The sequence below is a fragment of the Streptomyces sp. NPDC045695 genome, assembly GCF_056432025.1.
The window spans coordinates 224,684-280,704 of record NZ_JBWKJU010000006.1; the positions used below are offsets into that span (position 1 = coordinate 224,684).

The window sequence follows — 56,021 nt, forward strand, 5'->3', positions numbered from 1 at the left end:
CAGTGGCTGGGAGAGAAGAACGCCGCCGACACACTGACGCTGTCAGCTCCCGACAACGTCACGTCGGAGATGGGACTGGCCCTGCTCGACGTCGCGGACGTCATCCGCCCGCTGCCGGAGGTGGTGGCCTTCCTGCGGGACGTGCAGGACGACGACTTCCTGGACGGGCTGGCGAAGCTTGAGGGCGGCCCCGAGGCGCGCGACGCCATCGAGGCCTACCTCGACCGGTACGGCATGCGCTGCGTCGGCGAGATCGACATCACCAGGCCGCGCTGGGGCGAACACCCCAGCACGCTCGTGCCCGTGATCCTCGACCACGTGCGCAACTTCGAGCCGGGCGCCGCCGGGCGACGCTTCGAACTGGGGCGGCAAAAGGCCCACAAGAAGGAACAGGACGTGCTGTCACGCTTGCGCGCCCTGCCGGACGGGGACGGGAAGGCCGACGAGACCAAGCGGATGATCGACCGGGTCCGCACCTTCATCGGGTACCGGGAGTACCCGAAGTACGGCATCATCAGCCGCTACTTCGTCTACAAGCAGGCCCTGATGAAGGAGGCTGCACGCCTCGTGCGGGCGGGCGTGCTCGCCGAGCGGGACGACGTCTTCCACCTCACTTTCCAGGAACTCCACGAGGTCGTGCGTTCGAGTCGGCCGGTCGACCCGCAGCTCCTCCAGCAGCGCAAGGAGGCATTCCGGGCGCACCACGCGCTCACCCCGCCCCGGGTGCTCACCTCGGACGGTGAGGCCCTCACCGGGGCGTACCGCCGGGACGACGTCCCCGCCGGCGCGCTGGTGGGCGTACCGGTCTCGGCCGGGACCGTCGAGGGGCGGGCCCGGGTCGTCCTCGACATGGCGCAGGCCGACCTCGAAGCGGGCGACATCCTGGTCACTGCCTTCACCGACCCCAGCTGGTCGCCGCTGTTCGTCGGGATCGCGGGCCTGGTCACCGAGGTGGGGGGCCTGATGACCCATGGCGCGGTCATCGCCCGGGAGTACGGCCTGCCGGCCGTGGTCGGCGTGGAGCGGGCCACCCGGCTGATCCGGGACGGCCAGCGGATTCGGGTGCACGGGGCCGACGGGTACATCGAGATACTGCCCTGAGCAGCCGCCTCCGGCGCCCCGGCCCCTCCCGGGCCGGGGTCGCGCCGTCGGCGCGGTGAGGCCGCGCCGCCTCGTCACGGCGCTTGGACGACAGGGCCTAGGAGACCGTCAGGAACGCGGCGGTGCTCGGCGCCCCTTGGGCGTCCAGGGCGAAGAGCATGTAGGTCCCCGGAAGGGCCACGCCGCCGTCGGCGGGCAGGGACACCGTGTACGTGCCGGTACCGGTGCCGGTGGGCGTGGACACCAGCGGGACCCGCCGCTGGTCGTTGTCGGTGGAGTGGGTCGCGGCCGCGGCCCGCATCAGGACGAAGGACGCCACCTGGCCCTGCGTGCTCACCGTCAGCCATGCGCCGAGGGCGGCCCGGGAGGGCACGCCCCCGGTGATGACGGGACGCGGCTTCGGCGAACCGTCCGCGTTGAGCAGGTACGGCGGGGTGAACACGGCCCCGTCGGCGTGGTTGGTCGCGCAGTCCCCGCACAGGCCCCCGCCGCCGGAGAAGATCCGGCCGTCCGGCAACAGGTTGGCCACGCTGTGGTAGTTGCGCGGGATGGCCATGGTGGCGAGCGGGGTGAACGTGCCGGTCGCCGGGTCCCACAGCTCCGGGGCCAGGACGGACGTCGCGTCGCTGAAGGGCACGGGGTGGGCCTGACCGCCGAAGACGGCCACCTTGCCGTCCGGCAGGACGACGCTGTTGCTGAAGGCGCGGGCGTGCTCCATGTCGCCCGTCCGGGCGGCCTGGACCCGGTCGCCCGAGATGCTCACGGTGTACGCGCGCCGGGTCGCCGGGGAGTCCTGGTAGGCCGGCGAGCCGCCCAGCGTGAGCAGCTTGCCGATGTCGTAGGCGACGGCGTTGCCGGTCATGGCGTCCTGGCTGTCGGCCCGGGTGCCGGCGGCGGTGATGCTTCCGGTGCCGGTGGTCGAGATCCAGTTCATCTGCTTGCTCGGGCCCAGGTGCAGGACCTTGCCGCCCGAAGTGGCGTGCAGCCACATGTGGTTGTCCGCGCGGTAGGCGCCGGCCGGGTCGGCGGTCAGCGCCGGGGAGGCGGGGACGCCCGGCAGCCTGCGCCAGGTGCGGGTGCCCGGGGACCACACCTCGCCCGCCTTGTCGCCCGCCGTACCGCTCCAGGATCCGCCCAGGACGAAGGCCTCACCCGTGGAGAGCAGCGTCATGGCCTGGTAGCCGCGTGCGATGTTCATGCTGGCGGTGGCCGACCAGGCGTCGGTGGCCGGGTCGTAGATGCTCGCCTTCTCCGCGTTGCTGCCCCCGGTGACCAGCACCCGGCCGTCGGCGAGCATGGCTATGCCGGGACAGAACATGTCGTGGCCGGTGTTGTCGATGCGGCGTTGCGTGACCTTGCCGGTCTTCAGGTCCAGGATCGCGGTCTGCGTATAGCCGTTGCTGCCGCCGAAGCGGTCGGTGGCGTACGCCGACCAGGCCAGCAGCCTGTCGCCCGGCAGAACGGCGGTGGCCACCGGCACCAAGGGGAAGCCGGTGATGCGGTCCCAGGAGCCGTGGACGGCGGAGTCGGCCGGTCCGCTCAGGCGTATCTCGCCGGCCGAGGTCCACGGGCCGCGCCCGCCCGCCTCGGTGGTCACCGTCAGGCGTACGTAACGGGCGCTCTCGGTACGGGTGAAGGTGGCCGTTTTGACGGCGGCGTCGTCCGGCCAGGTGCCCGCGGCCACCGGAGCACCGAAGGAGCTGCCGTCGGTGCTGGTGGTGACGGTGTACGCACCCGCTCGCCCGTTGGGCCCGCTGGTACGGGGGTGGTAGACGAGTGCGGACACGGCCGTCGTGCGCTTCATGTCGAGGGTGATGCTGTGCGGCAGGGGGGCGGGGGTTCCCGTGTACGCGCTGTGCCAGAGGGAGTCGGAGTCACCGTCCAGCACGTTGGCGGCGCGGCCGTTCTCGCCGCTGGTCTCCTCGTCGCTCGCCGTGGCGGTCCAGCCGGTCCGCGACAGGTCGACGGTGGCGGCGGGAGTGCCGGGATCGCCCAGGAGGTTGATCTCGGCGGCGGAGCTCCACGGCCCGCGGCCGCCGGCCTCCGTGAACGCCGTCAGCCGTACGAACCGGGCGCCCTGCGGCGCGAACCCGAGCGTCTTGGCGCCGGCGTCGTCCGCGAGCGTGCCGGTGGCGACCGGGCCCGTCCAGTTCTGCCCGTCCGCGCTGACGCTGATGCCGTACTCGCCGACGCGCCCGTTGGGCCCGTCGGCGCGCGGCTGGTAGACGAGCGCGGAGACGACCGCCGTGCGCTTCATGTCGATGGTGAGGGTGTGTGGCAGAGGGGTGGGGGTTCCCGTCCACACGCTGTGCCAGATGGTGGTGGCGTTGCCGTCGAGGACGTTGGCGGCGCGGCCGTTCTCGCTGCTGGTCTCCTCGTCGCTCGCCCTGGCGGTCCAGCCCGCGCGGTCGAGGACCGGAGCCGTGGGCTGCATGGCGTGGGCCGGGGCGATGCCGTGGTGCGGCGCCTGCTGGGCCGTCTGCTGGTCGAAGGGTACGGGGGCGGGGCCGCGGGCGGCCGGTACCTGGCTCGCGACGCCGAGCCAGGGCGTCATCGCGATGACCAGCGCACCGAGACCGCCGGCTATCAGCAGAGGGGAACGGCGTAACCCACGGGGAAGAGCGCGGAAGGGTCGTAACGGCAACCTGACCTCCTGGGGTGAACGTGCGTCCGCCCTAGAATTTAGGTCAGAATGGATGAACCTGACTGCGGCATAGGCGAGTTGGCGTGAAACCGCGCCGCCGCAGGACCCTACGCCGTACGCGCTCCGAGCCTCGCGACGGCGGCGACCATGCGGTCCCAGAACAGCTCGGCCTCCAAGTGCACCGCGACGCGGGCGTTGACCGGGCGGTCCACGTAGCGGTGCAGGTCCACCACGGTGGCACCGCGCGTGTACCGGCCGTGCAGCTCCACGACCACGTTGGCGTCCACGCAGTGCACGAGCCCGGGGTCGATGACCCGGGCCACCGCGACGGGATCGTGCAGCGGCGGGTGCGGGAACCCCCACAGCGTGCGGTACGTGGACGCGAAGAAGGTCAGCAGCTCGGCGCACGTACCGCCGAGGGGCGTACCGAGCCCCTCGAAGCGGGCCACCACGTCGGGCGTGGCCAGCGCCTGGTGGGTGACGTTGAGACCGCACATGGTGACGGGCACGCCGCTGCGGAAGACGACGTCCGCGGCCTCCGGATCCGTACGGATGTTGAACTCGGCCGCCGGAGTCCGGTTGCCGCGCTCCGTCGAGCCGCCCATCAGGACGATCTCGCGGATGCGGGAGGCGTCCTGGGGATAGCGGGTCAGCAGGAGGGCGATGTTGGTCAGCGGTGCGGTCGGGACGAGGGTGACCGGCTCCGGATGCTCGGTCAGCAGCCGGTGGACGAGGTCCACGGCGTGCTCCGCCGCCACGTCCACGGTGGGCTCGGGGAACATCGGCCCGTCGAGCCCGGAGACGCCGTGCACGTCGTCCGCGACCGCGAGCGCCTGGACGAGCGGTCGCGCGCACCCGGCCGCGATGGGCACGTCGGTGATCCCGGCGACCGTGCACACGCGCCGCGCGTTCAGGGTGGTCTTCTCCAGCGTCTGATTGCCCGCGACCGTGGTGATGGCCAGCAGATCGACCGCCGGGTCGCCGGCCGCCAGCATGATGGCGAGGGCGTCGTCGTGTCCGGGATCGCAGTCGATGATGATCGGGACGGGCACGTCACTCCTGCGGGTGCGGGGTCGCGGACCTTTCAGTCTGCCGCCGGTCCCGCCCCGTGACCAGGAGGCGCCCGAGGAGCGGCCGGGAAACGCCCCTAGGCGCTGTCGTCAAAGTCCCGCCTGGCCCGCGGCGCCGCACCTCGCCGCGTTGTCGGGGCGCCCGAGTACGTCCCGTACACGGGCGCCCCTCCGCCTTGCGATGCACCGCACCGGACGACGCGGGCTCGGTGGTCCCGCCACCGGCCACCCCGCCGTGGCGTCCGATCTGGGAGTAACGGCTCGATTCGCGCCCACTGTGCGTCAGTCAACGGCACACACGAACAACGACTGGCGGGGCTGGTTGGAACGGCGCCGCTGTCAGGCGGTCGGCCCAGTGCGGAGTCGCCGCGCGTCCCGCACGAGCGTGTACGAAGCGCTGAGGAAGATCACGGCTCCAGCCACCAGCCAGAGAATCGAGGCCCCAGAGCGGTACTCACGAACGGCGACAACGTGAAGCATCATGCTGGCAAGAACACCGAAGGCCGAGATCAGAGCGCTGATGCGGTTGGTCACCTGGACATCATCAATGATGACCTCGGCCAGCGGAAGTGATCCAAACGAACCGGTCTAGTCCCGCAGGACCTTCACGGCCCGGTCGAAGGCCGAGTCCTTGTTCTGGTCGAACTCCTCCGTGGTGAAGACCGGCTCGGTGAGGTGCGGCGGGATGCCCGCGCCGTCGAAGGTCCTGCCCGAGCGGGTCAGCAGCTCCTCGTTCGGCAGCCAGACCGACATGCCGTTGGGGAGCTTGCGCACCATGACGTCCGAGAAGACGCCCTGCGTGGGCTGCCCGATCCGCACGGTCCGGCCGGGCCGGTCCATGAGGGCCTGGGTGAAGGTCTCTCCCGCGCTGACGGTCGAGCCGCCGGTCAGCACGGCGACCGGCCCGGTGTAGCGCGGGCCCTGGGCCGGCGTGACGTACAGGGGCTGGGGGCGCGTGTGCCGGGTGGGGTCCGCGGGATCGTTGCGGGCCCGCTTGGAGTAGGCGAGGTAGGGGGTGTCGGTCAGCCGCGCGGCGATGTGGAGCCCCATGGCGTCGGAGCCGCCGCCGTTGATCCGCAGGTCGATGACCAGGCCCTTCAGGTGCCGCGTGCGTTCCTGGTCGAGGATCGTGTCCAGCGCCTTGTCGAGCTCGGCCAGCTCGGCGGCGTAGGAGGCCTTGCCGCCCGCGTAGCCGCTGAAGCCGGAGATCCGCAGGTAGCCCTGGCCGCCGGGGAGGTCAGCGTAGGTGATCCGCCCGGCGGCGAAGTCCTGGAGGTTCCGGGCGTCCTTGAGGTCGCGCTCCACGACGAACTTCTTGACCTTGGCGTCGAGGTTCCCGTCGGGCCGGACGGTGCCCGGGCGGACCTGCGCGAAGGCCCGGTCGGGGTCACCGTCGCCGTCGCCGTCGACGTCAAAGACGGCGACGTGGGCGTCGTGGAGCGGTTCGACCATCTTGCTGAAGACGGCGAAGAGTTCGTCCGGGGTCGTCCCTTCATGGACCGTGGGCCGGTACTGGTCGCGTACGGCGTGCCAGTCGATGCCCTTGGCGGCGAAGAAGGGGTAGTTCTCCTCGAAGGACTGCCAGAAGACGTCGAAGGAGGCGAGCGGACCCGCGGGGGCGGAAGGCGTGCAGGCGTCGGGCAGTTCCGTCATCCGGCGCAGGTTCCGTTCGCCGACGTCGCCGTCCAGCCGTACGGAAGCGTGGTCGCGGTCCCCGCGGGTGCGCACGGTGAGGACGGTGCGTCCAGGCGTGGTGTAGGCGCCGGGGCCGGTCCGCTGCGCGGTGTCGCCCGCGATGCAGCTGACGGCGGTGGTTTGAAACTCCTGAAGGGTTCCGTTCCGGATGGACAGCACGGTGCCGTAGCCGTCGGTGCGCCAGATTCCGTCGGTGGCCGGCTGGTGGGCGGTGGCGGCCGGCGCGGCTGCGCCGACGAGGGCCAGGGCGACGGCGGTGGCCGTGACAATGCGCACGATCTTGCCTTCTCTGTAGGCGACTTGTTGGGTACCGCCCCACCGTCGCCGACACGGGACCCACCGGGCCATCCGGCTGTCCGGCCGATCGGGGGTGGGGCCAGCCCCCGCTACCCGCGGTACCCGGGACCCCACACGCCTAGGCCGTCTCTTTCGGATCTTGTCGGTCGGGCCCGCGTCGTCCGGTGCCGTGCCTCGCAAGGCGGAGGAGCGCCCTTGTACTGGATGTACTCGGGTGCTCCGACAACGCGGTGAGGTGCGGTGCCGGGCGGCGCGGGCCCGGCAAGATCGGAAAGAGACGGTCTAGGGGAGAGACGAGTGCCGCTGCATGTGAGGCCGCCCTGCTCCCGGGAGGCGGTCCACGCGGCGCCCAGCTGGGTGGCTCCACCAGGTTCAGCCACGACGAACTCGTCGGTGTGAAGTGCAGGTGGAACCTGGGGTGTGCCAGAAGCCACTTCTTGACGTCCGGCGTCTTGTGGGTCGCGTAGTTGTCGAGGATCAGATGGACCTGGAGATCCGCCGGCACTTCTTTGTCGACCTTGGCCAGGAACTTCTTGAACTCGGCGGCCGGGGCCGTCGGTGCAGTGACCCGATGACCCTGCCACTCGCGACTTCGAGGGCTGCGAAGAGGGTGGTCGTGCCGGCGCGGATGTGGTCGTGGCTGCGGCGTTCGGGAACGCCCGGCATCATCGGCAGGACGGCTGGGACCGGTCCAGGGCCTGGATCTGCGACTTCTCGTCCACGCAGAGGACCAAGGCCTTCTCCGGCGGGTCGAGGTAGAGGCCGACTACGTCGCGGACCTTGTCGATGAACAGTGGGTCCGTCGACAGCTTGAAGGTCCGGGACCGGTGCGGGGCCAGGGCGAACGCCCGCCAGATCCTTGAGATGGCCGACTGCGACATACCGGTCGCTGCGGCCATCGACCGGGTCGACCAGTGCGTCGCGTTCTTCGGCGTCTCCTCCAGGGTTTTGACGATCACCCGCTGGACATCGGCATCGGTGATCTTCCGCGGGACACCGGGTCGGGGCTCGTCGTGCATGCCTTCCAGGCCGCGGTCCAGGAACCGGCGCCGCCAGGTCCGCACCGTCTCGGGCGCGATCCCCAGCTGGCGCGATACCTCGGCGATCGAATGCCCTTCCGCGGCCTCGAGAACGATCCGGGACCGTAATGCCAGAGCCTGAGCCGTCGAACGACGGCGCACCCATCCCTCGAGCACAGCCCTCTGGGCCTCGGTCACAGACAACGGCGGGATCTTCGGTCCAGGTCGGCTCACACCCAACCAACGACGAATCTCTGACTCAGGTCACTAGCCGCCGGCCCGCCCACCGCGACACCGACCTAAGGTCGGAGCATGGTATGCAAGCGGGTGATCGTGTCGGGGACCGTGCAGGGAGTGTTCTACCGGGACACCTGCCGCCGCGAGGCGGTGGCGCGGGGCGTGTCGGGGTGGGTGCGCAACCTCCCCGACGGCGATGTCGAGGCGCTGTTCGACGGGGACGAGGACGCCGTGGCGGCCATGGTGCGGTGGGCGCGTACGGGACCGCCCTCGGCCGAGGTGCGCGCCGTCGAGGTCCGCGAGGAGACGGCCGCGCCGCAGGGACCGCGCGGCTTCGAGGTACGGCCGACCCCGCGCCGCCCCGGCTGAGCCGCCGGCGCCGCGTGAGGGCCGGGGTCTACCCCCTCCGGGCGGGGGTAGGGGCGCAATGAGGCATCAGAGCACCGGCCCGCCCATGCACCCCTTCTCCGCGGGAGGAAGCCGTGAAGCTGCAGTTCCTCAACCCGCTCTACGCCCATCCCGGCCCCGTGGCCTCGGTGTACCTCGACACCTCGCGCGACCTCGACGAAGCCGACCGGGCCATCGAGTCGCGCTGGCGCCGGCTGCGCAAGTCCCTGCTCGCCCACGACGCCGACCCGGCCACCGTGGACGCGATCGACGAGGCCGTGGGCGCGGACCGCGAAGTGGCCGGACGGCACGGCCAGGCGGTCTTCGCCGCCCACGGCGAGCTCCTGCTGACGCAGTGCCTTCCCGAACCCCCGGTCCGCGACACCGCGCAGTACGGCATGCTGCCCGACACGCTGCCGCTCGCCCTCCAGCACGCCCCTGACATCCCGTACGCGGTGGTGATCCTCCACCGGGTGCACGTCGGCGAGCACGGCGGCGCGGACGAGGAGCTGGAGATCGACTGCGAGAGCGGCCGCTGGCCGACGGGCCGTGTCGCGCCGGGAGCGCGCTCCCACCGCCGGACACCGGTGGACACCTGGCCCAAGGAGGTCGAGGAGCTCGCCGGGGAGCTGGCGGCCGCGATGGACACGGCCGGTACCGAGACGGTCGTGGTGGCCGGGGATCCGTGGGCCGTCAACAGCCTCATGAGAGCGGCACCGAGCCGGCTGCAGAGCGCCCTCGTCAAACTCAAGGACGGGCAGCACCGGCACCGCGAGCCCGGTCGTGTCCTCCTGGAGGAGGAGCTCGCCGTCCTGCTCGACGGCAGGCTCCCCGACCGCGACCGGCAGCAGGTCGACACCTTCCTCGGGCAACGGGCCCGCCACCCCGAGTACGTCGAAGGGCTCGCCGCCGCGGTCACCGCCCTCCAGCGCGGTCAGGCGCAGACCCTGCTCCTCAGCCGGCCCGTAAGCCTCGACCGCCACCTGTGGGTCGGTGCCGGGCCCGGCCACCTCGCTCTGACGGGTGAAGAGCTGAACGCCTTCGGCCTGCACTACTACTGGGAGGAGCCCGCGCCCGGCGCGGCCCTGATCCGCGCGGCGGCCGGTACCCAGGCCGAGCTGATCGCCGTACCGGACGAGGAGCTGCCCCTGGAGGACGGTGTCGCGGTGGCGCTCCGCTACACGAGCTCCTGACCGCTCTGCGGTCGCCCTCGATCCGCGGTCGCCCTCGATCCGCGGTCGCCCTCGATCCGCGGTCGCCCTCGGGTACGGGCCGAATGTGTTCCTGCGGCCCGGGTAGGCGCTCAGCATGTCCGGTCACCCCATTGACAGCACCCTGTCGCTGATGGCCCACGGTTACGCGTGGGCCCCGGACCTGCGCCGGGCCCACGACGGCGCTCCGGTGGTCCGCACGCGCCTGATGGGGCGGCCCGCGGTGCTGCTGCACGGCCCCGAGGCGGTCGCCCTGTTCTACGACGAGCGCCGCGTCCAGCGGGACGGCGCCCTGCCGGCGCCGGTCCTCGACACGCTCTTCGGCAGGGGAGCGGTGCACACCCTGGACGGCGCCCACCACCGCCGGCGCAAGCAGCTGCTGGTGTCACTGCTCATGTCGCCGCAGGGCGTCAGCGGCCTGAGCGCGCGGGTGCGCAGAGCCTGGGACGAGGCCGTGGCGGGCTGGGAAGGCCGCGAGGTGGTGCTCTTCGACGAGGTGGCCGCCCTGCTCGCGGGGGCGGTCTGCGACTGGGTGGGCGTGCCGGTCCCGGACGAAGCGGCCCGTGAGATCGCCGAGGACTGCGTGGCCATGGTGGACGGCTTCGCCGCCGCCGGTCCGCGGCACATCCGGGCCGTCCGCGCCCGCCGCCGTCAGGAAGAGGGCCTCATGGACGCGGTCGCCGTCGCCCGGATCCGCGCACACACAGAAACAGACGCAGAAGCAGGCGCTGGCGCAGACGCACCGCGCCCGGCGTCCGGGACGCCGCTGGAGACGGTCGCACTGCACCACCGTGAGCCGGACGGCTCCCTCCTCGATCAGCACACGGCGGCCGTCGAGCTGCTGAACATCATCCGTCCCACCGTCGCCGTCGCCTGGTTCGTCACCTTCGCCGCACACGCGCTCCACCGCCACCCCGGACGCCGGGACCAGCTGCGCGCAGGCGGACCCGCCCGTGCCCGCGCGTTCGCCCACGAAGTGCGCCGCTTCTACCCCTTCGTCCCCTTCATCGCGGGTCTGGCCGCCGAGGACCTGACCTACGCGGGCGACCACGTCCCGGCCGGGACCCTGCTCCTCCTCGACGTGTACGGGCACCACCACGACCCCGCGCTGTGGGAGCGCCCGTACCACTTCGACCCCGAGCGCTTCCTGGGCCGCGAACCCGGCCCCGGCGAACTGATCCCCCAGGGCGGCGGCGACGCGTTGACCGGCCACCGCTGCCCGGGCGAGGACATCACCCTCTCCCTGCTCGCCTTCTTCTCGTCGGCCCTGGCCCGCATGGACCTGGCCGTACCGCAGCAGGACCTGTCCATCCCGCTGAGCCGGATCCCGACCCGGCCCCGCAGCGGGTTCGTCATCGAGATCGGACACCAGTCAAGGAGTCACCATGCCCCGCGGGTCCAGTCCCAAGCGTGAACGCCAGTACGAACACATCAAGGAGAGCGCCGAGGAGCGCGGCGAGAGCCCCGAGCGGGCCGAGGAGATCGCCGCCCGCACCGTCAACAAGGAACGCGCCCGGGCGGGTGAGTCGAAGACGGCGAGCCGCTCCTCGCTCCAGGACATGTCCTCCTCCAGGCGCGGCGGCCTGCGCTCCCACAGCGGCGCCCAGGGCCCGACGAAGGAGCAGCTCTACAACGAGGCCAGGCAGCGCAACATCAAGGGCCGCTCCGCCATGGACAAGGCCGAACTGGAGCGCGCCCTCGGCCGCCGCTCCTGAAAGGCAAGAGCCGGAGCGAAGGGCGGCAGCCCGAGCCCGGCGACCGATTCGACGGAAAGGAAGTGAGCGTCGTGCGCATCGCGTTTCTGACCGCGCCCGAAGGCGTGGAGGAGGTCGAACTCACCGCACCCTGGAAGGCGGTCGAGGAGAACGGCTGGATCCCGCAGCTGGTCTCGACGCAGGCCGGACGGGTCCAGGCGTTCCGGCACCTCGACAAGGCGGGCACGTATCCCGTCGATCACGTACTCGCCGGGGACACCTCGGACGCCTTCGACGCGCTCGTACTGCCCGGCGGAGTCGCCAACCCCGACGCCCTGCGCATGAACGAGCGGGCGGTGGGCTTCGTGCGGAGCTTCTTCGAGGCCGGCAAGCCGGTCGCGGCGATCTGCCACGCGCCCTGGACGCTGGTGGAGGCGGATGTCGTACGGGGCCGCACGCTGACCTCGTGGCCGAGTCTGGCGACCGACATCCGCAATGCGGGAGGCACCTGGGTGAACGAGGAGGTGCAGGTCTGCCACGCCGCTCCGGCGGCCCTCGTCACCAGCCGCAAGCCGGACGATCTGGACGCGTTCTGTGCCGCCTTCGTCCGGGAGTTCGCCGACAGCCGGCGCTCCTCGCTCGCGCGGCCCTGAGGCGGTGGGGCGTAGAACCGAAGAGGCCGCCCCGGGCATCGGCCCGGGGCGGCCTCCTCATGCGCTTCACGGGGGAGCGGGCTACCCGCCCGCCTCACCCGCGCCGCTCATCCTTCAAGCCGCTAATCCTTCAAGACGTCCTTGATCTTCTCCTTGGCCTGACGGGCGTCTCCCTTGGCCTGCTCCGCGCGTCCCTTCGCGGTAAGGCTCTCGTTGCCGACCGCGCGGCCCACGGCCTCCTTGGCCTTGCCCTTGGCCTGTTCCTTCTTGCTCTTCATCTTCTTCTCGCCCGACACGGCATGACTCCCCTCGCTCGGAAATCCCGTCCTGCGGTGCGTCTAACCCGTTCCAGGGCCCGCAAACGCATGGTGGGCCCGTCGAGGCGGGACGGACCGGCGGGCGGACGGGCGGGCGGGCGGACGGGCGGGCGGGCGGGCGGGCGGGGAAGAGATCATGGCGTCGCCCGATAAGGGGAGGCGAACGAGGGTAGGAGTTCCCCGTGCCACGACGGAACAAGGCATTCCGATTGCGCGCGGTGTTGGATCCTGGTTCGGTGGCCGGGAACACAGGGAGGTGCCCCGTGAGCCTTCATTCCCGCCCCACGCCCTCTCCCGACGGCCTGAGCCCGCCCGACCCGCCCGGCGGCGCCCTGCCCAAGGACCACACGCAGGCGATCCTGGAGACCACCAAGCGCGTGGCGGCGCTGCTGAAGAGCTCCGGCCAGCCCTTCGCCCTCGCCGGCAGCGTGGCCGCCTTCGCCCACGGGCTGCCGGCGAACTTCCAGCACGACACCGACTTCTGCGTACGGCCCCAGGACGCCGAGACGGCGGTCAAGGCTCTGGAGGACGGCGGCATCGACATGCGCCAGGCCCCGGAGGACTGGCTGGTCAAGGGCAGGGCGGGCGGGGAGGAGATCGACCTGATCTTCGAACTGGCCCGGCGCCCCGTGAGTACCGAGCTGCTGGAGCGGGCCAGCGTGAAGGCGGTCGACTCCGTATGGATGCCCGTTCTCTCCCCCACCGACCTCATGGACAGCCGTCTCGCGGCCCTGTGCGAGCACTACTGCGACTTCGGCGACCTGCTGCCCATGGCCCGCATGCTGCGGGAGCAGATCGACTGGGAGCGCCTGTACCGCGACCACGGCGACAGCCCGCTGGCCGACGCGTTCCTGTACCTCCTGAGAAAGCTGCGCGTCATCGAAGCACCCCACCCCGGCCGGACAGAGGCGGAGGACACCTCATGACCTTCAGTGATATCGCCGAGTACCGCCTGGAGCACCTGCGCCAGCGGCTGGCCCGCGGGGAGGTCGCCGAACTCGGGGTGCGCGCCGAGCTGCGCGGCGGCCACGCCGTCATCTGGGGGAACGTGACGAGCGAGGCGTGCCGGGAGGCCGTCCTGCGCGTCGCCGAAGAGGAACTCGTGGGCATCGACTGGCGTGAGGACCTCACCGTCAGCCGGTTCGACCCGCCCGATCATAGGGAGGAACTGCTGTGATCCGCGTGGCAGCCGTCGGGGACATCCATCTCGGTCCGGGCCAGTCGGGACTGCTCCGGCCCGCCTTCGACACTCTCGGGGAGTGCGCTGACCTGCTGCTCCTGGCGGGTGACCTGACGCGCCACGGCACCCGCGAGGAGGCGCGGGTCGTGGCCGGTGAGGTGGCGGGGCTGGCGGTCCCCGTGGTCGCGGTGCTCGGGAACCACGACTACCAGAGCGACCAGGCGCCCGCGGTCGCCGAGGAACTGACCGCGGCCGGGGTGCACGTCCTGGAGGGCGAGGGAGTACTGCTGGGCGTCAACGGCACGCGCGTGGGCATCGCGGGGACCAAGGGGTTCTGCGGAGGCTTCGCGGGGCGCTGTGGCAGCGAGTTCGGCGAACCGGAGATGAAGGCCTTCATCCGGTACACCCGGTCCTGCGCCGACGGCCTCGGCCGCGCCCTGAACCGACTGCGGGAGGACGGCAGCGACCTGCGCATCGCGCTCACGCACTTCGCACCCGTACCGGACACCCTGGCGGGAGAGCCTCTGGAGATCTACCCCTTCCTCGGCAGCTACCTCCTCGCCGAGGCCATGGACGAGGCCGGGGCGGACCTCGCCGTCCACGGCCACGCGCACGCCGGCACCGAGCACGGCATGACGGCGGGCGGCATCCGGGTGCGCAACGTCGCGATGCCCGTGATCGACCGGGCCTTCGCCGTCTACCACCTCTCCGGGAGCGGTACGGGCGTCCACGCGGCCCCGCCGGAGATGTCGTGGACCGCGCCGCCCCCTGCGGCGTGGAAGCGCTGAAGGGGGCGGCACGGCCGCCGTGCGGGCCCCTGCGGCCCCGGTGAACACACGCCGGGGGAATGGAGCGGCGTACGGGCGGGTAGGCGCCGTGCAGAGCTGGAGACACAGGCAGAGGCCGTGGAGAGCCAGTGGCCGTGCAGAGCCAGAGGTGGAAGGGGATGCCCATGGTTTCCGCACAGGGGGGTGACCGGTTCACCCTCGAAGTCCGACACGTGCAGGGGGCGACCGTTCTCAAGCTGGCCGGAGAGCTCGACCACGACACGGCGGAGCCGTTGAGGCAGGCACTCGAAGCCGTGACCTTCGACGGCGGGGAGCGCTTGCTGGTGGACTTCTCGGACGTGGGTTTCTGTGACTCCACGGGTCTGAACGTCCTGCTGCGCGGCCGCCTCACGGCGGAGCGGGCCGGGGCCAAGATCGAGCTCGTGGGCCTGCGCAGACCCGTCGAGCGCATGTTCCGCATCACTGGGGCGGACGAAATCTTTCCGGTCTACGCCGACGTCGAGGACGCGCTGGCGGGACATCCGCAGCACCACTAGCGGAGGCGCAGGATGAACGAGCCCCGTGCGGCGGAGCGGAGTCGGGTCTTCGTACTGGGCCCCGAGGACGAGAACGTGGTCACCCGGTGCCGGGACTTCACCAGGAGGGTGCTGACGGACTGGGACTGGCTGCCCGCGCGGGGCGCCGGGACCGAGACGGAGACAGAGGCGGACTCCGAGGCGCAGGCCGAGGCGCGGGCGCAGGCCGAGGACGTACTGCTCCTGGTGTCCGAGGTGGTGGCCAACGCCCGCCTGCACGGCGGCGGCCCGAGTTCCCTGCTGCTCCGGCGCACCGGTGACGGTCTGCGGATCGAGGTGACCGACCGGAGCCCGGCGCCGCCCGTGCTGCAACCGCGCTCGGACCTCACCGGGCCCGGGGGCCACGGCCTGCTCATCGTGGACCGGCTCGCGCGGCGCTGGGGCTCGGATCCGCTGGACGGCGGCAAACGCGTCTGGCTGGAGGTCGCCGCCCCCCGGTGGGGGGAAGCCCGGGCCCAGGCCGACGCGGGCGGGCGGTCCTGGTGGTCCAGGCGCCGGGACGGCGCCTTGGGGCAGACCCGCCCCACGTGAGGCCCGGGTCGGGCCCGCAGGCCGAGAAGAAGCTCAGGTCGTGAGCAGGCCCGCTCAGGCCGCCGTCTCGCCGTCGGCCGTCTCGCCGTCGGTCTCGGCGGCGTCCGTCAGCAGCCCGGTCCGCAGCTTCGCCATGATCCGGCCCAGCAGCCGGGAGACCTGCATCTGGGACACGCCGAGCCGCTCCCCGATCTCCGCCTGGGTCAGCTCCTCCCCGAAGCGCATCGAGAGGATCAGCCGGTCGCGTTCGCCGAGGCCGGCGAGCAGCGGCTTGAGGGACTCCAGGTACTCGATCCGGTCGTACGCGGCCTCCTCGACCCCCAGCGTGTCCGGGGCCGGGGTCACCTCCGGCTCCTCCCCTGCGGGCCGGTCGACCGACCCCGCGGTGTATCCGTTGGCGGCCCGGCGCCCCTCGGCCAGCGCCTCGTCGTCGATCCCCAGGCGCTCCGCGAGCTCGTGCTCGGTGGGCCGTCTGCCCAGCCGCTGCTCCAGGGCGTCGTTGGTCTTGGCGATGTCGAGCCGCAGCTCCTGCAGTCGCCTCGGCACCTTCACGGCCCACGAGGTGTCCCGGAAGAACCGCTTGATCTCACCGGTGATGGTCGGCAGGGCGAAGGTCGCGAATTCGACCCCGCGCTCGACGTCGTACCGGTTGATGGCTTTGATCAGGCCGATCGTGCCCACCTGGATGATGTCCTCCAGCGGCTCGCTGCGGTTGTGGAACCGGCGTGCCGCGTACTTCACCAGGCTGAGATTGAGCTCGACGAGCGTGTTGCGCACGTACGAGTACTCCGCAGTGCCCTCGGTGAGCGCGTTCAGCCGCCGGAACAACGAGACCGACAGCGTCCGGGCGTAGGACGTGCTCACTCCCAGCGGATCCTCGGGGATGCCGAGGGTGTCCGCCAGCTGCGCGGTGTGGACGGGCTCCGCGGTGTCGCGGGAAACGGGTGACATGAGAATCCTCCGACGGATGGGTCCGGCGCCTGGCCGGCGTATCGGGACCGTCGTGGCCTTCGAGGGGGATATACCCGCCGCGGGGCGGATTGACCCTTCCGGTTTCTCGTGTCGGCGGCGCTCCCGGCGGCCATCACCGCCAGGAGCCGCACGCCCCCGGTCCTCGCGGACCGCTTCAGCAGATCCGCGGGAGCTGCTCCCCGACGGGCAGGTCGACCACGCGCGTGCCCCCCAGCCGGGTGCGCGCCACGACCATGCCCGGGTGCGCCTCCACCGCCTCGCCGATCACGGTCGCCCCGCGGCCCAGCGGGTGCGCCCGCATCGCGTCGAGCACCGCCTCGGCGTGCTCGCGCGGCACGAAGGCGACGAGCTTGCCCTCGTTGGCCACGTAGAGCGGGTCCAGGCCGAGGATGGAGCAGGCGTTCGCGACGGCCGGGGGCACCGGGATCCGGGCCTCGTGGACCACGACGCCGGTGCCGGAGGCGGCCGCGATCTCGTTCAGCGAGGCGGCCAGACCGCCGCGGGTGGGATCGCGCAGGACGTGGAGGTCCGGGGTGACCGCGAGCATGCTGCGCACGAGGCCGCCCAGCGGCGCGCAGTCGCTCTGGACGTCCACCCCGAATTCCAGGCCTTCCCGGACGCTCATGATGGCCACGCCGTGCAGTCCGATGTCACCGCTGACGATCACCACGTCGCCGGGGACGACCCGCTGCGGGCGCAGGTCGACGCCGGGGGGGATGATCCCGATGCCCGCGGTGTTGACGTAGACGCCGTCCCCGTGGCCGCTCTCGACGACCTTGGTGTCCCCGGTGACGACCTCCACGCCCGCGGTGCGGGCGGCGTCGCCCATCGCCCGGGCCACCCGCGACACGACGGACATCTCGACCCCCTCCTCCAGGATGAACCCGCAGGAGAGGTAGGCGGGCTCCGCCCCGGACATGGCCAGGTCGTTCACCGTGCCGTTGACGGCGAGGTCGCCGATGCAGCCGCCGGGGAAGAACAGCGGGCGCACGACGTACGAGTCCGTGGAGAACGCCAGCCGGACCCCGCCCACGGAGAGCGCGGCCGAGTCCCCGAGCTGCGCCAGCGCGGCGCCACCGAACGCCGGGAGGAAGAGGTGCTCGACGAGCTCGGCGGAGAGGGCGCCCCCGCCGCCGTGGCCCATCACCACCCGGGGGTGGTCGCGCAGCGGAGCCGGGCAGGTCCAGCCGGTGATGTCCAGCGGTGCGGTCTCAGGCAACGGGGCTCGCCTCCAGCGGGGTGGTCGGGGTGGCCGGCGCGTTCTGGAGGTCGAGGCGCCGGTAGAGGTAGTACGCCGCGCACGCGCCCTCACTGGAGACCATCGTGGCGCCGAGCGGGGTGCGCGGAGTGCACAGGGTGCCGAAGGCCTCGCACTCGTGCGGCTTGATGAGCCCCTGGAGCACCTCGCCGCTGCGGCACTCGGCCGGCTCCCGCGTGTCGATCCCGGTCACGGAGAAGCGGTGCTCGGCGTCGAACTCCCGGTACCGCTCGGACAGCCGCCAGCCGCTGTCCGGGATCACCCCGATACCGCGCCAGGCCCGGTCGGTGACCTCGAAGACGTCCGCCAGCATGGCGAGGGCCGCCGAGTTGCCCTCGGGGCGCACCGCCCGCGCGTACGCGTTGTCCACCGTGTGCTCGCCGCGTTCCAGCTGCCGCACGGTCCGCCGTACCCCTTCGAGGATGTCCAGCGGCTCGAAGCCCGTCACGACGATCGGCACCCGGTACCGCTCCGCGAGCTCCGGGTACTCGCCCATGCCCATGACGCTGCACACGTGCCCGGCGGCGAGGAAGCCCTGCACCCGGCAGCTGGGTGAGCGCATGATGGCCTCGATCGCCGGGGGCACGCGCACGTGCGACACCAGCAGGCTGAAGTTGGCGATGCCCAGCCGCTTCGCCTGATGGACCGTCATGGCGTTCGGCGGGGCGGTGGTCTCGAAGCCGATCCCGAAGAACACCACCTCCCGGTCCGGGTTCTGCCGGGCGATCGTCAGGGCGTCGAGCGGAGAATAGACCACCCGCACGTCACCGCCCTCGCTGCGCACCCGGAACAGGTCACGGCCGGTCCCCGGCACCCGGAGCATGTCCCCGAAGGAGCAGAAGATCACGCCCGGCCGGGAGGCGATCTCCAGCGCCTTGTCGATCACCTCCAGCGGTGTGACGCACACCGGACAGCCCGGACCGTGGATCAACTCCACTTGGTCGGGGAGGAGTTGGTCAATGCCGTGCCGGATGATGGTGTGGGTCTGACCGCCGCACACCTCCATGAGGGCCCAGGGCCTGGTCACGGTGGCATGGATCTCGTCCAGCAGCCGGCGCGCGAGGTCCGGGTCCTGGAATTCGTCGATGTACTTCATGGCTGCACTCCCTCGCCGGCCTCTGCGGCCAGCTCCCACGGGTCGCCGAACTCCTCCTGCAGCATGCCGAGTTCGGCGAAGAGCTCAAGGGTCTGCCGGGCTGATTCCTCGTCCAGTCGCTGGAGGGCGAACCCGACGTGGACGATGGCGTACTCGCCGACCTGGAGGTCCGGCAGGTACTCCAGGCACACCTCCTTCTGCACGCCACCGAAGTCGACCGTGGCCATGCGGGTGCCGTCCCTCTCCCCGATGTCAAGCACTCTGCCGGGTACTGCCAGGCACATGGGTCTCTCCTCGCTGTGGGGGTGGGGGGTCGGTGACGTCGCGGGCAGCCGCCACTACGAGCTGGCCGAGCGCCAGCCCGCCGTCGTTCGGCGGGACGCGATGGTGGCGCAGGACGGTGAAGCCGCACTCGCGCAGCGTGCGGGCGCAGGCCGAGGACAGCAGGGTGTTGGCGAAGACCCCGCCGGTCAGGACCACCGTGTCGAGCCCGTCCTGCCGGCGCGCGAGCGCGCACAGCCTGCCGACGAGGGCGGTGACACAGGCGTGGAAGCGGGCCGCGATGAGCGACGGCTCCACCCCCGCCCGCAGATCGGCCACCACCGCCGCCAGCAGGGGCGCCGGATCCGCGGTGACCGGACCGCCGCAGGGACCGGGCGCCGGGGCGCTCAGACGGAAGGCATAAGGGCCGGGGTCGAGGCCGGGGCCGGGGCCGGGCTCGCCGCGGGCCGCCGCCCTCAGTGCGGCGCTCTCCAGCTCCATCGCCGCCTGGGCCTCGTAGCCGGCGTGGTGGCAGATGCCCGCCAGCGAGGAGACGGCGTCGAAGAGCCGTCCCATGCTGGAGGTGGGGACGCAGTTCAGGCCGCGCTCCAACTGCCGCGACAGGACGCGCAGTTCGTCCTCCGGACAGCCGGCCGTGCACGGCAGGTCCGGATCCCAGGCGATGCCCGCCGCCCGCAGGTGGGCGAGCGCCATGCGGTACGGCCGTCGCACGGCCGCGTCCCCGCCCGGCAGCGGCACGTACGCGAGATGGGCGAAGCGGGTGTATCCGGCGTAGTCGGCGAGGAGTACCTCGCCGCCCCACACCGCGCCGTCGTCGCCGTAGCCGGTGCCGTCGAAGGCGACGCCGATCACCCGCCGGCCGGGCTCCAGGCCGTGCTCGGCCATGGCGGACGCGATGTGCGCGTGATGGTGCTGTACGCGCACCAGCGGCCGGCCCCGCGCATGGCGCGACGCCCACTGGCCGGAGCGGTATCCGGGATGCCGGTCGGTGGCGAGCCGCTCGGGAGACACGCCCGTGATGGACTCCAACTGCCGCCCGGCACGCTCGAACGCGTCCTGCGTGGCGAGGTCGTCCATGTCACCGATGTGCGCCGACAGCCAGGCCCTGCGGCCCTCACCGAGACACAGCGCGTTCTTCAGATCGCCCCCGGTGGCCAGCGTCGCGCGGACCGGCAGCGGCAGCGCGACCGGCAGTGGGGCGTAACCGCGCGAGCGCCGGACCAGCAGCGCCTCGCCGTCGCAGACCCGCACCACCGAGTCGTCGCACGGCACGTGGATGGGACGGTCGTGCGTCAGCCAGCCGTCGGCGAGGCCGGCGAGCCGCTCCAGGGCCTCGGCCTCGTCCGTCACGATGGGTTCGCCGGCGAGGTTCCCACTGGTCATGACGAGCAGCCGGGGCCCCGGGGAATCGCCGGGAAGCCCGAGCAGCAGGTGGTGGACCGGGGTGTACGGGAGCATCACACCGAGATCGGGGCTGCGCGGGGCGACCTCCCGCGCCGGGCCGGGGACACCGGCGCGCCTGCGGAGCAGCACGATGGGCCGGACGTTCCCGGTGAGCAGGTCCCGCTCCTCGGGGCCGATGTGGGCCAGGCGCCGGGCCTCGGCGAGATCGCGCGCCATCACGGCGAAGGGCTTGTCACCGCGGGCCTTGCGCCGGCGCAGTTCGGCGACGGCCCCCGGGTGGGAGGCGTCGCAGGCCAGGTGGTAGCCGCCGAGCCCCTTGACCGCCAGGATCGCCCCCTCGGCCAGCATCCGGCGGGCCCCGGCGACCGGGTCGCCGTCGGTGAGCTCGTACGGATCCCCGTGGGGGGCCCCGTCCGGCCCGCGCGCGGCGGTCAGCAGGCGCAGCCGGGGGCCGCAGGCCGGGCAGGCCACCGGCTGGGCGTGGAAGCGGCGGTCGGCCGGATCGGCGTACTCGCGGGCGCAGGCGGGGCACATCGGGAAACCGGCCATGGTCGTGTGGGCGCGGTCGTAGGGCAGCCCGGTGACGATGGTGAAGCGGGGCCCGCAGTGCGTGCAGGTGATGAAGGGGTGCCGGTGGCGCCGGTCACCCGGATCGGCGAGCTCGGCGAGGCACGCGGCGCAGGTGGCCGTGTCCGGGGAGACCAGGGTCCGGGCGGGCCCGCCGCCGCGGGAGGCGACGATCGAGAACCCGCCGCGGCCGAGCACCGGGACCTCGCAGTGGTCCACGGCGTCCACCACCGCCAGCGGCGGCGCGTCCGCCGCGAGCCGGTCGCAGAACGCCGATACGGCGGCGGGCGCGCCCTCGACCTCGGTCACCACGCCCTCCGGGGTGTTGGTGACGTGTCCGGCCAGGCCGAGGCCGGTGGCGCGCGCGTACACGTACGGCCGGAAGCCGACGCCCTGGACCACGCCCCGGACCGTGACCCGGCGGCGCTGCACGGACTCCATCAGCGGGTCTGTGCCACGGCGGGGTCGGGCTGCCCGTGGTCGTGCGCATGCCCGTTGTCGTGGTCGTGCGCATGCCCGTGGCCGTGGTCGTGCGCGTGGCCCGGCCCGTGCGTGTGGCCCGGCCCGGGTGCGTCAGCGCGTGCGCGGGCCATCACCGGGGCGTGAGCCGGCGCGCCGGCCGCGACCGCCCGTGCCCGCTCCAGAAGGACGCCCAGGCCCTGGTCCGCGCGGGCCGAGGTGAGCACCACCTCCACCCCCGGATTGACCCGCTGGACGTTCGCGCGGAACGCCGCCTCGTCGAAGGCGACGGCCTGTGCGATGTCGGTCTTGGTGACCACGACCAGCTGGGCCAGCCCGAAGGCGGTCGGGTACTTCAGCGGCTTGTCCTCGCCCTCGGTCACCGAGGCGAGGACCACGCGCAGCGACTCCCCCAGGTCGTACGAGGCCGGGCAGACCAGATTGCCGACGTTCTCCACGAAGAGCAGCCGGGTCTCCTCGGGCAGCCACCCCTCCAGGTGCCGCGCCAGCATTGCGGCCTCCAGGTGGCAGAGCCCGTCGGTGAGCACCTGCTTGACGGGCGCGCCCGAACGGGACAGCCGGACCGCGTCGTTCTCGGTGGCGAGATCGGCCGTCAGGGCGGCCACGGCCACCCCCCGCTCCCGGGCGAGCAGCAGCTCCCGCTCCAGCAGGGCCGTCTTGCCGCTCCCCGGGCTGGAGAGCAGGTTGACGACCGTCGTGCCGCGGGCGGTGAGCTCGGTGCGCAGCGCCTGTGCGGCGCCGTCGTTCTTGGCGAGTACCGCCTGTTGCAGGTCGACCACTCGGCACATGGTTCAGGCCTCCTCGGAGATCGGTGCGCGGCAGGGGACAACGGCCGGGGCGTCCTCCCAGGTCACGGTGAGGATGCGCAGTTCGCGGCCGCAGAGCAGCTCCACCTCGGTGGCCCCGCCGCAGCCGGGGCAGCACAGCTCGGGTGGCATGCCCACGGCCCATTCGCCCGTGCAGGCGGCGCAGTGCGCACGGGCCCGCACGGACCGGGTGACGAGCTCGGCCCCTTCCAGGACCGTTCCGGCGCAGGCCAGCTCGAAGCAGAAGGCGAGCGCGTCGGGGACCACTCCGGCCAGCTCGCCGACTTCGAGCTCCACTCGGCTCACGGCGACCGCACCCTCCGGCGCCGCTTCTTCCACCTGGCCCACGACGGCCATGGCGATCGACATCTCGTGCATCGGACTCCGTCCTGCCGGGGCTCATTACACCGGCAGGACGGAGGCCTCGCGGCCGGGCACGCCGATGCCCGCACGCACGTACGCCATTCGGGCGTGCGGACGTGCGGGCGTGCGGGCGCTCGGGGTTCACATCCTGCGGATGCGCAGATAGCGCCTGATGTCGGGGTAGACCTGCGTGAGTACGGCGACCAGGGCCAGGGCGGCAGTGGCTCCGCCGACGACGGCTTTCTTCATGGGGTCCTCCTCAGTTCACGGTGGTTGGGGCGATGGGCGTCGGCCCCGGGCGCTTCCTCCTCCTGGACCAGGTCCAGGAGCATGCGTACGGCCCGCGGCACCGCGGCGGCCACCGGAGCGCTCAGCCCGATGCCCTCCTCGACGCAGGCCGGTTCGCACCCGAGGACCAGCGTGCGCCGGGGCGGCGTCGAGCCGGTTCCGGCGCACAGGGTGTCCAGCAGGGCGAGGACGGTGTCGGGCGACATGTCGTGACCGTCGAGGGCCGCCCCGCCCGCCCCGCCCCGCACGACCGGCGCGTCCCGCTCGTCGGCGTCGATGAGGTACAGGGTGCCGGGGGCCCCGCCGCGCGCGGTGGCGTCGACCAGGACGAGCGTGTCGTAGCCGTCGAGCACCTGGTAGGCGAGGTGGACCCCGCGCACCCCGAAGTCCACCGCCTCCACGCCCTCCGGCAACGGGTGGCCCGACAGGGCCCGCAGGGTCTCGACGCCGAAGCCGTCGTCGCCGAGGAAGACGTTGCCGATGCCCGCGATCAGGGTCCGGCCGCTCATGCCGGCTCCACGGGAGTGACCTCGTCCGGCTGGAAGTAGAGGAACCTGCCCTGCTCCCGGCGGATGTCCGCGCCCGGGTCGCCGTCCACCGTGACCGCGAGGTGCACGCCCCCGTCGACGTCGTGCAGCACGGCCTCGACCCGGGCGGTGCTGCCCTGGAGGAACAGGTCCTGCGCATCGGTCCGCCGCAGCCCCGGGCGCAGGACCACGCGGCTGCCGACGCCCACCCGGATCCCCTCGACGGTGACGTGGTCGGGGGCCGGGTCCACGGGGTCCCTCCCGGCCGGGTCCCACCAGGGGGTCTCCGGACGGAACAGCGCCTGCGGGTCCTCGGCCGGGGGCTCGCCGGTGATGTCCCGCAGGCCCCGGACGGCCCCGTGGAGCCGTTCCAGCACCTCGGGCGGCATCGAGTCGGCCAGGTCGATCACGGCGGCCGCCCGGGGATCGGTGCCGCGTGCCTCGCGCTTCTCCTCGTCGGTGAGGGCGGCGGTGCGCAGGGCCAGGATCTCGTCGATCTCGGTGGCGTCGTACATGGCCCCGGCGCTCTCGGGCGCGATCGCCGGGTGGTCCTCCAGGATGATGGGGGAGGACAGGACCACGTCCGCCCGCCCGGGCCCGCCCGCCAACACCGGCCAGGTGTGCCGGTTCTCGCAGGCCTGGACGGCCCCCTTGGCCCACTCGGGCGGGTCGGTCATCGACAGGAACGACCCGGAGCTCAGCCCCAGCAGCAGGTGCGCGGCGACCAGCGAGCGGGGCAGGGCCTCCTCGCGGGTCGCGGCTCCCTCGTCCGGGGCCCACGGGCTGGTGTTCTCCACCACCGCGGTGAGCTTCAGCACCCGGTAGGGGCCGTCGAGTTCGGTGGCGGAGAGCCGCAGCAGCCCGCAGACCCGCTCGGTACGCCGCACCAGGCGCCCGACCGTACGGCCTGTCTCGTCGAGCACCGCCTCGATCTCCACGCGGGCGGGCCGGGAGAAGGGGAAGTCCGCGCCCGCGCCCACCAGTTCGGCCGTCGTGACGGACACCGTGACGCGTTCCTCGGTCCCCTCGTCCCACGGGACCAGTACCCGGTCGGGCAGGTGCAGTTCGGTGACCTCCTCGAACGCACCGTCGCCGCAAGCCTGTTGGACCGTACGGCGCTGGGCGTGCAGGAAGCGCAGCTCCAGGTCGAGGGTCGCGGCGCCCCGGGGCTCCAGCAGGACCTCGGTCCGCTGGAAGGTGTGCTCCCCCTGTGCGGGGGCCCAGGCGGGCGGCGCGAGCACGCCGAACTGCCAGCGCATCCGGTTCTTCGCCGCGGAGGCCCGGTACGGGTAGAGGACGTACCCCTCGAAGAGGACGGCGTCGGCGACCTGCCGGGCCGACGCGAAGCGGGCGTCCACGGCCCCGGAGGCGGTGGTCGTCGCGGTCGTGGTCGTCGTGGTGCTCGTGGTCACGGCGCGGTCCTCTCGGTCACGCGGGGCGGGGCCGCCCCCAGGCGGGCCGCGGGAGGCGGCGGCCCGGGCGCGGTGGCGGAGTCCAGCAGGGCGCGTACGGTCGCCTCCCACGAGGGGAGGGCGTGGCGCGAGCGGAAGGCGAGCAGGTCGGCCATCGTGTCGGAGGGCAGGCGCAGCCAGCCGCAGCCGGGGAAGTGCTGCTCGACCATCTCCCGCCACACGGCCACCGGCATCCGGTACGCGGCCTCGCGGTCCCAGGGCACCGGTTCGACGTGGAAACCGCCCTCCCCGGTGAACGCGGTTCCGGAGAACAGCATCAGCAGCGGCACCTCACCGCCCTGGAGCGCGGCGAAGTACCGCGTCGCCGCGATGTCCATGTCGTAGGTGCAGGGCACCACCAGGTCGGTCTCGGTCTCCCCGGTGAAGCTCGGGATCATGGCCGGGACCTGGGCGAACTGCACCGGCTGGAGCGTGGACCCCCAGCGGGAGGGAGCGCTGAACAGGTCGGCCAGTCCGTCCGCCTCCGCCGGGCCGTACCGCCGCCGCGCGGGTTCGATGCGGATCTGGCAGCGCAGGGCGAGGGCGTGCACCCGTACCCCGGGCGAGGCGGTCACGCGCAGCCGGAAGACCAGGGTCGGACCGGCGGCGTACGGATCGGCCCGCACCCCGGTGCAGGCGAAGGTGAACTCCGTCATGGCCGGCCCGCTTCCACGGTGTCGGGCGTCAGGGCCCGGGCCCGGCGCTCGACCCGCTCGAAGAAGACGCGCAGCGCCTCCCGGGCCTCCGCGCCCCCGTCGAACCCCTGCCACAACAGTCGCATCCGCCCCACCAGTTCGTAGCAGATGTCGATGGGCACCAGATGGCAGGTGGTGCGGCCCGCCGCGCGGTGCAGCAGCAGCGCCTCCACGTCGGGTTCCAGCAGGGCGGCCAGCCGTCCCGCGCCGAGCACGCCCTGCCAGGTCTGCGGGTCGAGCTCGCTCTCGGTGGCCCCGGCGGGGCTCGGGTAGAGCGCGACCAGGCGGTCCAGCGCGGCGTTGCGGAACAAGAACGCCACCCCGACCGGGATCTGGAGCGCCTCCCAGGCGCCGTCGTCCAGCGGATGGCCCGGGTCGGTCAGATACCGGTCCGGTACGGCCCTGAACCGGCCGGCGGCCGCCCCCGGCCGGTCGAAGAGCAGGGCGCAGGCGGTGCAGGCGCAGACCAGGGCCCGCCGCTGCGTCTCCACCAGGTGCCGGTGGCCGTCCTCGGGCACCACCACCCCGCACAGTTCGCAGGTCTCGGGGCGGGGCGGGCGCGGGCCGGCGAACCGCCGCAGGCCGCGCGCGCCGGGAGCGGACCCGTTCACCGGACCCGCGCCGGGGCCTGCGGGCGGGTGCCGATCTGCAGCAGGGCCGGGGCCGGGGCCGCGCTCTCCACCTCCACCGAGGTCACCTCGGGTGCGAAGGAGGCCAGTGCGTCCGCCACGTTCTGCGGTACCCCGGGGGAACCGGCCTGTGAACCGCAGCCGCAGCCGCCGGAGGCCGCCACCCGCAGCCGCAGCACGCCCGAGGCCGCGTCGAAGCCGAGCAGTTCCACCGGTTCCCCTACGCCGTCCAGGGCGCGCCCGATCCGGACGCCGACGTCCTCGGGGTGCAGGTCGTGCAGGGCCAGCAGGCTCGCCACGAGCTCGTCGTCCAGGAGGGGAGCGAGGCCGCTCTCGCCGAGCAGCCCGGTGATCCGGGCGAGCCCGGCCCCGTAGAACTCCATGAGCACCCGCACCAGTTCCTCCGCGGCGGCGCAGGCCTCCCGGTCGCCCGTGGCGGCGAGCCGGTCGAGCACCTCGTCCACCCGCTGCCCCGCCTGCCGTGCGTCCACCGCGGCGCCCGCGTGCGCGGCGCTCATCCGCCCAGCCCGCTCAGGCCGGTGGGCACGTGCATGGTCTTGACCGTCTTGCCGCCGCCGACGTACATGTGCACCCCGCACGGCAGACACGGGTCGAAACTGCGCACCGCCCGCATGATGTCGATGCCCTTGAAGTTCTCCGGGGGGTTCTCCTCGAAGATCGGGGTGTTCTGCACGGCGTCCTCGTACGGTCCGGGCGTCCCGAAGGTGTCGCGGGTGCTGGCGTTCCAGGGGGTCGGCGGGTACGGGTGGTAGTTCGCGATCTTGCCGTCGCGGATCACCATGTGGTGGGACAGGACGCCGCGTACGGCCTCGGTGAAGCCGACGCCGATCGACTCGTCCGGCACCTCGAACTTCTCCCAGGTCTGGGTGCGTCCGGCGCGGACCTCCGCCAGGCCCTTCTCGGCGCAGTGCAGCGCGATCGCCGCGGCGTACGCCTGGAAGTAGGTGCGGGCGCGGTTGCGTTCCAGGGCGTTGCTCCACTTCGGGATCTGCCACTCGAAGCGCGTCTCGGGCTTGGTCATCGTCTTGGGCAGGTTGATGACGACGCTGTGCCCGGTGGCCTTGACGTAGCCGACGTCGACGAGCCCGGAGAGCGCCGTGGACCACAGGCGCGCGATGGGTCCGCCGCCGGTGTCGAGCGCGAGGTGGTCCTTGCCGTCGAACCAGCGCGGTGACATCACCCAGCTGTACTTGCCGTCGAAGTCCCGCTTCTGCGGGGCAGGGATGGTGTGCTGGTTCCACGGGTGGCGCGGGTCGACGGGGTTGCCGAGCGGGTCGTGGGTGACGAACTGCTCCTGGCCGGCCCAGTCGTCGTAGTACGAGCTGCCCAGCAGGATGCGGATGCCCAGGTTGATCTCGGTGAGGTCGTTGGTGACCAGCTTGCCGTCCACGATCACGCCCGGGGTGACGAACATCTTCCGTCCCCAGTCGGTCATGTTGGCGTACGTGAAGTCGCAGTACTCGGGGTCGTTGAGCGCGCCCCAGCAGCCCAGCAGGACGCGGCGGCGGCCCACTTCCTCGTAGCCGGGCAGGGCCTCGTAGAAGAAGTCGAAGAGGTCGTCGTGCAGCGGCACCACCTTCTTCATGAACTCCACGTACCGCATCAGGCGGCTCATGTAGTCGGTGAAGAGCTGGACCGAGGCGATGGTGCCGACGCCGCCCGGGTAGAGCGTGGAGGGGTGCACGTGGCGGCCCTCCATCAGGCAGAACATCTCCCGCGTGTAGCGGCTGACTTGGAGGGCCTCGCGGTAGAACTCGCCCTCGATGGGGTTGAGCGAGCGCATGATGTCCGCGATGGTGCGGTAGCCGTGGTCGCCGGCGTGCGGGGCCTCGGTCCGCTCGGCCAGCTCCAGGACGCCGGGGTTGGTCTCGCGGACCATCTTCTCGCAGTAGTCGACCCCGACCAGGTTCTCCTGGAAGATGTTGTGGTCGAACATGTACTCCGCCGACTCGCCGAGGTTGATGATCCACTCGGCGAGGTGGGGCGGCTTCACCCCGTAGGCCATGTTCTGCGCGTAGACGGAACACGTCGCGTGGTTGTCACCGCAGATCCCGCAGATGCGGCTGGTGATGAAGTGCGCGTCGCGGGGGTCCTTGCCGCGCATGAAGACGCTGTAGCCGCGGAAGACGGACGAGGTGCTGTAGCACTCGGCGACCCGCTTCTGCTTGAAGTCGATCTTCGTGTGGATGCCGAGACTGCCGACGATCCGGGTGATCGGATCCCACGCCATCTCCACCAGGCCGCTGCCGTCGCCGCCTGTCTTCGTCTTCGGTGCCATCGTGTCTGCCGTGACCCTTCTTCGTGTGCGGGATTCGCCAGCGGGTGTTCTTCAGCTGGTGTTCGTCAGGGGGTGAGGGGGCGCGGGGCGGTCACCAGGGCGGGCGGTAGCCCGTCGTCAGCTTCTCGCCGGAGCGGCGCCACTTGGGCTCCTGGTCCACGGAGTGCGCGGTGATCGAGCGGAGCCTGCGGACGACGGCCCCGTACGCGCCGCTCGCCTTGCTCGACACCTTGGCGCCGGGGGGTTCGTCCATGAACGGCATGAACTTGTCGGGGAAGCCCGGCATGGTGCAGGCGATGCAGATCCCGCCCACGTTCGGGCAGCCGCCGATGCCGTTCATCCAGCCGCGCTTGGGCACGTTGCACTTGACCACCGGGCCCCAACAGCCCACCTTGACCAGGCACTTGGGGGAGTCGTAGGTCTTGGCGAACTGCCCCTGCTCGTAGTAGCCCGCGCGGTCGCAGCCCTCGTGGACCGTCATGCCGAACAGCCACGTGGGCCGCAGCTTGTCGTCCAGCGGGATCATCGGGGCCGAGCCGGCCGCCTGGTAGAGCAGGTAGGTCAGGGTCTCCGAGAAGTTGTCCGGCTGGATCGGACAGCCCGGTACGCACACGATCGGGATCCCGGCGTGGGACTTCCAGTCCCACCCCAGGTAGTCGGGCAGGCCCATCGCGCCCGTCGGATTGCCCGCCATCGCGTGGATCCCGCCGTAGGTGGCGCAGGTGCCGATGGCCACCACGGCGAGCGCCTTGGGCGCCAGGCGGTCGATCCACTCGCTGGTGGTGATGGGCTGGCCGGTCTCCGGATCGTCGCCGAAGCCGCACCAGTACCCCTCCGGCTTGATCTTCTCGTTGGGGATGGAGCCCTCCACCACCAGCACGAACGGATCGATCTCGCCCCGCTCGCCCTTGAAGAACCACTCGATGAACGTGTCCGCGCCGCCCACCGGACCGCACTCGAAGTCGATGAGCGGCCAGTGCACGGCGATCTTGGGCAGCCCGGGCAGCGTCCCCGTCACGATCTCCTCGATGCTGGGCTGCATGGCCGCCGTCAGGGACACGGAGTCGCCGTCGCAGCTCAAGCCCGCATTGATCCAGAGGATGTGGATCAGGGGTTCCTCTACCGGGTCCGGCGTTGCTGCATCCATACGGACGCCTCCTTGAAAGCGGGGAGCGGGGGTCGGGGGAGCGGATGGGCCCACGGGACGGGGAGGGGAAGGCGGCCGGTGTCCGCCCGGGCCTCCTGCCGCCCACCCTTCTTGCTAACAGCCGACGGTTCCCGGTGCCCCGTCATGCGCGTCCGTTCCAGTGATGTCGGGCGCCCGCGGCGGCCGCGGCGCTCCGTGCCGCCCCGGTACGCGCTCCGTGAGGTGCGGAGGTGTCCCGGCGGGACGCTCCTTGCCCACGAAGGCCCGGCGCAGCGCGTGGTAAGGAGCGTCCGGGGCGAAGAAGATCCGCCGCATCCGGTCCAGCTCGGCCGCGCGGTAGGAGGCCAGCGGCCGCTGCGCCTCGTCCAGCTCCCGGCGCGCCTTCTTCGCGGCGATCCGCGCGGCGGTGCCCGGGTGCCCGGCGAGCTGGGCGGCGAGCGCCGTGGCCCGCTCGGCGAAGGCCGCGGGCGGACAGCCGACCGTCCGGTCCGCCAGCCCGAGCCGCAGGGCGGCGGCGGCGCTCACCGGCAGCGCCTCGGAGCTCAGCCGCTCCGCGCGGGCGGCGCCGACCCGTCGCGGCAGGGTGTACGTCCAGAACTCGGAGCCGTACAGGCCCATCAGCCGGTAGTGCGGGTTCAGCACCACGCCCGAGCGGCACCACACCTCGTCGGCCGCGAGGGCCAGCATCGCCCCGCCGGCGGCCGCGTTGCCGCCGAGGGCGGCGACCACGAGCCGGTCGGTGGTCGTCAGGACCGCCTCCACCAGGTCGTCCATGGCGTTGATGTTGGCCCAGGACTCCTCGGCGGGGTCGGCCGCGGCCTCGATGACGCCGAGGTGGATGCCGTTGGAGAAGAAGTCCCTGCCGCCGCCGAGCACGAGGACCGACGTGGGGCGGGAACAGGCCGCCCGGTAGGCGTCCAGCAGACGTCGGCAGTGCTCCGTGCTCATGGCGCCACCGGGGAAGGAGAACGACAGGTATCCCGCCCCGCCCTCTTCGTGGTAGCCGATGTCGGACCAGGTACGGGGCCCGGCGCCGTCCGGAGCGTCCGGGTCGCCCGGGCCGACCTCGGGCAGCGCGGGCAGCAGGCCCGCGAGCGCCAGCGTGGCGGGGAGCTTGGGGGCTGCCGGCTGCCCCGGAGCGCGGTGGGCCCGCAGCTCGGGGATCCATACGGCGCCGTCGGTGGTGGCGCGGCACACGGCGCCCGCCCGGGTGGCGATCAGCTCGCCCGGGCGGCCGCGCAGCCGGTCCTCGGGGTGGCCGCCGTGCAGGTACCACGTACCGCCCAGCAGCTCGTCCCGTACACCGGGCCGGGAGTCGGCGGCGCGCAGCACCCGCAGCACCCGCTCGGTGCCGTCCGTCCGCCAGTCGATCCGGCGGCCCTCCTGGCGCAGCAGGGGGCGGGCGAGCCCGTGGCCCTGAGGCATGGGTGCGTACGTACCGGAGGCGAAGCGCTCCACCGCGAGCAGTACGGCCTCCAGGGCCGCGTCGGCGACCTCCCCGCGGTACCAGGCGCTCTTGGCCACCGGCGGGTCCGGCACCGGGCAGGCGACCGTGGCCCACACGTCGCCGGCGTCCATCTCCGCGTTGGCCTGCAGCACGGTGACGCCCCACCGCCCGGCCCCCTCCTGCACGGCCAGGTCGAGCGAGGAGGGACCACGGTCCCCGACCGGACCGGGGTGGACGATCAGGCAGGTGTGGGCGGACCAGACCTCCTCGGGCAGGGCCGACTTCAGCATCGGCGCGAGCACCAGGTCCGGCCGGTGGCGGGCGACGGCGCCGGCCAGGTCCGTCTGCGGGAGGGCCAGTTCCACCGCGACGCTGTGGCCGTGATCGCGCAGCTCGGCGTGGACCCGCTGGGTGAGGCTGTTGAAGGCGCTCGCGACGAGCAGGACGTGCACGTGGTCTCCCTGCGACGGACCGGAACCGCGGGTGGGGGAGCGCCCGCCGGACCGGTGGTGCGTGACCGGGGCGTCACCGGCCGCCTGAGATGTTCCCCGGACGCCGGCGGCGGGCGCACGCGACCCGGCGGCCGTGTCACTCGAAGGCGCACGCGCGTGGGGCCGCCCGGCGGCAGGCCGTCAGGGGCGCAGGAAGGCGCGCAGCCGGGTCAGAGGCCAGGTGTTGATCACGTCGTCCTTCGTCAGCCAGCCCCGCTGGGCGGTGCCCGTCCCGTAGCGCACGTACGGCAGGTGCGTGGGGGAGTGGGCGTCGGAATCCACCGCGAAGCGCACCCCGAACCCCTTCGCGCGCAGGATGTCCTCGTCGCACAGGTCGAGCCGCTCCGGATGCGAGTTGATCTCCAGGGCCGTACCGGTCCGCGCGCAGGCCCGGAACACCTCGTCGAAGTCGGCGTCGATGCCGGGCCGGTGGCCGATCCGGCGCGTCGTGGGGTGCCCGATGACGTGCACGTACGGGTTCTCGCAGGCCCGCACCAGGCGACGGGTCTGCGCCCGCCGGTCCAGCCCGAAATGCGAATGCACCGAGGCCACGCACAGGTCGAACCCGGCCAGGAACTCGTCGGGCCAGTCCAGCTCGCCGTCGGGCCCGATGTTGAGCTCGGTGCCGTGCAGCAGCCGCATCCCGTGGTGCGTCCGGTCCAGGGCGCGCACCCGCTCCCGCTGGGCGAGCATCTTCTCGTCGGTCATCCGCTGCATGAAGAGGTTCGGGGCGTGGTCGGTGACCGCGTAGTACGCGTATCCGCGCCCGGCTGCGGCCGCCACCATCTCCTCCAGCGGCGCCAGGCCGTCGGTGAGGTCGGTGTGGGTGTGCAGGTCGCCCCGCAGGTCGCGCTCCGTCACCAGGTCCGGCAGCTCGTCGCGCAGCCCGGCGGCGATCTCCCCCCGGTCCTCGCGCAGCGGCGGCGGGATCCACGGCAGGCCGAGCCGGGCGTAGATCTCCTCCTCCGTCTCGCCCGCGCGCCGCTCGTCGCCGTCGGCGTCGAAGAGCCCGTACTCGGAGAGCTTGAGCCCGTGGCGCACCGCGAGCGCCCGAGTGCGTACGTTGTGCGCCTTCGACCCGGTGAAGTACTGCAGGCCCGCGCCCCAGGACGCGGGGGGCAGGACCCGCAGGTCCACCTGGAGGCCCTTCGTCGTACGCACGGAGGTCTTCTTCGCCCCGTGCGCCAGCACGTCCGCCGTGTACGGCAGGCCCACCAGCGCCTCCATGACCGGCCCCGGCCGCTCCGACGCCACCAGGACGTCGATGTCGCCGATGGTCTCGCGCATCCGCCGCAGGGACCCGGCGTAGGCGCACCGGACGACGCCCGGCACCGACGACAGCTCGCCGGTGATCTGCTCGGCGATCTCGGTCGCGGCGCTGATCAGGATCCGGCTGCCCGCCTTCTGCATCAGCGCGATGCCGGCGAGGAGCTTCTCCTCGCTCTTCTCCCCGAACCCCCGCAGGTCACGCAGCCGCTCCTGATGGATCGCGTCGAGCAGCTCGTCCACCGTGGCGACGCCGAGCCGCTCGTGGAGCAGCATGGCCCGCTTGGGACCGAGCCCGGGGATCCGGGTCAGCTCCCGCACCCCGGCCGGGACCGCCGCCCTGACCTCGTCGATCGCGGGGACGTGGCCGGTGTGCAGGTAGTCCAGCACCTTCTCGGCGATCGACGCGCCGACGTTCGGGATCTCCTTGAGCCCCTTCGCGTCGAGTGTCGAGACGTCCAGCGCAATGCCCCCGATGGAGCGGGCGGCCTTCTCGTAGGCACGCACCTTGAAGGCGTCCCCGCCGCTGATCGCGATCAGGTCGGCGTACTCCTGGAGCAGCGCCTCGACCTCGTCGTTGACCCGGGCCATGTCTCCAGGGTGCCTCCGGTCGCGGAAGGCCGCGACGTCCACGGCCGGCCGCTGCGGGCCGGCCGTGGACGTGCGGGATCAGCCGCGGACGGGCTGGATCAGCCGTGGACGTACGGGATCAGGCGAGGTCGAACCGGTCCAGGTTCATGACCTTGTCCCACGCCGCGACGAAGTCCTTCACGAACTTCTCCTTCGCGTCGTCGCCGGCGTAGACCTCCGCGAGCGCGCGCAGTTCGGAGTTCGACCCGAAGACGAGGTCGGCGCGGGTACCGGTCCACTTGACCTGGCCGGTGGCCGCGTCGCGCCCCTCGAAGGTGTTCTGGTCCTCGGAGGTCGCCTTCCACGTCGTGCCCAGGTCGAGCAGGTTGACGAAGAAGTCGTTGGTCAGCGTCCCGGGTGCCTGGGTGAGGACACCGTGCGAGGACCGCTGGTGAGTGGCGCCCAGCACGCGCAGGCCGCCGACCAGGACCGTCATCTGCGGGGCGCTCAGGTTCAGCAGGTTCGCCTTGTCGACCAGCAGGTACTCGGCGGGGATCCGGTTGCCCTTGCCGAGGTAGTTGCGGAACCCGTCGGCGGCCGGTTCCAGCGCGGCGAACGCCTCGACGTCGGTCTGCTCCTGCGAGGCGTCCGTACGCCCCGGGGTGAAGGGGACCTCGACGTCGAAGCCGGCGTCCTTGGCGGCCTGCTCGACGGCGGCGGCGCCGGCCAGCACGATCAGGTCGGCGAGCGAGACCCGCTTGCCGCCGCTCTGGGCGGCGTTGAAGGCCTCCTGGATCCCGGTCAGGGTCCGCAGCACGGAGGCCAGCTGGTCGGGCTCGTTGACCTCCCAGCCGCTCTGCGGCTGGAGGCGGATGCGCGCACCGTTGGCACCGCCGCGCTTGTCGCTGCTGCGGAAGGAGGAGGCCGACGCCCACGCGGTGGACACCAGCTCGGACACGGACAGGTCCGAGGCGAGGACGCGCTCCTTGAGGGAGGCGATGTCCGCGGCGTCGACGAGCTCGTGCGTCACCGGCGGCAGCGGGTCCTGCCACAGCAGCGTCTCGGACGGCACCTCCGGTCCGAGGTAGCGCACGACCGGGCCCATGTCACGGTGGGTCAGCTTGTACCAGGCGCGCGCGAAGGCGTCCGCGAACTCGGCCGGGTTCTCCAGGAAGCGCCGCGATATCCGCTCGTAGGCCGGGTCGAACCGGAGCGAGAGGTCGGTCGTGAGCATCGTCGGGGCGTGGCTCTTCGACGCGTCGTGGGCGTCGGGGACGGTGCCGGCTCCGGCGCCCTCCTTCGGCCGCCACTGGTGCGCCCCGGCGGGACTCTTGAACAGCTCCCACTCGTAACCGAAGAGGATCTCGAAGAAGGTGTTGTCCCAGGTGGTCGGCGTGTTGGTCCAGACGCCCTCCAGGCCGCTGGTGATCGCGTCACCGCCCTTGCCGGTACCGAAGGTGCTGCTCCAGCCGAAACCCTGCTGTTCGAGCGGCGCGGCCTCGGGATCGGCGCCGACGTGGTGCGCCGGGCCGGCGCCGTGCGTCTTGCCGAAGGTGTGACCGCCCGCGATGAGGGCGACGGTCTCCTCGTCGTTCATCGCCATCCGGCGAAACGTCTCACGGATGTCGCGGGCGGCGGCGATCGGGTCCGGATTGCCGTTCGGGCCCTCGGGGTTGACGTAGATGAGGCCCATCTGGACCGCGCCGAGGGGGCTCTCCAGCTCCCGGTCGCCGGTGTAGCGCTCGTCGCCGAGCCAGGTGGTCTCGGGACCCCAGTAGACGTCCTCGTCGGCCTCCCACACGTCCGGGCGGCCGCCGCCGAAGCCGAAGGTCTCGAAGCCCATCGACTCCAGGGCCACATTGCCGGCGAGGATCATGAGGTCGGCCCACGAGAGGCTCTGGCCGTACTTCTTCTTGACCGGCCACAGCAGCCGGCGGGCCTTGTCGAGGTTCCCGTTGTCCGGCCAGCTGTTGAGGGGCGCGAAGCGCTGCTGGCCGGACCCGGCGCCGCCGCGGCCGTCGCTGATCCGGTAGGTGCCCGCACTGTGCCAGGCCATGCGGACCATGAGCGGGCCGTAGTGGCCGAAGTCGGCGGGCCACCAGTCCTGTGAGGTCGTCAGCACCTGCGCGATGTCCTGCTTCACGGCCGGCAGGTCGAGGGCGTTGAAGGCCGCGGCGTAGTCGAAGTCCGCGCCGTTGGGGTCGGCCACGGCCGGGTTCTTGGCCAGGATCTTCAGGTTGAGCCGCTCCGGCCACCACTGGCGGTTTCCGCCACCCTGGGTCGGGTGCGCCGCGCGCCCGTGGACCACCGGACAGCCACCTCCGCCCTCCGTCTTGGCGTCGGTGACGATCGCTTCATGGTTCTCAGACATCGGAATCCTTCCGGACCGGGCGGGTCCTGGTTCTCAGGAACTGCTGGGCGGTGGAACAGTCGGGGCGCAGACCCCGTGGACGGCCTGGGTCTGTCGATGTGCAGCCCGGCGTGCGTCTCCTGCGGTACTGGAGCCTTCTCGTGACTTGGCTGTCGACTCAACCGATCCTACGATGGACAGAATCCAAGTCAAGAAGAACACCAAACCCGTATCTCATCGGATCCCGGATGTCATTGGCGAAAAAACGGGTTCCGCAGATCCTGAAGAGGTGAGCCGGTATGAGCGACCTGGTGGAGCGGTTGCGGGGGCGTGGCTGGCGCATGACCTCCCAGCGGCGCGTCGTCGCGGAGGTCCTCGACGGCGACCACGTGCACCTCACGGCCGACGAGGTGCACGCACGCGCGGCGCGGAGGCTGCCCGAGATCTCCCGGGCGACGGTCTACAACGCGCTGGGGGAGCTGGTCTCCCTCGGTGAGGTCGTGGAGGTCACCACGGACGGCCGCGCCAAGCGCTACGACCCCAACGCGCACCGACCGCACCAGCACCTGGTGTGCTCCGGCTGCGGCCTCATCCGCGACGTCCACCCGACCGGCGACCCGCTCCGCGCCCTCCCGGCGCAGGAGCGGTTCGGCTTCCGGGTGTCCGGGGCCGAGGTGACCTACCGCGGGCTGTGCCCGGCCTGCGCCTGACCCCGGCGCATCGGCGCGTGCGGGACCGTCGTCAAGATGCGGCGCGTGGCGTCGATCTCGTCCTGCCAGGTGCCGGAGCCGAAGGCGCTGCCGTACAGCCGCAGGCAGGTGCGCAGGTGGTCGTGGAAGGCGGCCCGCAGACGGGTGTTGTAGTGGCGGCACAGCGCGGCCGCGGGCGCGCCGCCGGCGGCGGCGTCGACCACGGCCGCGGCGAGGATCGCGGTACGCAGCGCCTGGGCGGTGCCGGTGCCGCTGAGCGGGTCGTAGCGCAGCGCGCCGGCCCCCACGACCAGCCGGCCACCCGCGTCGGCCGTCGGCGCCGAGGCGGGGGCGCGGTGCGCCCGGGGCGCCGCGGCCAGGGCCACCGCGGTACGGGGTGCGTGGCGCAGCCGGGTGGCGAGGGCGGATCCTGCGAGCAGCCGGGCGAGCAGGGCGGCCGGGTCCTGGGCCGGCCCGGGCACCATGGCCTGTACGAGGCACTCGCCCCGCCCCAGCGGCGTCAGGTGCAGCCACCCCGTCCCGGCGCAGTCCAGTCGCGCGGTGCTCTGGTCGCGGGCCCGCCGCACCGGCGCGTGGCCCGCCAACAGCTGCCGCCGTCCGGCCTGTTCGTGTGCGGCCAGGTCCCCCGGGGCAGCCGTCACCGTCCACTGCGGCGGCTCCCCGGACAGGTCGCCGGGGCCCAGCCGCTCCCGTAGGCGGGCTGCCAGTACCGCACCGTCCACCGCCCGCGCGGGCTGCGGGAACCGGCGGGGCGGGCTCCCCGCCCCCCACCGCACGTGTCGGTGGGTGAGCGGCCAGCCGTCGTCGAGCAGCCCGCCACCCCAGAGCGAGGCGACCAGCTCCAGCGTGGGCCCGGTGAGCAGCAGGGGCCGGGCGCCGGTCCCTTCCGCCGGCGGGGCCGGCGGGACCAGCCGGATCCGGTGCCCCCGGTCGGCGAGCAGCCGGGCGCAGGTGAGCTCCGCCAGCCCGGATCCGGCGATCTCGACCAGGCTCACCGGCCGCCGCCGCCTCCCCGACCGGCGCCACCCGTGCCACCGGCGGGGGTACAGGCCGGCCGTGCGGCGCCCCCGTCCAGCCGGGCGAGGACGGCCAGCAGAGCCTCCGTATCGGCCTGATGGCGGATCACCATCGCACGGACCGCCGGACCGCCGAGCGATCCCACGGCCTCGCGGGCCCGGCCCGCGGCCGCGGCGGCCACCTGCGTGAACCGACCGTCGGCGCGCTGCACGCCGGCGTCGGCGTCGGCGACCGTGCCGCCGGCCGGTCGGAACGCGGGCGGCAGGGTGAAGCGGGGGCCCACACCGCGGGCCGCGAGCGCGTGGTTGACCTCGTGCATGTTCCGCATGACCTGGCGGCTCTGCTCCATCAGGGCGCCGCCGGCCGCGTCGTGCCGCGCGAACGACTCCTGGAGCGTGCCGAGCAGCATCGCGTAGTTCTGGTCGCTGATGTCGAGCAGCTGCAGGTTCAGCTCGTCCGTGGTGTCGCTCGCCAGCGGACGCAGGTACTGCTCCTCGGTGAGACCGGCCAGATGCCCCTGGACGGCTTGGAACCGGCGCCAGTGGTCGCCGCCCTCGTCGATGATGAGCTTGACCAGATGGGCGAGCCGGTCCGCCTCCGGAAACTTCTCCGGACGTTTCACCAGGGCCTCGTGCAGGGCGACGTACATGCCGTCGATGCCGTTCGGATCGATCGGGTCGGCGCGGGAGTTGCGGCTGGGGCTCTCCACGTCGATGAACCACTGCAAGCGTGCGGGAGTGAGCGGTTCCAGCCCGAACCGGTGATCCGTCTCCCGCTCGATCTCCTGCGCGCGCGCGAGCACCGGCGCCCGCCCGAGCGTGCCCAGGGCCTCGTTGACCCAGCGCAGATGCCGCATCTCGTCCACCGCGACGGAGAACACCTCCTGCCCGGCGGCGTGGGCGCGGCGCGTGACCTCGTCGGCGCTGGCGGGCAGCAGCATCGGCGCGTTCAGCGAGTAGTGGGCGTACAGGTACTCCACGCACAGCGCGTGCTCCACCCCGGCCAGCTTGGTCAGCTCGTCGGCCACCTCCTCGGGTCCCATCACGTCGTCCTCGCCGACCCCGGCACTCCAGCCGCTGCGCACGCGCCCGCGCCCGGACACGTTCAGCTCGCCCTGTTCCCGGTCGTCGAGGACCACGGGCAGGACGTTCCAGTTCCTGATCAGATCCGGGTAGGTGAGCTCCAGCGAGGTGCGCTGCCCCTGGTCGTCGCTCGACAGATCGGCGGCCGGCGGATCGCTGCGGTCCCTGCGCAGGAAGTTGACCTCACGGACGGACCCGTCCGCGCTGCTGGTGACGTCCGGCTTGGACGCCGCCCAGTAGTAGCAGCCGCAGTCGCGGAAGTCGTACTGCCACGGCGCGCACAGGCTGCGGGTGAGCTCCCCCGGCTGGTACACGTCGGGGTCGATCACCCCTTCCTCGTCCAAGTAGCGCGCCCGGTCGGCCACGAGGACCGCGGCCTCGACCGTGCCGTCGGGGCCGCGCTGCACGAAGCCCGCGCCGGTCATCCGCAGCCCGCCCAGGTCGCGTACGGCATTCGGGACGGCAGGGGAGTCACGCTCGGGACGCGGCCCGATCAGCACGGCGATCCGGCCGGGCAGCAGATCGTGGACGCGGCGCCACACGTCCAGGCCGTCCATGCCCGCGCAGTTGACCGTGGGGGCCTGCTCCTCGCTCTGGTCCACGGTGGTGCGCCCGCACAGGGCCCGTAGGTACAGGGCCGGGCGGTCCTCGCCCAGATCGGCGGCGACCAGCCCCAGCGCTGCCGCGGGTCCCGCGTCGTCGACCCGCACGACCCGGGAACCTGCGCGACGGTGGAAGTCGAACCGCAGCGAGGGGAAGAATCCCGCCTCCAGGTTCCGCTGGTCGAACTCCAGACCGGGGTAGCAGTTGTCGACCCCGCTCTCGGGACGGCTGCCGGACGGATTGCCGCGTACGAGGTAGTCGGCCCGGGCGGTGAGGTTGCGAGGAAAGAACTTTCCGTCAGCGGACGGGAGTTCGGGCATGTGACGTCTCCTTCAGATCACTCCGGTGACGCCGGCCGGCGCGGCGGCGGGCTCCGGCGGCAGCTGGAAGAACTCGGGGGCGGCCTGCGACATTTCGACGTACGCCCGCAGGCAGAAGGCCAGCCAGCCGCGGATGTAGTCGCAGGCCGGCCGGCCCCGCCGGCTCACCTCGTGGTAGCAGCCGCCCCCGCACAGGTACCGGGCCCAGCACGAGCGGCACGGCTCGGCCCGGTCCACGTGAGACACCGTCAAATGACGTCTCCGCGCCTCGGTGTCCGGTCCCCCGCTCACGGAACCCATCGCGAAGGCCGGATCGTCGACCAACCGGTGGCAGGCGTACAGACCGCCCTCGGCCGAGGCGCTCAGATAGCCGGCGCCCGCGCCGCAGGGGTACGGGCGGTGAGTGCCCCGGTGCAGCTCGTGCAGGGCGGTCCGGAAGTTCCCGAAGGGGTAGTGCCGCCCGGCCGACAGCTCGCGCAGCGCCCGTTCACCGCACTCCACCATTTGCTCCAGGAAGCCGGTGAACATCGCGCTGGTGATCTCGTACGCCGGGTCGGGCGCGCTGACCACGGCCGCGAAGCCGACCTCGTCGAACCCCAGCCCGATGCCGTGCTCCAAGACGTCCAGCAGCCGGGCGGTCTGCGGAGTGACACTGACCCGCGCGGACAGGTGACGCGGACGTCCGTGGCGGGCGAGCACCTCCAGACCGGCCCGCAGCCGGTCGTACGCACTGGCCCCGCCCGGTGCGCGGCGCAGCGCGTCATGCCCGGCCCGGTCACCGTCCAGGCTGACGGTGACGGTGAACGGGTGGGCGGCGAACAGACGGGCGTCCTCGGGGCGGACGGTGGTCAGGTTGGTGGTGAGGGCGAACCGGACCCGGTGCCCGGTCCGGGTCCCGGCCCGGACGGCGTACGCCACGACGTCGTGCACCAGCTCCCGTGCGAGCAGCGGTTCGCCGCCCATGAAGCCGACCACCACGTCCGTTCCGGGCGCGGCCTCCGCCAGCAGCCGGTCGACCGCCGCGTGGGCCGTGTGCCGCGGCATCGCGCGGGCCGAGCCTCCGAACCTGCCCTCGTCCGCGTAGCAGTGTCCGCAACTGAGGTTGCAGGCCTGCATCACATTGAGGGAGAGCGAGGCCAGGGGCGGCGGCTCGGCGGGCGTGCCGTCGATCCGGGGCCGCGACCACAACGGCAGCCCGAGCTCCACGGCGAGGTCCTCCAACGAGCCGCCGGAGAGCGGCTGGCCGCCGAGCGGGCCGTCCGGGGCGGCCGACCAGGCTTCCACCCGGGCCGCGAGCGGCTCGGGCAGGTCGTACACCCGGCTGCCGTCGGCGACGAAGAGGTGCGCGCCGTGCGCGCTGCGAAAGACCTTGACCTCCGCGGCCGGTCCCCGGGGAGGCGGGCCGCAGGGGGCGGGTTCCCCGGGCGGATGGCCCGGCGGTGGCTGGGGCGGGTCCTGCGGCGGCCGACGGCCGATCTGCAGCAGTACGGTCATGTGTTCGGCTCCGTGTGCTCGCGCAGCGTGCGGGCCCACCCCACCAGCAGGTCGTACTGGCGGCGGGTCAGGTGCATCGGATAGCCGTCGGACCCGCGCATCGCGCTCGGCATCTGCTGGTCGTGGAACCACGTGGACCGCAAGGGGTCGGCGCCCTCTTCGTCGGATCTGGCAGGGGCGCGGACCCGTTGTTCGATCAGGGCGGGCTGTTCGCGGAGCATGTCCTCCAGCACCTCCAGGGCCACGAACCGGCGGTGGCGCCTGCGGCCGCGCTCGCTGAGCGCGAGCAACAGGCCCAGCAGCGGCTGCGGGGGAGTGAAGACCAGGGCGCGGGCGTCGGCCTGGGACAGACCCAGGAAGGCGGCGATATCCGCGTTCTCCTGCGCGGCGCGCTCGTTCTGCACGTCCACGTTGACCGCGCCCATGGCTTCCAGCACGCGCTCGAACAGGTCCCGCACCTCCAGCGCGGTCTGCTCCTCGTCGTCCAGGTAGCCGGGCCGGTGGACGTCCTCGCGCTGCACCCGGTCGGCCAGTCCGTCGGCGAGGGAGACGAAGGGTCTGCGGTCCGGTGAGAAGCGGGGCGGGCCGGCCACGATCCGCGCGGTCGCCTTCAGGCCACCGGGCAGGGTGACACTGACCGTGCCGTCGCAGACGTCGTCGACGAGACCGATGCTGCGCTCCCCGTTCTCGGCGCCGGCGAAGAGCAGGCCGGGGGCGGTGCGCGGGTCGCTCTCCTCGGGTGTGAAGTGGCACCACGTCGCGTCCGGGTTGAGGATCAGCCGCTCCGGCGGCAGTTCGTAGCCGGTGCTGGACGCCAGGCCCTGTGGGCCGTAGACGGCGCCGGTCCCGGGAGTGAACCGCAGCCGCAGCTCCGGGAGGGCCGTACTGGGCACGGGCAGCTGCACCGAGCCCAGGGGCAGGCTGCTCCCGGCCGGTACCAGCGGCTGCCGTGCGTCCTGCGGCGAGCTGCCCGCCAGTACCCGGGACCGGTGGTCGTCACCCGCCAGTTCGAGCCGCGCCTCGACGCGGTCACCGGCCTGCTGTGTGAGGTGGTGCGCCTTGAGGTTGGCGACCGAGACCTCCCACCGGACGTCCCCCAGGCTCAGCCCCGACTCCGCCAGCACCTGCTCGGTCACACACCCCGAGCCGGACCGCCCGTCGACGGTCCACTCTGCGTGCAGCTCGAAGTACGGGCACACCGGGCGCCAGCCGTCCTCGTCCTTGAACTGCACCTGCTCCGGCATCCGCTCGGTCAGCGTGCCGTCCTCGGCGAGGTCGAGGGTCAGGGCCGGCAGGACGGTGGTCTTGCCGGTACCGCGCGGTGTGAGGTCACTGGGCCCCCAGCGGTAGTTGTCGCACGGAACGGGGGAGGGGCCCAGCCGGGCGAAGGCGAGCGGTGGTTGCAGCCAGAGTCGTTCGATCACCGGCGTCTCCTTGTGATCGGTACGGGGGAGGCCCCCGCGCATCGCGGCGCGACAGCACTGAGTGACCAAAACTACAGCGCACGTGACGTACGGTCACCCTTTCGATCGGATGGGGGCGTGTCCCGCCGTCGTGCGCGCCGCAAGGATCTTGACGATCACAAACCCGGGTCCATAGGGTCGGCGCGGCCCGCCCCCGCCGCGAGGAGCACCCGGATGGCTCTACGACGCCCGCGCACCCTGCTCGCGATGGACCCCGGCCTGCGTCCCCGTCTGCTGGACGACGGCTGCGCCCGCCGACTGCGTGAAGTGGCCCGTGTCGAGCCGGAGTTGGTCGTCGACTCCTTCGCCGGGCCCCGGGTCGCCGCGGCGCTGGCCGAGACGGAGGTCCTGCTCACCTCCTGGGGAGCCCCCGTCATCGACGCCCGGGCGCTGGCGGCCGCACCCCGCCTCAAGGCCGTCGTGCACGCGGCCGGCTCCGTGAAACCGTTCGTCACCGACGCCTGCTGGGACCGCGGCATCGTCGTCTCCTCAGCCGCGCCGGTCAACGCCCTGCCGGTCGCCGAGTACACGGTGGCCATGGTGCTCCTCTCCAACAAGCGCGTGCTGCGGCTTCGGGAGGAGTACCGCAGCACGCGCGCGGTCCCGCACGACCTGCACCTGCGGTACGGTCACGCGGGCAACTACCGCAGGACCGTCGGCATCGTCGGAGCGTCCCGGATCGGCCGCCGCGTGATCGAACTCCTGCGCCCTTACGACCTCGAACCGGTCGTGTACGACCCGTACCTGAGCGAGGACCGGGCCGAGGAGCTCGGCGCCCGCGCCGTCGGGCTCGACGAGCTCTGCCGGATCTCCGACGTGGTCAGCCTGCACGCCCCGGCGCTGCCGGAAACGCGGTCGATGATCGACCGCCGGCGGCTGGCGCTGATGCGTGACGGGGCGACCCTGATCAACACCGCCCGCGGGTCCCTGGTCGACGGCGACGCGCTCACGGACGAGTTGACCGCGGGCCGCCTGCACGCGGTCATCGACGTCACCGAACCGGAGGTCCCGCCGGCCGACTCCCCGCTCTACGATCTGCCGAACGTGCTGCTCACCCCGCACATCGCGGGCTCGCTCGGCAACGAACTCCACCGGATGGCCGACTGCGCCATTGAGGAGATCGCCCGCTACGCCGCGGGTCTGCCGTTCGCGCACCCGGTACGCCGCGAGGACCTCGACCACACGGCCTGATCGCCCCCCGGGCCAACGCAGCACCGGAACCGGGCCGTCGGGGCCGGTACCACCAAACGGCGGGGGCCGGGACACCTCTTCGGGGGAAACGGGGCGCCCGGACCCTGCCTGGAGGCCCTCAGCTGCCGAAGGAAGGGGGACGGCCCTCGTCGGGGCCGTGCGGTGCTCCGGCGCCGCTGTGCAGGTACAAGGAGATGCCACGTGACGCGTGTTTGGAAGAGTGCCGGTCTTGCCCTGGTGATGGGTCTGGCGGTCATGGGTGGTGCGTCGACGGCGTCGGCGGACGCCATCGCTGAGGGTGTCGCCGTGGGCTCGCCGGGTGTCCTGTCGGGCAACGTGGTCCAGGTTCCGATCCACATCCCGATCAACGTCTGCGGGAACAGCGTCAACATCATCGGCGCGCTGAACCCGGCCGGCGGCAACGTCTGCGTCAACGCCTGACGGTCGTGAATCCCGGCTCATCCCGGTCGCGGTCACGACCGGGATGAGCCGCACGCGTCGCCCGCCGCCGTCAGGACAACGTGCGTACCTGCTGGTCGCGCAGCTCGTAGCGGGCGGCGACCACGGCCAGTTCGCCCGCCGCCACCTTCCCCGCGAGGTCGGGCTCGGCCGCCAGGCGGCCGCGGACGCTTCGTACGTGGGCGTTGATCGTGGCGTCGACCCGGGCGTCCCCGTGCCGGCTGTGATCGATGGACGGCCGTATCTGATCGGCCAGGTACTGGATGTGGGCGGGGAGCGGCTCGCCCGACTCGTCGGCGTGGACCGCCGCGGAGACCGCGCCGCACGACTGGTGGGCCAGGACGAGCACCAGGGGTATGCGCAGCTCCAGGACCCCGTACGCGATGCTCCCCAGTACCGCTTCGTCCAGCACCTCGCCCGCCGACCGGACGGTCAGCAGGTCACCCAGCCCCTGGTCGAAGACCAGCTCCGGCGGCACCCGTGAATCGACGCAGCCCAGCACCACCGCGAACGGCTGCTGGCCCTCGACGAGCCGGCGGCGCAGGTACGCGGACTCGTGCGGGTGCTCCTGGCGCTGCGTCCGCCAGCGCTGGTTGCCGGCCGCCAGACGGCGGAGCGCCTGCGCGGGTGTGGTGACGGGCTCGGCGTCCTGCGTGTCCCACGGGGTGGCGGAAGCGGGGAAGGCCGAAGCGAGGGTCAGGCTCGCGCCGGCGGCCGCCGATCCCGCCACGGCGGTGCGCAGCACGGCGCGGCGGCTTCGGGGGGCGGCGGCGGTGGTCCGTGTGTTCGAAAGCATGCGCGGACCGTAACCCGGCTCAGGCGCAGGTCAGTTGACCGCTCGAACACAATGGCGGGATCCGCTCGGGGGCGGGCTGGATGGAGGCGGGATCTTCTCAGCATGCGGGCGCGGCGGCCATGCGGGGGAGCGTTGAGGGGCGGGCGGGGCGTCGCACGGGGACGGAACACCGGCCCGCCTGCAGGCGTACGCACGCGTCGTGCGAGGCTTCTCCGGCACCCGGGAGGAGACCACACCATGCACACGCCGAGCCGGCCCGAAGACCTCGAACACCCCGAGCTGTTGTGGGCCAGGGCGATGACCATGGCCATGGTGGACGCCGCGTGCTCCACCTCCACGGAGTTCGCCCTCGACCACGACGGACTGTGGTGTCACTCCACCGGTGCGGGCGGCTGGTGGCGCCTGACCCTGCTTGACGGGGGACGCGCGGTGTTCTGCGGCCAGGACCCCGACGGCAGCCACACCCATCTCGGCGGCGAGCAGATCGACTTCCTGGCGGGCGGCCCCGACTGGCTGCCCTGGGAACTCCTGCGGGACGACGCCGCCGGCAACCTCCTCGGCTTCGTCTACTGGTGGCAGGACGGTGCATGGCACCGGATCCCGTACCCGCAGGAGCTGGCGGAGGACGGGCTCGACGGGGCCGCGCCCTGGGTCGGCTCGCAGGAGGAGTTCCTCGACCTCACCGCGTCCTCGTACGACGTTCCCTACACGCGGCAGCGGACCCTCGGCGACACCATCGCCCGGTTCGCGGCGCTGGCGCGGGAGCGTACGGCCGACGCGGACGCCGTCGCGGCCCTGCTGGCCCCGGCCGCCGCCGACGGCCCTCGCGCGCCACGGTTCGAGGTGGCATGGGACCTCGCCGCCCGCGCGGGGATCCTCGCGTAGCACCCACACGCACACCGGGAGCGAGGGGTTGCTCCCGGTGTGCGCTCGACTCGCTTACTCACGCCCCTACTTGAGCGCAGCGAAGGCCGTGGTGAAGGCCAGCGGCTGCTGGAGGACCGAACTGCACGTGGCGTCCGCGTAGGTGACCGCTCCGGCGGCGCACTGCTTGTCGCGGGTCGACGACCACATGGCCAGCCGGCCGATCCCCTTGGCCGCCGCGAACTCCACGAGCTGGGTCGCGTCGGCGACCATGAAGACCTCGCTCGCGACATCGTTCACGCCGATCATCGGCGTGACGGCCACGGCCTTCCACGCCGCCGCGTCGGAGAGCCCCAGCACGCCCTTGAGCTGAGCCTGGGTGGCCGTCGCCGCCTGGATCGCGTACAGGCCCATGTCCCCGCTGTAGGCCGGCCCGTAGTCCATCGCCATGATGTTGACGCCGTCGATCCGCACGCCGTTCTTCTTCGCGTCGGCCAGCAGCGCCACGCCCGGCTGGGTCAGGCCCTCGGGCATCACCGGCAGGGTGAACGCCACGTCCAGGCCCGGGTGGGACTTCTGCAGCCGGGCGACGGCCTGCGCGCGGCGGGCGTTGGCCGCCGTGTCGGGCAGGGCCGCTCCCTCGACGTCGAAGTCGACCTTGGTGAGCCGGTACTGGTCGACGACCTTCCCGTACGCGGCGGCCAGCTCGTCCACCGTGGCGCAGTTCAGGGCCAGTTCGTGCCCGGCGGCCCCGCCGAACGACACCCGCACGTCGCCGCCCTTGGCACGCAGCGCTCCGATCTGGGCGGCGACCTTGTCGCTCGCGAGGTCCGTGACCCCGCCCCACATCGCTGCGCAGCCGCCACCGGACGTGATGAAGGCGAGGTGGAACTCCTTCACGCCCGTGCGGGTCGCGGTGTCGACCAGGTCGTAGGCGGGGTAGAGCGAGGTGTCCACGTACGGGGCGAAACGCGCGCCGCTGCCGCCGGGTGCGGGGGTGGTGGGGGTCGCCGTGGCCGTGGGGGACGGCGAGCCGGTCCTGGTCGGCGCGGAGGACGTGGCGGGCGCGGTCGGGGCCGGACTCGCCGTGACGGTGGGACGGGCGGTGGGGCGCCCGCTGGGCTGGACGGTCGGGGCCGGATCCACCGAGCACTTGAGGCCGTTGATGCGGCACCCCGTCGGGTCGCCCGGGGCGCCGGCGCCGCTCGTGACGAAGCCGACGGTGACGGAGGCTCCGGCGGCCAGCTGCCGGTTCCAGTCGGCGGGCTTCACGGTGACGCGCTGACCGTCCACCGTGTGGGTGCCGTTCCACAGGGAGTCGATCTTCGTGCCCGCCGGCAGGTCGAACTGGAGGGTCCAGTCGGACTGGACCTGGCCGGTGTGGTTGGTGATGACGTACTGGCCGGTGTAACCGCCGCTCCACGAGCTGGACTTCGTGTAGGCGGCGCCGACGGAGGCCGCCTGCGCCGTTCCGGTGAAGGCGAACGCCGCGCCGCCGATCACCGCCGCCGCCACGATCGCGCCCGTCACCTTCGCCGTACGGCTCGTCCTTCGGCGGTGCCCGACTGTGCTGCCCATGGTGTGCCTGCCTCTGTGTTACCGGGGAGTTGGGTGGGCAGCACGCTAGCCGCACCGGAACGGACATTCGTTCGTTCTGGTGCGGCGCTCATGAGTCTTAGGTTCCGCTTAAGGAAGCGGTAAGGAGGGCCTCAGGAACCGGGCCAGGCTCACGCCGAATCGCCGGGGTGGCCGGCGTCGATGACGCAGAAGCGGTTGCCCTCGGTGTCGGACAGCACCACGAAATCGGGGTCCTCGGGATAGGAGTCCCAGTCGACGTGCCGGGCGCCCAGCGCCACCAGGCGCGCCACCTCCGCCTGCTGCTCGGCCGCGTCCGCCGCGTACAGGTCGAGGTGGACGCGCGGGCGCTCCTGTACGGGCGTGACACTGTGGCCCAGAGCCAGGCCGGGGCCACCGCCGGTGGCGGGGACCAGCACGGTCCAGCGGTCCTGCACCTCGCCGTCGCGCGGCACGTAGCCCAGCGCCCCGCTCCAGAAGGCGGCGGCCCGCCGCACGTCGGCGGCGCCCATGACGATCGTTCCCAGGGTCAGCATGATCGGATTGTGCCAACCGCCGGCCGACGGGTCTCGGGGGACCCGCTCTACGGGCGACGTCGGGGCTTGCCGCCCTTGGTGCTCTTGCCGCCCTTCGGGCCGCCGGAAGCACCGCGGGGGCTCTTGCCCGCCGTCTTCCCCGTCTTCCCCGGTGCGGGCTTGCGCTGGGCTCCGGAGCCACCGCCGGCCTCCGGGCGCTTGCTCTTGGCCTTCGCCTTCGGCGGCGTCGGGGGACGGCCCCGGGTGCTGTTCACGGTTCGGCCGCGCACGATCCCGATGAACTCCTCCACCAGATCGGTGGTCTCGTCCTGCGGCCACGACAGCGCCACCCGCGACTCGGGAGCGCCCGTGACCGGCCGATAGGTGAGGTCCTTGCGGTGGTGCAGTCGGGCGAGCGACTGCGGGACGACGAGCACGCCGATTCCGGCCGCCACCAGCTCGATCGCGTCCGCCGTCGTCGCGGGACGCTCGATCGCGGGCCGGCCCGGCAGCCGCTCCCAGTCGAGGGTGTCGTCGAGGGGGTGCAGCACGATCTCGTCGGCGAGGTCCTCGGTGGACACCTCTTCGGCCGTCGCCACCAGGTGATCCTTGGGGATCACGACCACCGTGGTCTCCGTGTAGAGCGGAATCGCGCTGAGATCCGTACGGTCGACCGGCAGCCGGACGAACCCGGCGTCGGCGCCGCCGCCGCGGAGCACGCCGAACGCCTCGGCGGGGGAGACCGCGACGAGGGTCAGAGGGACGTCGGGCAGCCGCTCGTTCCAGATCCGGACCCACTTGGTGGGTGTCACCCCGGGGACATAAGCGAGCCGGAACGAATGGGGTACTTCCGAGCCTGTCACCCCGCCAGGTTACCGGTCGTGGTCGGAGGTAGCGCACACGCTCGATACTCTTGACACCATGACGTCGCACCAGAACACCCAGACGATGAAGCCCGCGACCGCGGCGAAGAAGCTGGGCGTGTACCTCGAGGCCACCCCCGCCGAGTTCCAGGAGGGTGTCGTCTCGCGCAGTGAATTGAGTGCGCTCCAGGCCGACCCGCCCCAGTGGCTGCAGGACCTGCGCCGCAACGGCCCCCACCCCCGGCCGGTGGTCGCGTCCAAGCTGGGCGTCTCCATCGCGGGCCTCGCCCGGGGCGGGGTCACGGAGCCCCTCACCACCGAGCAGATCGAAGAACTAAAGCAGGAGGCTCCCGAGTGGCTGCAGCGGGAGCGCGCCACCCAGGCCGAGGTCCGCAAGGAAGCGGTACGGATCAAGGAGAAGAAGGCGGAGCAGGCCGAGAAGGAGCGCGACGAGCGTTCCTGACCCGCACTTCCTCTTCCCGTCAGGCCCGGCTCCCCGGAGGGGGTCGGGCCTGACGGCTTTCCCTCAGCCTGAGCCCGAGCCCGAGCCCGAGCCCGAGCCGGTGCCCGTGCCCGAACCGGCCAGCAGCAGCCGCAGCGCCCGGTCGAGCCGCGCCTGCCTGGTCCGCGCAGTCGGTGCCTGGAGCAACGGCAGCAGCAGCTGGTAGCGGCCGGTCCTGTCGAGCGCCTCGAAGGCCGCGGCGGCCTCGGGGTCGGCTTCCAGCGCCGCCGCCAGATCGGGCGGCACCTCCGCCGTCCGCTGCGACGCGTAGGCGCGCTCCCACCGCCCGTCCGCCTGCGCCCTGTGCACCTCGGCCAGCCCGGGCTCGCGCATCCGTCCGGCGGCCGTCAGCGCCGCGACCTTGTCCACGTTCACGCGCGACCACAGGCTTCCGGGCCGCCGGGGCACGTACTTCTGCAGGTAGTACCGCTCGTCGAGCGAGCGCCGTTGCCCGGAGATCCAGCCGTAGCACAGCCCGGTGTCGACCAGCTCGTCATCGGTGACGCCGGCGATGCCCGACTTCTTCTTGGCCACCTTGATCCACACGCCTTCACGGCGCGTGTGGTGCTCGGCCAGCCAGCCCTCGAACGCCGCCGCGTCCGCGAAGCCGACGATCTCCACCCCGCCCAGTTCCTCCATGGCGCTCAGGCTAGGCCGTCTCTTCCGGATCCTGTCGGGCCCGACAAGATCCGGAAGAGACGGCCTAAGGCCCTGTCGTCAACGTAGGGGCGTCCCGTCCGCTGGCGGCCCGCGGACCCGTGCGGTCCGCTGGAGGGGTGAGCATTCTCCCCGGCCGCGGCTGGTGGGCCGGGCTGCCGCCCGCGGCGGGAGCCGCCGTCATGGCCGCCGCCATCCTCTCCCTCGGCCTCCACCTGACCGGGCACGAGGTGCTGTCGCTGGCCGCCCTCGCCGTCGGCGCCGCGCTGTGGCTCGTACTGGCCGCCGGTCTCACCGCCGGGCTGCTGGGCGACCGCGGGCGCCTGCGCGCCGAGGCCGACACCCCGGCCGCGCTGACGGCCGTCGCCGCGACCACCGTCATCGGGACCCGGCTCGCCACCCTCGGCTGGCGGAGCGCCGCCGCCGCGCTGCTCGCGCTGGCCGCCGCGCTGTGGCCCGGCCTGCTGTTCACCGTCGTACGGCACTGGCGGCGGCGCATGCCGGGGGCGGCGTTCCTCGCCTGCGTGGCCACCCAGGGGCTCGCCGTGCTCGCGGCCGTCCTCGCCGGCGCCCGCGACGACTGGCTGGCCGGGGCGGCGCTGGCCGCCTTCTGCCTCGGGCTGCTGCTCTACGCGGCGGCCCTCCCGCACTTCGACCTGCGCGAGGTGGTGGGGGGCCGGGGCGACCACTGGGTGGCCGGCGGGGCGCTGTCCATCTCCGCCCTGGCCGGATCCAGGCTCACGGCGTCCCCCGTATGGACGGGCGGCGCGCACACGGCCCTGCGTACCGTCACGCTCGTGGCGCTCGCGATCTCCCTCGTCTGGTACGCGGTCCTGCTCGCCGCGGAAGCGCGCCACCCCCGGCCCCGCTACGACATCCGGCGCTGGGCCACCGTCTTCCCCCTCGGCATGACGGCCACCGCCTGCCTCTCCGTGGCGGCCCCGGCGGGCATCGCCTGGCTGCGTCCGCTGGGGGAGGTCCTGCTCTGGATCGCCGTGGGCGCCTGGCTGCTGACCTTCACCGCCCTGCTCGCCTCCCACCTCACCGGCCCAGTAGGGTCCCGCCATGGCATACACGTTCCAGGTGACCATCGACTCGAACACGCCGCACGCCCTCGCCGACTGGTGGGCCGACGCCCTCGGCTGGGAGGTGGAGCCGAGCGACGAGCAGTTCATCCGCAGCATGATCGAGGCCGGTCAGGCGAGTGAGGACGACACCACCACGCACCGCGGCACCCTCGTCTGGAAGGCGGGCGCCGGGATCCGCCACCCGCAGGGCCTCGAACGCGCGCCCCGCATCCTCTTCCAGTTCGTCCCGGAGGCGAAGAGCGTCAAGAACCGGGTGCACCTCGACGTCCGCACCGGCCCCGACGACCCGCAGACGGTGGTCGAGCGACTCGTCGCCAAGGGCGCCAAGCACCTGCACGAAGGCCGCCAGGGTCCCTTCACGTGGACGACACTCGCCGACCCCGAGGGCAACGAGCTCTGCATCACCCCCTGAGGCCCCTACCCTTCCTCCCGTGAACGTCATCCTCTTCGGCGCGACCGGCATGCTGGGCCGGGCCGTCCTGCGCGCATGCCTGCGTGACGACTCCGTCGAAAGCGTCCTGGCCGTCGGGCGCAGCCCGCTGGGCGTCAGCCACCCCAAGCTGCGCGAGTGCGTCCAGGACGACCCCTCCGACCTGGGCGCCGCGGGCCTGGACCCGGCCGCGTACGACGCCTGCTTCTTCTGCCTGGGGGTCTCCTCCGTCGCCATGAAGGAGGACGCGTACCGGCGCGTCACCCACGACCTGACGCTCGCGGTGGCCCGTCCCCTGGCCGCCGCCAACCCCGGAATGACCTTCGTCTACGTCTCGGGGGAGGGCACGGACAGCACCGGACGGGGCCGCGTCATGTGGGCCCGGGTCAAGGGCCAGACGGAGAACGATCTGATGGAACTCCCCTTCCGTGCCTACATGTTCCGGCCCGGGATCGTCCAGCCGGTGCCCGGCGTGCCCTCCAAGACCCGGCTCTACCGCGCCCTCTACGCGGTCACCGGACCACTGGTCCCGCTGCTGCGGCGTATCGCGCCGAACCTCGTCGTCACCTCCGAGGCCTTCGGCCGGGCCATGATCGCGGTCGCCACCCCCGGCACCGAGGTCCCCGGCCACATCCTGCGGCCCGCGGACATCAACCGCCTCGGCGGCGCCGGGACCAGGCGTAATTGAGTACCGGGCACCCCCTCCCGCACGTGAGAATGAGCCATCTCGAACCGGGAGGAACCCATGAGCCAGGAGACCCTGACTCTGTATGACCTGGTGCCCGCACAGGCACTGGCGGACTCGATCGACGCAGGGTACGTGACCCGCAAGTCGCACCCCGAACTGCCGCTGTCCATCTACACCTACACCCGGACGGCCCAGTACGAGCGCGTCTGGAACGAGGTCACCACGCGCTGCCGCGGACTCGTCGCCGACGACAGCACCGGCGCGATCGTCGCCCTGCCGCTGCCGAAGTTCTTCAACGTGGGCGAGCACACGTCGGGTCAGCCGTACGCTCCGGCCCTCCCCGACGAGCCGTTCGAGGTGTACGACAAGGTCGACGGCAGCCTCGCGGTCGTCTTCCACTACGCGGGCCGCTGGCGGGTCGCCTCCAAGGGCTCCTTCACCAGTGTCCAGGCGACCTGGGCGCAGCGCCGGCTCGACGGCCGGGACACCACGGGCCTGCGCCCGGGCACCACCTACCTCGCCGAGATCCTGTACCCGCAGAACCGCATCGTCGTCGACTACGGCGACCGCCGGGACCTCGTCCTCCTCGCCGCCTTCGGTGCGGACGGCACGGAGGTCCCGCTCGCCGAGGCCGCCGCGCACTGGGACGGGATCGGCTCCGTCGTCACCGTATGGCCCGCCATGCCCATCGACGAGCTGATCGCGCTCACCGAGTCCAACACCCTGCCCGGCGGCGCAGCCACGACCGGCACCCAGGCGGAGGGCTTCGTCCTGCGGTTCGCCTCCGGAGTCCGCGCGAAGGCCAAGCTGTCCGAGTACGTGCGGCTCCACAAGGTGCTGACCGGGGTCACCGAGCGGGACGTCTGGCGCGCCCACGGCATCCAGCGGTTCGCCGGGATGCCCGTGAAGCAGCTCGCGCAGGGCCTCAACTGCACGCCCGCCGACGTCGAAGCGGCGGGCGGCAAGCCGCTCGACGCGCTCCTGGAGCAGGTGCCCGACGAGTTCGACCTGTGGGTGCGCGAGGTGATCGCGCGTCTGGAGGACGAGGCCGAGCGGCACGAGCGCGCCATCGACGAGGCGTACGCGGGCCTGGCGCACCTGGCCGGCGACCGCGGGGCCTTCGCCCGCGCGGTCAGGGAGCTGGACGACCGCAGGGTGCGACCCGCGATGTTCATGCGGCTCGACGGCAAGCCGACCGCACTGACCACCTGGCGCCAGGTACGGCCGGAAACGGCCGACCCCTACGCCAGCGACGAGGAGAACGACGCGGTGCCCGCAGCCGCACACCGGCCCGCAGGCCCGCCCGCGGCCCCTTCCGCGCCGGTGCCGCCTTCGGCGCCCGTGGTCGCCCCACGGGTTCCCGCACCGGCCGCCGCCCTCACGGCGGAGCCCGGGGCGCGGGAGCCCGCGATGCCCGTCGTGCACGTCATGACGGGTCTGCCGGCCTCCGGCAAGACGACGGCGGCCCGCGCCCTCCAGGCGCGGTCCGGCGGCCGGATGCGCCGCGTCAACCTCGACGACCTGCGCAGCATGCTCGATCTGCCGGACCCGGAGCGGGGCCGCAGCTTCGCGCACGAGCAGACCGTGCTGGCGGTCCAGGACGCGGCGGTGCGCGCGGCGGTCGACGGCGGCTTCGACGTGGTCGTCGACAACACCCACCTGACCAAGAACATCCCCAAGCGCCTCAAGGCGGCGGTCGGCGGTCTCGCGACCTTCGTCGTCCACGACTTCACCGATGTCCCCCTGGAGGAGTGCCTGCGCCGGGACGCCGCCCGGGAGCGCCAGGTCGGCGAGGAGATCATCCGCGTGCTGGCCGAAAAGCACCAGAAGGCCCGCAAGGGCGGCTGGCGGCTGACGTCGGAGTGGATGAACGGCGGCTCCGCCGCGGCCGCCGTGGCGCCGGTGACGCCGTACGTCCCCGATCCGGCGCTGCCCGCCGCGGTCATGTGCGACATCGACGGCACGCTCGCGCTGACGGGTGACCGGGGGCCGTACGACTTCTCGCGCTGCGAGCTGGACCTGCTCAACGAGCCGGTCCGGCACGCGCTGGACGCCTTCCGGCGCGCCGACGGCGACACGATCGTGCTGTTGTCGGGGCGCAGCGAGGAGCACCGGCCGCAGACCGAGTCCTGGCTGGCGCGCCACGCGGTGCCGTACGACGAACTGTGGATGCGCGCGGCCGGCGACACGCGCCGCGACGACGTGGTGAAGGCGGAGCTGTTCGACGCGCACGTGCGCCACCGGTACGCCGTACGGGTCTCGCTCGACGACCGGGACCGGGTGGTCGCGATCTGGCGCCGGATGGGCCTGCCCACCTGGCAGGTCAACTACGGGGACTTCTAGTCCCCGTGGCGAGCGTGCTGATCGTCGATGCGGCGAACGTCGTCGGCTCGGTGCCGGACGGCTGGTGGCGGGACCGGCGGGGCGCCGCCGAGCGGTTGCGCGACCGGCTGGCCGAGCGGAGCGGGGCCTTCGAGGAGGAGGAGATCATCCTCGTCGTCGAAGGCGCCGCCCGGGGCGTCGAGTCCGTCCCCGGGGTACGGGTGGACGCGGCGGCCGGGAGCGGGGACGACCGCATCGTGGAGCTGGCCGCCGCCTACGCCGAGCGCGACTGCGTCGTGGTCACGGCCGACCGGGAACTGCGGACACGGGTCCGGGCGCACGGTGCGCGGTGCGTGGGGCCGCGTGCCGTACGCCCGGTGGACTGAGCCCGGTGGATGGGCGCCGGTGGGTCGGCGCCTGTGCGCCGGCCCCCGGGTCAGCGGCAGTACCGCACCTCGGAAAGGTTCTTGACGTAGCGGGCGGAGACCCAGCGCTCCTTCTCGTACGACGCCGCGCGGTCCGTCCGCCCGGAGCCGTTCGCCCCGGCGCCGTCGCGCTCGGCCAGGCGGTACCAGACGCGGTTCCCGCCGACGTTCTCGCCGTACTTCTTGCACGCGATCTCGACCCTGCTGCGCGGGTACACGTAGCCGAGGCTCTGCGAGTGCGTGGTCGGCTTGCTGCGGACCTTCAGGGGGCCCTTGGAGACGACCCTGCCGAGGGCGTACCGGTCCTCGGGGTAGGCGCCGGGCTCCGAGGCCGAGGGCTGTGCGCCGACGATGATCTCCCGCGGCGGCAGCTCCTGACCGGGACCCTCGTCAGCGCCGGCGGCGCCCGCTGCGACCAGCCCGAGAACCAGGCTTCCGGTGGCGAGAGCGAGGACGGTCCTGGTGGGGTTCAGCATGTGCCGGCTCCTCTGCGAAGACATCCGCCCGGCCGCATCGCTGGGCCCGGGGCGGCGACCAGGTGGCCGCCACGGACGAACTATGACGAGGGAGGGCTCCTCCACCCCGGTGACTCACCGCCCATTAGCCCGATATGAGCAATCTGTCCAGTCGAGGTGCGGGGGCTCGGAACGCGTCGGCCGTGCCCGCCCCCGAACGGGCACGGCCGCGCAGCGGGGCTCCGGGGGGACAGAGCCGATGCCGGACGCTGGACCGGCGCAGCAGAATCTACGGGCCCACGGCACCCGGACGCGCCCATCCACGGGTTGAGATCCGCCTACCCCTTTGGGGGGCGGCCCTATACAACCAGGGGGGTACAACAAGGGGGTTGAGGTGCACGTGGCCACACAGCGGGCGAAGCTCGCGCTGCCCAGTCGCGCCCAGGCCGTGGTGGTAGCCCACGAGTTCGGCTTCGCCGCACGCATGCCCTGATCCCCGGATGCGGCTGACGGCGTGCCGGACCACCGTGGGGGCCATGGGAAACGAAGACTACGGCGGTGGCCCCGGCGCGTATCGGACGGGCGTCCTCGTCGTGACGACCGACGTCCCCGGCTACCCGGTCGAGCAGGTCATCGGGGAGGTCTTCGGCCGCGGGGACCGAGGTGTGCGCGTACGGGACGGCCGTGGTCCTGGTCCCCGCCTCCACCTGATCTG

At 72.7% G+C, this 56,021-nt stretch carries 55 protein-coding genes and 1 pseudogene (2 of these 56 running past the window's edge); 22 read left to right on the forward strand and 34 right to left on the reverse strand.

Annotated features, from left to right (window positions below; genetic code table 11):
- Positions 1-1,101, forward strand: partial view of a rifamycin-inactivating phosphotransferase gene (gene rph, locus AC07DU_RS13765; RefSeq protein WP_479111433.1) — the end only. 1,500 nt of this gene lie to the left of the window's left edge; the window shows 1,101 of its 2,601 coding nt (coding positions 1,501-2,601); its start codon lies beyond the left edge, outside the window; its stop codon occupies positions 1,099-1,101.
- Between the two features lie 97 nt (positions 1,102-1,198).
- On the opposite strand, the gene AC07DU_RS13770 is transcribed toward rph, so the two are convergent.
- The 5 genes and pseudogenes from AC07DU_RS13770 to AC07DU_RS13790 all read right to left on the reverse strand — a co-directional run.
- Positions 1,199-3,655: a discoidin domain-containing protein gene (locus tag AC07DU_RS13770; protein WP_479111435.1), complete on the reverse strand. Its 2,457-nt coding sequence runs from the start codon at positions 3,653-3,655 to the stop codon at positions 1,199-1,201.
- A 197-nt stretch (positions 3,656-3,852) separates the two neighbouring features.
- Positions 3,853-4,797 (reverse strand): nucleoside hydrolase, encoded by a 945-nt coding sequence (locus AC07DU_RS13775; RefSeq protein ID WP_479111437.1) that lies wholly within the window; start codon positions 4,795-4,797, stop codon positions 3,853-3,855.
- Positions 4,798-5,154: 357 nt separating this feature from the next.
- Positions 5,155-5,349 (reverse strand): hypothetical protein, encoded by a 195-nt coding sequence (locus AC07DU_RS13780; protein ID WP_479033683.1) that lies wholly within the window; start codon positions 5,347-5,349, stop codon positions 5,155-5,157.
- Positions 5,350-5,403: 54 nt separating this feature from the next.
- A complete protein-coding gene (locus AC07DU_RS13785; protein ID WP_479033686.1) occupies positions 5,404-6,786 on the reverse strand; it encodes a S41 family peptidase in 1,383 nt (460 codons plus the stop codon).
- A gap of 382 nt (positions 6,787-7,168) precedes the next feature.
- A pseudogene (locus tag AC07DU_RS13790) lies at positions 7,169-8,060 on the reverse strand (IS630 family transposase); the annotation flags it as partial.
- Between the two features lie 78 nt (positions 8,061-8,138).
- Here AC07DU_RS13790 and AC07DU_RS13795 point away from each other — a divergent pair.
- From AC07DU_RS13795 to AC07DU_RS13815, 5 genes are all read left to right on the forward strand, one after another.
- Positions 8,139-8,432, forward strand: coding sequence for an acylphosphatase (locus tag AC07DU_RS13795; RefSeq protein WP_479037412.1), 294 nt, complete (start codon positions 8,139-8,141; stop codon positions 8,430-8,432).
- A gap of 113 nt (positions 8,433-8,545) precedes the next feature.
- Positions 8,546-9,643 (forward strand): baeRF2 domain-containing protein, encoded by a 1,098-nt coding sequence (locus AC07DU_RS13800; RefSeq protein ID WP_479111439.1) that lies wholly within the window; start codon positions 8,546-8,548, stop codon positions 9,641-9,643.
- 115 nt (positions 9,644-9,758) lie between these two features.
- Positions 9,759-11,075, forward strand: coding sequence for a cytochrome P450 (locus tag AC07DU_RS13805; RefSeq protein WP_479111441.1), 1,317 nt, complete (start codon positions 9,759-9,761; stop codon positions 11,073-11,075).
- Positions 11,047-11,376: a plasmid stabilization protein gene (locus AC07DU_RS13810; protein ID WP_479037406.1), complete on the forward strand. Its 330-nt coding sequence runs from the start codon at positions 11,047-11,049 to the stop codon at positions 11,374-11,376. Before AC07DU_RS13805 ends, AC07DU_RS13810 begins: the two co-directional genes overlap by 29 nt.
- A 71-nt stretch (positions 11,377-11,447) precedes the next feature.
- A complete protein-coding gene (locus tag AC07DU_RS13815; RefSeq protein WP_360903134.1) occupies positions 11,448-12,008 on the forward strand; it encodes a type 1 glutamine amidotransferase domain-containing protein in 561 nt (186 codons plus the stop codon).
- A gap of 122 nt (positions 12,009-12,130) precedes the next feature.
- Here the strand turns inward: AC07DU_RS13815 and AC07DU_RS13820 are convergent, their stop codons facing one another.
- The gene (locus AC07DU_RS13820) at positions 12,131-12,286 is read right to left on the reverse strand and encodes a CsbD family protein (protein WP_453288019.1); all 156 of its coding nucleotides are present in this window, start codon (positions 12,284-12,286) and stop codon (positions 12,131-12,133) included.
- Between the two features lie 302 nt (positions 12,287-12,588).
- Between AC07DU_RS13820 and AC07DU_RS13825 the strand changes: the two genes are divergently transcribed.
- The 5 genes from AC07DU_RS13825 (at position 12,589) to AC07DU_RS13845 (ending at position 15,399) form a co-directional block, all read left to right on the forward strand.
- On the forward strand, positions 12,589-13,251 hold the full coding sequence (locus AC07DU_RS13825; protein WP_360903140.1) for a nucleotidyltransferase family protein: 663 nt from the start codon (positions 12,589-12,591) through the stop codon (positions 13,249-13,251).
- On the forward strand, positions 13,248-13,502 hold the full coding sequence (locus AC07DU_RS13830) for a hypothetical protein (RefSeq protein ID WP_360903143.1): 255 nt from the start codon (positions 13,248-13,250) through the stop codon (positions 13,500-13,502). The genes AC07DU_RS13825 and AC07DU_RS13830 overlap by 4 nt, the downstream gene beginning before the upstream one ends.
- Positions 13,499-14,293, forward strand: a complete 795-nt coding sequence (locus tag AC07DU_RS13835) for a metallophosphoesterase family protein (RefSeq protein ID WP_479111444.1) — start codon at positions 13,499-13,501, stop codon at positions 14,291-14,293. The genes AC07DU_RS13830 and AC07DU_RS13835 overlap by 4 nt, the downstream gene beginning before the upstream one ends.
- Before the next feature lie 164 nt (positions 14,294-14,457).
- Positions 14,458-14,829, forward strand: a complete 372-nt coding sequence (locus tag AC07DU_RS13840; protein WP_453370985.1) for an STAS domain-containing protein — start codon at positions 14,458-14,460, stop codon at positions 14,827-14,829.
- Positions 14,830-14,841: 12 nt separating this feature from the next.
- Positions 14,842-15,399: an ATP-binding protein gene (locus AC07DU_RS13845; protein ID WP_479037397.1), complete on the forward strand. Its 558-nt coding sequence runs from the start codon at positions 14,842-14,844 to the stop codon at positions 15,397-15,399.
- Positions 15,400-15,453: 54 nt separating this feature from the next.
- Here AC07DU_RS13845 and AC07DU_RS13850 read toward each other — a convergent pair whose 3' ends face one another.
- The 18 genes from AC07DU_RS13850 to katG all read right to left on the reverse strand — a co-directional run bounded on the left by AC07DU_RS13850 (position 15,454) and on the right by katG (position 35,808).
- Positions 15,454-16,350, reverse strand: coding sequence for a SigB/SigF/SigG family RNA polymerase sigma factor (locus AC07DU_RS13850; RefSeq protein WP_479037394.1), 897 nt, complete (start codon positions 16,348-16,350; stop codon positions 15,454-15,456).
- 175 nt (positions 16,351-16,525) lie between these two features.
- On the reverse strand, positions 16,526-17,590 hold the full coding sequence (gene hypE, locus AC07DU_RS13855; RefSeq protein ID WP_479037391.1) for a hydrogenase expression/formation protein HypE: 1,065 nt from the start codon (positions 17,588-17,590) through the stop codon (positions 16,526-16,528).
- The gene (gene hypD, locus AC07DU_RS13860; RefSeq protein ID WP_479111447.1) at positions 17,583-18,725 is read right to left on the reverse strand and encodes a hydrogenase formation protein HypD; all 1,143 of its coding nucleotides are present in this window, start codon (positions 18,723-18,725) and stop codon (positions 17,583-17,585) included. Before hypD ends, hypE begins: the two co-directional genes overlap by 8 nt.
- Positions 18,722-19,009 carry a HypC/HybG/HupF family hydrogenase formation chaperone gene (locus tag AC07DU_RS13865; protein ID WP_360903163.1) on the reverse strand — a complete coding sequence of 96 codons (288 nt, stop codon included), beginning with the start codon at positions 19,007-19,009 and terminating at the stop codon, positions 18,722-18,724. Before AC07DU_RS13865 ends, hypD begins: the two co-directional genes overlap by 4 nt.
- Positions 18,978-21,419: a carbamoyltransferase HypF gene (gene hypF / locus AC07DU_RS13870; protein ID WP_479111449.1), complete on the reverse strand. Its 2,442-nt coding sequence runs from the start codon at positions 21,417-21,419 to the stop codon at positions 18,978-18,980. Before hypF ends, AC07DU_RS13865 begins: the two co-directional genes overlap by 32 nt.
- On the reverse strand, positions 21,419-22,246 hold the full coding sequence (gene hypB / locus AC07DU_RS13875) for a hydrogenase nickel incorporation protein HypB (protein ID WP_479111451.1): 828 nt from the start codon (positions 22,244-22,246) through the stop codon (positions 21,419-21,421). The genes hypF and hypB overlap by 1 nt, the downstream gene beginning before the upstream one ends.
- Before the next feature lie 3 nt (positions 22,247-22,249).
- The gene (locus tag AC07DU_RS13880) at positions 22,250-22,642 is read right to left on the reverse strand and encodes a hydrogenase maturation nickel metallochaperone HypA/HybF (RefSeq protein ID WP_360903172.1); all 393 of its coding nucleotides are present in this window, start codon (positions 22,640-22,642) and stop codon (positions 22,250-22,252) included.
- Between the two features lie 126 nt (positions 22,643-22,768).
- Positions 22,769-22,876: a DUF6893 family small protein gene (locus AC07DU_RS13885; RefSeq protein WP_453370977.1), complete on the reverse strand. Its 108-nt coding sequence runs from the start codon at positions 22,874-22,876 to the stop codon at positions 22,769-22,771.
- Positions 22,873-23,424: a hydrogenase maturation protease gene (locus tag AC07DU_RS13890; RefSeq protein WP_479111453.1), complete on the reverse strand. Its 552-nt coding sequence runs from the start codon at positions 23,422-23,424 to the stop codon at positions 22,873-22,875. Before AC07DU_RS13890 ends, AC07DU_RS13885 begins: the two co-directional genes overlap by 4 nt.
- Entirely contained in the window at positions 23,421-24,854 is a 1,434-nt protein-coding gene (locus AC07DU_RS13895) for a hypothetical protein (RefSeq protein WP_479111455.1), read from the reverse strand. Before AC07DU_RS13895 ends, AC07DU_RS13890 begins: the two co-directional genes overlap by 4 nt.
- The gene (locus AC07DU_RS13900; protein WP_479111457.1) at positions 24,851-25,549 is read right to left on the reverse strand and encodes a DUF6084 family protein; all 699 of its coding nucleotides are present in this window, start codon (positions 25,547-25,549) and stop codon (positions 24,851-24,853) included. The genes AC07DU_RS13895 and AC07DU_RS13900 overlap by 4 nt, the downstream gene beginning before the upstream one ends.
- Positions 25,546-26,199, reverse strand: coding sequence for a DUF5947 family protein (locus AC07DU_RS13905; RefSeq protein WP_360903180.1), 654 nt, complete (start codon positions 26,197-26,199; stop codon positions 25,546-25,548). The genes AC07DU_RS13900 and AC07DU_RS13905 overlap by 4 nt, the downstream gene beginning before the upstream one ends.
- Positions 26,196-26,735, reverse strand: coding sequence for a hypothetical protein (locus AC07DU_RS13910; protein WP_479111459.1), 540 nt, complete (start codon positions 26,733-26,735; stop codon positions 26,196-26,198). Before AC07DU_RS13910 ends, AC07DU_RS13905 begins: the two co-directional genes overlap by 4 nt.
- Entirely contained in the window at positions 26,732-28,516 is a 1,785-nt protein-coding gene (locus AC07DU_RS13915; protein ID WP_360903186.1) for a nickel-dependent hydrogenase large subunit, read from the reverse strand. Before AC07DU_RS13915 ends, AC07DU_RS13910 begins: the two co-directional genes overlap by 4 nt.
- Positions 28,517-28,607: 91 nt before the next feature.
- Positions 28,608-29,663, reverse strand: coding sequence for an NADH-quinone oxidoreductase subunit B family protein (locus AC07DU_RS13920; protein ID WP_360903189.1), 1,056 nt, complete (start codon positions 29,661-29,663; stop codon positions 28,608-28,610).
- 114 nt (positions 29,664-29,777) lie between these two features.
- The gene (locus AC07DU_RS13925; RefSeq protein WP_479111461.1) at positions 29,778-31,562 is read right to left on the reverse strand and encodes an enoyl-CoA hydratase-related protein; all 1,785 of its coding nucleotides are present in this window, start codon (positions 31,560-31,562) and stop codon (positions 29,778-29,780) included.
- 180 nt (positions 31,563-31,742) lie between these two features.
- Positions 31,743-33,458, reverse strand: a complete 1,716-nt coding sequence (polX, locus tag AC07DU_RS13930) for a DNA polymerase/3'-5' exonuclease PolX (RefSeq protein WP_479111463.1) — start codon at positions 33,456-33,458, stop codon at positions 31,743-31,745.
- Between the two features lie 118 nt (positions 33,459-33,576).
- Complete coding sequence (gene katG / locus AC07DU_RS13935; RefSeq protein ID WP_479037361.1) at positions 33,577-35,808, reverse strand: catalase/peroxidase HPI; 2,232 nt, start codon at positions 35,806-35,808, stop codon at positions 33,577-33,579.
- A 278-nt stretch (positions 35,809-36,086) separates the two neighbouring features.
- Between katG and AC07DU_RS13940 the strand changes: the two genes are divergently transcribed.
- Positions 36,087-36,497, forward strand: coding sequence for a Fur family transcriptional regulator (locus tag AC07DU_RS13940; RefSeq protein WP_360904989.1), 411 nt, complete (start codon positions 36,087-36,089; stop codon positions 36,495-36,497).
- On the opposite strand, the gene AC07DU_RS13945 is transcribed toward AC07DU_RS13940, so the two are convergent.
- Genes AC07DU_RS13945 through AC07DU_RS13960 form a run of 4 tightly spaced genes read right to left on the reverse strand, consistent with a single transcriptional unit; the run spans position 36,467 to position 42,437 of the window.
- The gene (locus AC07DU_RS13945) at positions 36,467-37,492 is read right to left on the reverse strand and encodes a hypothetical protein (protein WP_479111465.1); all 1,026 of its coding nucleotides are present in this window, start codon (positions 37,490-37,492) and stop codon (positions 36,467-36,469) included. The genes AC07DU_RS13940 and AC07DU_RS13945 overlap by 31 nt on opposite strands.
- Positions 37,489-39,519 carry a ferritin-like domain-containing protein gene (locus AC07DU_RS13950; protein ID WP_479111467.1) on the reverse strand — a complete coding sequence of 677 codons (2,031 nt, stop codon included), beginning with the start codon at positions 39,517-39,519 and terminating at the stop codon, positions 37,489-37,491. Before AC07DU_RS13950 ends, AC07DU_RS13945 begins: the two co-directional genes overlap by 4 nt.
- A gap of 12 nt (positions 39,520-39,531) precedes the next feature.
- Positions 39,532-41,013, reverse strand: a complete 1,482-nt coding sequence (locus tag AC07DU_RS13955) for a radical SAM protein (protein WP_479111469.1) — start codon at positions 41,011-41,013, stop codon at positions 39,532-39,534.
- The gene (locus AC07DU_RS13960; RefSeq protein ID WP_479111471.1) at positions 41,010-42,437 is read right to left on the reverse strand and encodes a hypothetical protein; all 1,428 of its coding nucleotides are present in this window, start codon (positions 42,435-42,437) and stop codon (positions 41,010-41,012) included. The genes AC07DU_RS13955 and AC07DU_RS13960 overlap by 4 nt, the downstream gene beginning before the upstream one ends.
- 213 nt (positions 42,438-42,650) lie before the next feature.
- Between AC07DU_RS13960 and AC07DU_RS13965 the strand changes: the two genes are divergently transcribed.
- Together AC07DU_RS13965 and AC07DU_RS13970 are read left to right on the forward strand one after the other, a co-directional pair.
- Positions 42,651-43,667, forward strand: coding sequence for a hydroxyacid dehydrogenase (locus AC07DU_RS13965; RefSeq protein WP_479111473.1), 1,017 nt, complete (start codon positions 42,651-42,653; stop codon positions 43,665-43,667).
- A 240-nt stretch (positions 43,668-43,907) separates the two neighbouring features.
- Entirely contained in the window at positions 43,908-44,108 is a 201-nt protein-coding gene (locus tag AC07DU_RS13970; RefSeq protein WP_453371030.1) for a chaplin, read from the forward strand.
- A gap of 70 nt (positions 44,109-44,178) precedes the next feature.
- Here the strand turns inward: AC07DU_RS13970 and AC07DU_RS13975 are convergent, their stop codons facing one another.
- Positions 44,179-44,922: a carbonic anhydrase gene (locus AC07DU_RS13975; RefSeq protein WP_479111475.1), complete on the reverse strand. Its 744-nt coding sequence runs from the start codon at positions 44,920-44,922 to the stop codon at positions 44,179-44,181.
- A 237-nt stretch (positions 44,923-45,159) separates the two neighbouring features.
- Here AC07DU_RS13975 and AC07DU_RS13980 point away from each other — a divergent pair, with 237 nt between their 5' ends.
- Positions 45,160-45,807 carry a hypothetical protein gene (locus AC07DU_RS13980; protein ID WP_479111477.1) on the forward strand — a complete coding sequence of 216 codons (648 nt, stop codon included), beginning with the start codon at positions 45,160-45,162 and terminating at the stop codon, positions 45,805-45,807.
- A 66-nt stretch (positions 45,808-45,873) separates the two neighbouring features.
- On the opposite strand, the gene AC07DU_RS13985 is transcribed toward AC07DU_RS13980, so the two are convergent.
- From AC07DU_RS13985 to AC07DU_RS13995, 3 genes are all read right to left on the reverse strand, one after another.
- Entirely contained in the window at positions 45,874-47,364 is a 1,491-nt protein-coding gene (locus tag AC07DU_RS13985) for a cellulose binding domain-containing protein (protein WP_479111479.1), read from the reverse strand.
- 149 nt (positions 47,365-47,513) lie between these two features.
- Positions 47,514-47,897, reverse strand: coding sequence for a VOC family protein (locus AC07DU_RS13990; protein ID WP_479037329.1), 384 nt, complete (start codon positions 47,895-47,897; stop codon positions 47,514-47,516).
- A gap of 47 nt (positions 47,898-47,944) precedes the next feature.
- Complete coding sequence (locus tag AC07DU_RS13995) at positions 47,945-48,739, reverse strand: LysR family substrate-binding domain-containing protein (RefSeq protein ID WP_479111481.1); 795 nt, start codon at positions 48,737-48,739, stop codon at positions 47,945-47,947.
- A gap of 58 nt (positions 48,740-48,797) precedes the next feature.
- Here AC07DU_RS13995 and AC07DU_RS14000 point away from each other — a divergent pair, with 58 nt between their 5' ends.
- On the forward strand, positions 48,798-49,202 hold the full coding sequence (locus AC07DU_RS14000; RefSeq protein WP_479111483.1) for a DUF5997 family protein: 405 nt from the start codon (positions 48,798-48,800) through the stop codon (positions 49,200-49,202).
- 63 nt (positions 49,203-49,265) lie between these two features.
- Here AC07DU_RS14000 and AC07DU_RS14005 read toward each other — a convergent pair whose 3' ends face one another.
- On the reverse strand, positions 49,266-49,880 hold the full coding sequence (locus AC07DU_RS14005; protein WP_479111486.1) for a YdeI/OmpD-associated family protein: 615 nt from the start codon (positions 49,878-49,880) through the stop codon (positions 49,266-49,268).
- 137 nt (positions 49,881-50,017) lie between these two features.
- Between AC07DU_RS14005 and AC07DU_RS14010 the strand changes: the two genes are divergently transcribed.
- From AC07DU_RS14010 to AC07DU_RS14030, 5 genes are read left to right on the forward strand one after another with little or no spacing between them, the layout of a single operon-like run.
- On the forward strand, positions 50,018-51,106 hold the full coding sequence (locus AC07DU_RS14010) for an SLAC1 family transporter (protein WP_479111488.1): 1,089 nt from the start codon (positions 50,018-50,020) through the stop codon (positions 51,104-51,106).
- Positions 50,988-51,398: a VOC family protein gene (locus tag AC07DU_RS14015; RefSeq protein WP_360903360.1), complete on the forward strand. Its 411-nt coding sequence runs from the start codon at positions 50,988-50,990 to the stop codon at positions 51,396-51,398. Before AC07DU_RS14010 ends, AC07DU_RS14015 begins: the two co-directional genes overlap by 119 nt.
- A 19-nt stretch (positions 51,399-51,417) precedes the next feature.
- Positions 51,418-52,104: a Rossmann-fold NAD(P)-binding domain-containing protein gene (locus AC07DU_RS14020; protein ID WP_479111490.1), complete on the forward strand. Its 687-nt coding sequence runs from the start codon at positions 51,418-51,420 to the stop codon at positions 52,102-52,104.
- Between the two features lie 57 nt (positions 52,105-52,161).
- Complete coding sequence (locus tag AC07DU_RS14025) at positions 52,162-54,447, forward strand: phosphatase domain-containing protein (RefSeq protein ID WP_479111492.1); 2,286 nt, start codon at positions 52,162-52,164, stop codon at positions 54,445-54,447.
- Positions 54,448-54,452: 5 nt separating this feature from the next.
- A complete protein-coding gene (locus AC07DU_RS14030) occupies positions 54,453-54,812 on the forward strand; it encodes an NYN domain-containing protein (RefSeq protein ID WP_360905107.1) in 360 nt (119 codons plus the stop codon).
- Between the two features lie 50 nt (positions 54,813-54,862).
- Here AC07DU_RS14030 and AC07DU_RS14035 read toward each other — a convergent pair whose 3' ends face one another.
- Positions 54,863-55,327 (reverse strand): hypothetical protein, encoded by a 465-nt coding sequence (locus tag AC07DU_RS14035; RefSeq protein ID WP_479111494.1) that lies wholly within the window; start codon positions 55,325-55,327, stop codon positions 54,863-54,865.
- Positions 55,328-55,842: 515 nt separating this feature from the next.
- Here AC07DU_RS14035 and AC07DU_RS14040 point away from each other — a divergent pair.
- Positions 55,843-56,021 carry the 5' portion of a hypothetical protein gene (locus AC07DU_RS14040; RefSeq protein WP_479111612.1) on the forward strand. The gene runs 1 nt beyond the window's last position, so 179 of the gene's 180 nt are visible here — the first part of the coding sequence; it begins with the start codon at positions 55,843-55,845; only part of the stop codon is in view: it crosses the right edge, with 2 bases visible at positions 56,020-56,021.

Coding starts and splice junctions, on each gene's coding strand:
- AC07DU_RS13770 (WP_479111435.1), bottom strand. CDS start 3,655: ATGACGCCCTGGCTCGGCGTCGCGAGCCAGGTACCGGCCGCCCGCGGC.
- AC07DU_RS13795 (WP_479037412.1), top strand. CDS start 8,139: ATGGTATGCAAGCGGGTGATCGTGTCGGGGACCGTGCAGGGAGTGTTC.
- AC07DU_RS13805 (WP_479111441.1), top strand. CDS start 9,759: ATGTCCGGTCACCCCATTGACAGCACCCTGTCGCTGATGGCCCACGGT.
- AC07DU_RS13810 (WP_479037406.1), top strand. CDS start 11,047: ATGCCCCGCGGGTCCAGTCCCAAGCGTGAACGCCAGTACGAACACATC.
- AC07DU_RS13820 (WP_453288019.1), bottom strand. CDS start 12,286: ATGAAGAGCAAGAAGGAACAGGCCAAGGGCAAGGCCAAGGAGGCCGTG.
- AC07DU_RS13830 (WP_360903143.1), top strand. CDS start 13,248: ATGACCTTCAGTGATATCGCCGAGTACCGCCTGGAGCACCTGCGCCAG.
- AC07DU_RS13840 (WP_453370985.1), top strand. CDS start 14,458: ATGGTTTCCGCACAGGGGGGTGACCGGTTCACCCTCGAAGTCCGACAC.
- AC07DU_RS13845 (WP_479037397.1), top strand. CDS start 14,842: ATGAACGAGCCCCGTGCGGCGGAGCGGAGTCGGGTCTTCGTACTGGGC.
- AC07DU_RS13850 (WP_479037394.1), bottom strand. CDS start 16,350: ATGTCACCCGTTTCCCGCGACACCGCGGAGCCCGTCCACACCGCGCAG.
- hypD (WP_479111447.1), bottom strand. CDS start 18,725: ATGAAGTACATCGACGAATTCCAGGACCCGGACCTCGCGCGCCGGCTG.
- AC07DU_RS13865 (WP_360903163.1), bottom strand. CDS start 19,009: ATGTGCCTGGCAGTACCCGGCAGAGTGCTTGACATCGGGGAGAGGGAC.
- hypF (WP_479111449.1), bottom strand. CDS start 21,419: ATGGAGTCCGTGCAGCGCCGCCGGGTCACGGTCCGGGGCGTGGTCCAG.
- hypB (WP_479111451.1), bottom strand. CDS start 22,246: ATGTGCCGAGTGGTCGACCTGCAACAGGCGGTACTCGCCAAGAACGAC.
- AC07DU_RS13880 (WP_360903172.1), bottom strand. CDS start 22,642: ATGCACGAGATGTCGATCGCCATGGCCGTCGTGGGCCAGGTGGAAGAA.
- AC07DU_RS13885 (WP_453370977.1), bottom strand. CDS start 22,876: ATGAAGAAAGCCGTCGTCGGCGGAGCCACTGCCGCCCTGGCCCTGGTC.
- AC07DU_RS13890 (WP_479111453.1), bottom strand. CDS start 23,424: ATGAGCGGCCGGACCCTGATCGCGGGCATCGGCAACGTCTTCCTCGGC.
- AC07DU_RS13900 (WP_479111457.1), bottom strand. CDS start 25,549: ATGACGGAGTTCACCTTCGCCTGCACCGGGGTGCGGGCCGATCCGTAC.
- AC07DU_RS13910 (WP_479111459.1), bottom strand. CDS start 26,735: ATGAGCGCCGCGCACGCGGGCGCCGCGGTGGACGCACGGCAGGCGGGG.
- AC07DU_RS13915 (WP_360903186.1), bottom strand. CDS start 28,516: ATGGCACCGAAGACGAAGACAGGCGGCGACGGCAGCGGCCTGGTGGAG.
- AC07DU_RS13920 (WP_360903189.1), bottom strand. CDS start 29,663: ATGGATGCAGCAACGCCGGACCCGGTAGAGGAACCCCTGATCCACATC.
- polX (WP_479111463.1), bottom strand. CDS start 33,458: ATGGCCCGGGTCAACGACGAGGTCGAGGCGCTGCTCCAGGAGTACGCC.
- katG (WP_479037361.1), bottom strand. CDS start 35,808: ATGTCTGAGAACCATGAAGCGATCGTCACCGACGCCAAGACGGAGGGC.
- AC07DU_RS13940 (WP_360904989.1), top strand. CDS start 36,087: ATGAGCGACCTGGTGGAGCGGTTGCGGGGGCGTGGCTGGCGCATGACC.
- AC07DU_RS13950 (WP_479111467.1), bottom strand. CDS start 39,519: ATGCCCGAACTCCCGTCCGCTGACGGAAAGTTCTTTCCTCGCAACCTC.
- AC07DU_RS13955 (WP_479111469.1), bottom strand. CDS start 41,013: ATGACCGTACTGCTGCAGATCGGCCGTCGGCCGCCGCAGGACCCGCCC.
- AC07DU_RS13965 (WP_479111473.1), top strand. CDS start 42,651: ATGGCTCTACGACGCCCGCGCACCCTGCTCGCGATGGACCCCGGCCTG.
- AC07DU_RS13970 (WP_453371030.1), top strand. CDS start 43,908: ATGGGTCTGGCGGTCATGGGTGGTGCGTCGACGGCGTCGGCGGACGCC.
- AC07DU_RS13975 (WP_479111475.1), bottom strand. CDS start 44,922: ATGCTTTCGAACACACGGACCACCGCCGCCGCCCCCCGAAGCCGCCGC.
- AC07DU_RS13980 (WP_479111477.1), top strand. CDS start 45,160: ATGCACACGCCGAGCCGGCCCGAAGACCTCGAACACCCCGAGCTGTTG.
- AC07DU_RS13985 (WP_479111479.1), bottom strand. CDS start 47,364: ATGGGCAGCACAGTCGGGCACCGCCGAAGGACGAGCCGTACGGCGAAG.
- AC07DU_RS13990 (WP_479037329.1), bottom strand. CDS start 47,897: ATGCTGACCCTGGGAACGATCGTCATGGGCGCCGCCGACGTGCGGCGG.
- AC07DU_RS14000 (WP_479111483.1), top strand. CDS start 48,798: ATGACGTCGCACCAGAACACCCAGACGATGAAGCCCGCGACCGCGGCG.
- AC07DU_RS14005 (WP_479111486.1), bottom strand. CDS start 49,880: ATGGAGGAACTGGGCGGGGTGGAGATCGTCGGCTTCGCGGACGCGGCG.
- AC07DU_RS14025 (WP_479111492.1), top strand. CDS start 52,162: ATGAGCCAGGAGACCCTGACTCTGTATGACCTGGTGCCCGCACAGGCA.
- AC07DU_RS14035 (WP_479111494.1), bottom strand. CDS start 55,327: ATGCTGAACCCCACCAGGACCGTCCTCGCTCTCGCCACCGGAAGCCTG.